Annotated in this window: 58 protein-coding genes (2 of these 58 running past the window's edge); 32 read left to right on the top strand and 26 right to left on the bottom strand. The window is 66.6% G+C overall.

The window, feature by feature from the left end; all coding sequences use genetic code 11:
- The 3 genes in view from ACSC1S_RS04600 to ACSC1S_RS04590 are tightly spaced (at most 2 nt apart) and all read left to right on the top strand, a layout consistent with a single transcriptional unit that may run on beyond the window.
- On the top strand, positions 1-1,255 hold the 3' portion of the coding sequence (locus ACSC1S_RS04600; RefSeq protein WP_435363353.1) for a hypothetical protein. It extends 143 nt beyond the left edge of the window; 1,255 of the gene's 1,398 nt are visible here — the last part of the coding sequence; its start codon lies beyond the left edge, outside the window; the stop codon is at positions 1,253-1,255.
- Between the two features lie 2 nt (positions 1,256-1,257).
- Positions 1,258-1,593: a DUF7410 domain-containing protein gene (locus tag ACSC1S_RS04595; RefSeq protein WP_435317730.1), complete on the top strand. Its 336-nt coding sequence runs from the start codon at positions 1,258-1,260 to the stop codon at positions 1,591-1,593.
- Between the two features lie 2 nt (positions 1,594-1,595).
- On the top strand, positions 1,596-2,759 hold the full coding sequence (locus tag ACSC1S_RS04590; protein ID WP_435363352.1) for a hypothetical protein: 1,164 nt from the start codon (positions 1,596-1,598) through the stop codon (positions 2,757-2,759).
- Positions 2,760-2,937: 178 nt separating this feature from the next.
- On the opposite strand, the gene ACSC1S_RS04585 is transcribed toward ACSC1S_RS04590, so the two are convergent.
- From ACSC1S_RS04585 to coxB, 3 genes are read right to left on the bottom strand one after another with little or no spacing between them, the layout of a single operon-like run.
- A complete protein-coding gene (locus ACSC1S_RS04585) occupies positions 2,938-3,207 on the bottom strand; it encodes a cytochrome C oxidase subunit IV family protein (protein WP_435363351.1) in 270 nt (89 codons plus the stop codon).
- Positions 3,208-3,218: 11 nt separating this feature from the next.
- Positions 3,219-5,891 carry a cbb3-type cytochrome c oxidase subunit I gene (locus ACSC1S_RS04580; RefSeq protein WP_435363350.1) on the bottom strand — a complete coding sequence of 891 codons (2,673 nt, stop codon included), beginning with the start codon at positions 5,889-5,891 and terminating at the stop codon, positions 3,219-3,221.
- A complete protein-coding gene (gene coxB / locus ACSC1S_RS04575) occupies positions 5,888-6,679 on the bottom strand; it encodes a cytochrome c oxidase subunit II (RefSeq protein WP_435363349.1) in 792 nt (263 codons plus the stop codon). Before coxB ends, ACSC1S_RS04580 begins: the two co-directional genes overlap by 4 nt.
- A 194-nt stretch (positions 6,680-6,873) precedes the next feature.
- Between coxB and ACSC1S_RS04570 the strand changes: the two genes are divergently transcribed.
- From ACSC1S_RS04570 to ACSC1S_RS04555, 4 genes are all read left to right on the top strand, one after another.
- On the top strand, positions 6,874-7,962 hold the full coding sequence (locus ACSC1S_RS04570; protein WP_435363348.1) for a M48 family metallopeptidase: 1,089 nt from the start codon (positions 6,874-6,876) through the stop codon (positions 7,960-7,962).
- Between the two features lie 90 nt (positions 7,963-8,052).
- Positions 8,053-9,024 carry a transcription initiation factor IIB gene (locus tag ACSC1S_RS04565; RefSeq protein ID WP_435363347.1) on the top strand — a complete coding sequence of 324 codons (972 nt, stop codon included), beginning with the start codon at positions 8,053-8,055 and terminating at the stop codon, positions 9,022-9,024.
- A 170-nt stretch (positions 9,025-9,194) separates the two neighbouring features.
- Positions 9,195-9,878: a helix-turn-helix domain-containing protein gene (locus tag ACSC1S_RS04560; protein WP_435363346.1), complete on the top strand. Its 684-nt coding sequence runs from the start codon at positions 9,195-9,197 to the stop codon at positions 9,876-9,878.
- Positions 9,879-9,938: 60 nt separating this feature from the next.
- The gene (locus ACSC1S_RS04555; RefSeq protein WP_435363345.1) at positions 9,939-11,051 is read left to right on the top strand and encodes a two-component system sensor histidine kinase NtrB; all 1,113 of its coding nucleotides are present in this window, start codon (positions 9,939-9,941) and stop codon (positions 11,049-11,051) included.
- Positions 11,052-11,068: 17 nt separating this feature from the next.
- Here the strand turns inward: ACSC1S_RS04555 and ACSC1S_RS04550 are convergent, their stop codons facing one another.
- The 4 genes from ACSC1S_RS04550 to ACSC1S_RS04535 all read right to left on the bottom strand — a co-directional run bounded on the left by ACSC1S_RS04550 (position 11,069) and on the right by ACSC1S_RS04535 (position 14,093).
- Entirely contained in the window at positions 11,069-11,533 is a 465-nt protein-coding gene (locus ACSC1S_RS04550; protein ID WP_435363344.1) for a DUF7522 family protein, read from the bottom strand.
- A gap of 57 nt (positions 11,534-11,590) precedes the next feature.
- The gene (locus ACSC1S_RS04545) at positions 11,591-13,129 is read right to left on the bottom strand and encodes a 2-isopropylmalate synthase (RefSeq protein ID WP_435363343.1); all 1,539 of its coding nucleotides are present in this window, start codon (positions 13,127-13,129) and stop codon (positions 11,591-11,593) included.
- Between the two features lie 282 nt (positions 13,130-13,411).
- Positions 13,412-13,759 (bottom strand): DUF192 domain-containing protein, encoded by a 348-nt coding sequence (locus ACSC1S_RS04540; RefSeq protein ID WP_435363342.1) that lies wholly within the window; start codon positions 13,757-13,759, stop codon positions 13,412-13,414.
- A 37-nt stretch (positions 13,760-13,796) separates the two neighbouring features.
- Positions 13,797-14,093, bottom strand: coding sequence for a NifU family protein (locus ACSC1S_RS04535; protein ID WP_435363341.1), 297 nt, complete (start codon positions 14,091-14,093; stop codon positions 13,797-13,799).
- Between the two features lie 157 nt (positions 14,094-14,250).
- Between ACSC1S_RS04535 and ACSC1S_RS04530 the strand changes: the two genes are divergently transcribed.
- From ACSC1S_RS04530 to ACSC1S_RS04515, 4 genes are all read left to right on the top strand, one after another.
- A complete protein-coding gene (locus ACSC1S_RS04530; RefSeq protein WP_435363340.1) occupies positions 14,251-15,921 on the top strand; it encodes a hydroxysqualene dehydroxylase in 1,671 nt (556 codons plus the stop codon).
- Between the two features lie 83 nt (positions 15,922-16,004).
- A complete protein-coding gene (locus tag ACSC1S_RS04525; protein WP_435317716.1) occupies positions 16,005-16,310 on the top strand; it encodes a putative quinol monooxygenase in 306 nt (101 codons plus the stop codon).
- Between the two features lie 107 nt (positions 16,311-16,417).
- Complete coding sequence (locus tag ACSC1S_RS04520; RefSeq protein WP_435363339.1) at positions 16,418-16,969, top strand: DUF7097 family protein; 552 nt, start codon at positions 16,418-16,420, stop codon at positions 16,967-16,969.
- The gene (locus tag ACSC1S_RS04515) at positions 16,962-18,215 is read left to right on the top strand and encodes a glycosyltransferase family 87 protein (protein WP_435363338.1); all 1,254 of its coding nucleotides are present in this window, start codon (positions 16,962-16,964) and stop codon (positions 18,213-18,215) included. Before ACSC1S_RS04520 ends, ACSC1S_RS04515 begins: the two co-directional genes overlap by 8 nt.
- Positions 18,216-18,250: 35 nt before the next feature.
- Here the strand turns inward: ACSC1S_RS04515 and ACSC1S_RS04510 are convergent, their stop codons facing one another.
- On the bottom strand, positions 18,251-18,499 hold the full coding sequence (locus ACSC1S_RS04510) for a UPF0058 family protein (RefSeq protein WP_435363337.1): 249 nt from the start codon (positions 18,497-18,499) through the stop codon (positions 18,251-18,253).
- A gap of 131 nt (positions 18,500-18,630) precedes the next feature.
- Positions 18,631-18,828 (bottom strand): DUF5800 family protein, encoded by a 198-nt coding sequence (locus ACSC1S_RS04505; RefSeq protein WP_261650643.1) that lies wholly within the window; start codon positions 18,826-18,828, stop codon positions 18,631-18,633.
- A gap of 151 nt (positions 18,829-18,979) precedes the next feature.
- Here ACSC1S_RS04505 and ACSC1S_RS04500 point away from each other — a divergent pair, with 151 nt between their 5' ends.
- Positions 18,980-19,834: a polymer-forming cytoskeletal protein gene (locus ACSC1S_RS04500; protein ID WP_369684398.1), complete on the top strand. Its 855-nt coding sequence runs from the start codon at positions 18,980-18,982 to the stop codon at positions 19,832-19,834.
- A 24-nt stretch (positions 19,835-19,858) separates the two neighbouring features.
- On the opposite strand, the gene ACSC1S_RS04495 is transcribed toward ACSC1S_RS04500, so the two are convergent.
- Positions 19,859-20,359 carry a hypothetical protein gene (locus ACSC1S_RS04495; RefSeq protein ID WP_435363336.1) on the bottom strand — a complete coding sequence of 167 codons (501 nt, stop codon included), beginning with the start codon at positions 20,357-20,359 and terminating at the stop codon, positions 19,859-19,861.
- Between the two features lie 145 nt (positions 20,360-20,504).
- On the opposite strand from ACSC1S_RS04495, the gene ACSC1S_RS04490 reads away from it, so the two are divergent.
- Both ACSC1S_RS04490 and ACSC1S_RS04485 read left to right on the top strand, forming a co-directional pair.
- Positions 20,505-21,686: a redox-regulated ATPase YchF gene (locus ACSC1S_RS04490; RefSeq protein ID WP_435363335.1), complete on the top strand. Its 1,182-nt coding sequence runs from the start codon at positions 20,505-20,507 to the stop codon at positions 21,684-21,686.
- 7 nt (positions 21,687-21,693) lie between these two features.
- Positions 21,694-22,077, top strand: coding sequence for a histone acetyltransferase (locus tag ACSC1S_RS04485; protein ID WP_435363334.1), 384 nt, complete (start codon positions 21,694-21,696; stop codon positions 22,075-22,077).
- A gap of 9 nt (positions 22,078-22,086) precedes the next feature.
- Here the strand turns inward: ACSC1S_RS04485 and ACSC1S_RS04480 are convergent, their stop codons facing one another.
- On the bottom strand, positions 22,087-22,740 hold the full coding sequence (locus tag ACSC1S_RS04480; RefSeq protein WP_435363333.1) for a type 1 glutamine amidotransferase: 654 nt from the start codon (positions 22,738-22,740) through the stop codon (positions 22,087-22,089).
- Between the two features lie 109 nt (positions 22,741-22,849).
- Between ACSC1S_RS04480 and ACSC1S_RS04475 the strand changes: the two genes are divergently transcribed.
- Positions 22,850-23,518, top strand: a complete 669-nt coding sequence (locus ACSC1S_RS04475; protein ID WP_435363332.1) for a DUF7978 family protein — start codon at positions 22,850-22,852, stop codon at positions 23,516-23,518.
- Between the two features lie 21 nt (positions 23,519-23,539).
- On the opposite strand, the gene ACSC1S_RS04470 is transcribed toward ACSC1S_RS04475, so the two are convergent.
- The 3 genes from ACSC1S_RS04470 to ACSC1S_RS04460 form a co-directional block, all read right to left on the bottom strand.
- On the bottom strand, positions 23,540-24,391 hold the full coding sequence (locus ACSC1S_RS04470) for a UbiA family prenyltransferase (protein ID WP_435317707.1): 852 nt from the start codon (positions 24,389-24,391) through the stop codon (positions 23,540-23,542).
- 102 nt (positions 24,392-24,493) lie between these two features.
- Complete coding sequence (locus ACSC1S_RS04465; RefSeq protein WP_435363331.1) at positions 24,494-26,230, bottom strand: bacterio-opsin activator domain-containing protein; 1,737 nt, start codon at positions 26,228-26,230, stop codon at positions 24,494-24,496.
- Positions 26,231-26,299: 69 nt separating this feature from the next.
- Entirely contained in the window at positions 26,300-27,421 is a 1,122-nt protein-coding gene (locus ACSC1S_RS04460) for a pyridoxal phosphate-dependent aminotransferase (RefSeq protein ID WP_435317705.1), read from the bottom strand.
- Between the two features lie 248 nt (positions 27,422-27,669).
- Between ACSC1S_RS04460 and ACSC1S_RS04455 the strand changes: the two genes are divergently transcribed.
- The 3 genes from ACSC1S_RS04455 to ACSC1S_RS04445 all read left to right on the top strand — a co-directional run bounded on the left by ACSC1S_RS04455 (position 27,670) and on the right by ACSC1S_RS04445 (position 30,370).
- Positions 27,670-28,728, top strand: a complete 1,059-nt coding sequence (locus ACSC1S_RS04455; protein ID WP_435363330.1) for an ABC transporter substrate-binding protein — start codon at positions 27,670-27,672, stop codon at positions 28,726-28,728.
- A gap of 89 nt (positions 28,729-28,817) precedes the next feature.
- A complete protein-coding gene (locus tag ACSC1S_RS04450) occupies positions 28,818-29,600 on the top strand; it encodes an ABC transporter permease (RefSeq protein ID WP_435364585.1) in 783 nt (260 codons plus the stop codon).
- Positions 29,588-30,370 carry an ABC transporter ATP-binding protein gene (locus ACSC1S_RS04445; protein ID WP_435363329.1) on the top strand — a complete coding sequence of 261 codons (783 nt, stop codon included), beginning with the start codon at positions 29,588-29,590 and terminating at the stop codon, positions 30,368-30,370. The genes ACSC1S_RS04450 and ACSC1S_RS04445 overlap by 13 nt, the downstream gene beginning before the upstream one ends.
- 27 nt (positions 30,371-30,397) lie before the next feature.
- Here the strand turns inward: ACSC1S_RS04445 and ACSC1S_RS04440 are convergent, their stop codons facing one another.
- On the bottom strand, positions 30,398-31,135 hold the full coding sequence (locus ACSC1S_RS04440) for a proteasome assembly chaperone family protein (RefSeq protein ID WP_435363328.1): 738 nt from the start codon (positions 31,133-31,135) through the stop codon (positions 30,398-30,400).
- An 81-nt stretch (positions 31,136-31,216) separates the two neighbouring features.
- Between ACSC1S_RS04440 and ACSC1S_RS04435 the strand changes: the two genes are divergently transcribed.
- The 3 genes from ACSC1S_RS04435 to ACSC1S_RS04425 all read left to right on the top strand — a co-directional run bounded on the left by ACSC1S_RS04435 (position 31,217) and on the right by ACSC1S_RS04425 (position 33,195).
- On the top strand, positions 31,217-32,125 hold the full coding sequence (locus tag ACSC1S_RS04435) for an RsmB/NOP family class I SAM-dependent RNA methyltransferase (RefSeq protein WP_435363327.1): 909 nt from the start codon (positions 31,217-31,219) through the stop codon (positions 32,123-32,125).
- Positions 32,122-32,631, top strand: a complete 510-nt coding sequence (locus tag ACSC1S_RS04430) for a DUF7122 family protein (RefSeq protein WP_435363326.1) — start codon at positions 32,122-32,124, stop codon at positions 32,629-32,631. Before ACSC1S_RS04435 ends, ACSC1S_RS04430 begins: the two co-directional genes overlap by 4 nt.
- Positions 32,632-32,769: 138 nt before the next feature.
- Entirely contained in the window at positions 32,770-33,195 is a 426-nt protein-coding gene (locus tag ACSC1S_RS04425) for a CBS domain-containing protein (RefSeq protein ID WP_435363325.1), read from the top strand.
- 156 nt (positions 33,196-33,351) lie between these two features.
- On the opposite strand, the gene ACSC1S_RS04420 is transcribed toward ACSC1S_RS04425, so the two are convergent.
- A complete protein-coding gene (locus ACSC1S_RS04420) occupies positions 33,352-34,878 on the bottom strand; it encodes a DUF790 family protein (RefSeq protein WP_435363324.1) in 1,527 nt (508 codons plus the stop codon).
- Between the two features lie 94 nt (positions 34,879-34,972).
- Here ACSC1S_RS04420 and ACSC1S_RS04415 point away from each other — a divergent pair, with 94 nt between their 5' ends.
- Positions 34,973-35,383, top strand: coding sequence for a hypothetical protein (locus ACSC1S_RS04415; RefSeq protein ID WP_435363323.1), 411 nt, complete (start codon positions 34,973-34,975; stop codon positions 35,381-35,383).
- 11 nt (positions 35,384-35,394) lie between these two features.
- On the opposite strand, the gene ACSC1S_RS04410 is transcribed toward ACSC1S_RS04415, so the two are convergent.
- Complete coding sequence (locus tag ACSC1S_RS04410) at positions 35,395-36,756, bottom strand: DEAD/DEAH box helicase family protein (RefSeq protein WP_435363322.1); 1,362 nt, start codon at positions 36,754-36,756, stop codon at positions 35,395-35,397.
- Positions 36,757-36,885: 129 nt separating this feature from the next.
- On the opposite strand from ACSC1S_RS04410, the gene ACSC1S_RS04405 reads away from it, so the two are divergent.
- The 3 genes from ACSC1S_RS04405 (at position 36,886) to dnaJ (ending at position 41,223) form a co-directional block, all read left to right on the top strand.
- A complete protein-coding gene (locus ACSC1S_RS04405) occupies positions 36,886-37,872 on the top strand; it encodes a nucleotide exchange factor GrpE (RefSeq protein ID WP_435363321.1) in 987 nt (328 codons plus the stop codon).
- Positions 37,873-38,019: 147 nt separating this feature from the next.
- Positions 38,020-39,870: a molecular chaperone DnaK gene (gene dnaK / locus ACSC1S_RS04400; RefSeq protein ID WP_435363320.1), complete on the top strand. Its 1,851-nt coding sequence runs from the start codon at positions 38,020-38,022 to the stop codon at positions 39,868-39,870.
- Between the two features lie 174 nt (positions 39,871-40,044).
- Complete coding sequence (gene dnaJ, locus ACSC1S_RS04395; RefSeq protein WP_435363319.1) at positions 40,045-41,223, top strand: molecular chaperone DnaJ; 1,179 nt, start codon at positions 40,045-40,047, stop codon at positions 41,221-41,223.
- On the opposite strand, the gene ACSC1S_RS04390 is transcribed toward dnaJ, so the two are convergent.
- Positions 41,220-41,852, bottom strand: coding sequence for a PH domain-containing protein (locus tag ACSC1S_RS04390; RefSeq protein WP_435363318.1), 633 nt, complete (start codon positions 41,850-41,852; stop codon positions 41,220-41,222). The genes dnaJ and ACSC1S_RS04390 overlap by 4 nt on opposite strands.
- A 1-nt stretch (position 41,853) precedes the next feature.
- Entirely contained in the window at positions 41,854-42,582 is a 729-nt protein-coding gene (locus tag ACSC1S_RS04385; protein WP_435363317.1) for a hypothetical protein, read from the bottom strand.
- A gap of 184 nt (positions 42,583-42,766) precedes the next feature.
- Here ACSC1S_RS04385 and ACSC1S_RS04380 point away from each other — a divergent pair, with 184 nt between their 5' ends.
- Together ACSC1S_RS04380 and ACSC1S_RS04375 are read left to right on the top strand one after the other, a co-directional pair.
- The gene (locus tag ACSC1S_RS04380) at positions 42,767-43,198 is read left to right on the top strand and encodes a GerW family sporulation protein (RefSeq protein WP_435363316.1); all 432 of its coding nucleotides are present in this window, start codon (positions 42,767-42,769) and stop codon (positions 43,196-43,198) included.
- Positions 43,199-43,236: 38 nt separating this feature from the next.
- Positions 43,237-43,950 (top strand): hypothetical protein, encoded by a 714-nt coding sequence (locus ACSC1S_RS04375; protein WP_435363315.1) that lies wholly within the window; start codon positions 43,237-43,239, stop codon positions 43,948-43,950.
- A 17-nt stretch (positions 43,951-43,967) separates the two neighbouring features.
- On the opposite strand, the gene ACSC1S_RS04370 is transcribed toward ACSC1S_RS04375, so the two are convergent.
- Together ACSC1S_RS04370 and ACSC1S_RS04365 are read right to left on the bottom strand one after the other, a co-directional pair.
- On the bottom strand, positions 43,968-45,068 hold the full coding sequence (locus ACSC1S_RS04370) for a sensor histidine kinase (protein WP_435363314.1): 1,101 nt from the start codon (positions 45,066-45,068) through the stop codon (positions 43,968-43,970).
- 41 nt (positions 45,069-45,109) lie between these two features.
- Complete coding sequence (locus ACSC1S_RS04365; protein ID WP_435363313.1) at positions 45,110-47,116, bottom strand: AMP-binding protein; 2,007 nt, start codon at positions 47,114-47,116, stop codon at positions 45,110-45,112.
- 108 nt (positions 47,117-47,224) lie between these two features.
- Here ACSC1S_RS04365 and ACSC1S_RS04360 point away from each other — a divergent pair, with 108 nt between their 5' ends.
- Both ACSC1S_RS04360 and ACSC1S_RS04355 read left to right on the top strand, forming a co-directional pair.
- Positions 47,225-48,379 (top strand): alpha/beta hydrolase family protein, encoded by a 1,155-nt coding sequence (locus ACSC1S_RS04360; protein WP_435363312.1) that lies wholly within the window; start codon positions 47,225-47,227, stop codon positions 48,377-48,379.
- A gap of 72 nt (positions 48,380-48,451) precedes the next feature.
- A complete protein-coding gene (locus ACSC1S_RS04355; RefSeq protein ID WP_435363311.1) occupies positions 48,452-49,072 on the top strand; it encodes a GNAT family N-acetyltransferase in 621 nt (206 codons plus the stop codon).
- 20 nt (positions 49,073-49,092) lie between these two features.
- Here the strand turns inward: ACSC1S_RS04355 and ACSC1S_RS04350 are convergent, their stop codons facing one another.
- On the bottom strand, positions 49,093-49,407 hold the full coding sequence (locus ACSC1S_RS04350; protein WP_435363310.1) for a DUF8142 family protein: 315 nt from the start codon (positions 49,405-49,407) through the stop codon (positions 49,093-49,095).
- A gap of 71 nt (positions 49,408-49,478) precedes the next feature.
- On the opposite strand from ACSC1S_RS04350, the gene ACSC1S_RS04345 reads away from it, so the two are divergent.
- Together ACSC1S_RS04345 and ACSC1S_RS04340 are read left to right on the top strand one after the other, a co-directional pair.
- The gene (locus ACSC1S_RS04345) at positions 49,479-49,772 is read left to right on the top strand and encodes a DUF7967 family protein (RefSeq protein ID WP_435317684.1); all 294 of its coding nucleotides are present in this window, start codon (positions 49,479-49,481) and stop codon (positions 49,770-49,772) included.
- Positions 49,773-49,847: 75 nt separating this feature from the next.
- Complete coding sequence (locus ACSC1S_RS04340) at positions 49,848-51,530, top strand: acyl-CoA mutase large subunit family protein (RefSeq protein WP_435363309.1); 1,683 nt, start codon at positions 49,848-49,850, stop codon at positions 51,528-51,530.
- Positions 51,531-51,549: 19 nt separating this feature from the next.
- On the opposite strand, the gene ACSC1S_RS04335 is transcribed toward ACSC1S_RS04340, so the two are convergent.
- Together ACSC1S_RS04335 and ACSC1S_RS04330 are read right to left on the bottom strand one after the other, a co-directional pair.
- Positions 51,550-52,656 carry an aminotransferase class V-fold PLP-dependent enzyme gene (locus ACSC1S_RS04335; protein ID WP_435363308.1) on the bottom strand — a complete coding sequence of 369 codons (1,107 nt, stop codon included), beginning with the start codon at positions 52,654-52,656 and terminating at the stop codon, positions 51,550-51,552.
- Positions 52,657-52,752: 96 nt separating this feature from the next.
- Entirely contained in the window at positions 52,753-52,992 is a 240-nt protein-coding gene (locus ACSC1S_RS04330) for a YgaP-like transmembrane domain (RefSeq protein WP_435363307.1), read from the bottom strand.
- A gap of 165 nt (positions 52,993-53,157) precedes the next feature.
- On the opposite strand from ACSC1S_RS04330, the gene mce reads away from it, so the two are divergent.
- Positions 53,158-53,544 carry a methylmalonyl-CoA epimerase gene (gene mce, locus ACSC1S_RS04325; RefSeq protein ID WP_435363306.1) on the top strand — a complete coding sequence of 129 codons (387 nt, stop codon included), beginning with the start codon at positions 53,158-53,160 and terminating at the stop codon, positions 53,542-53,544.
- Between the two features lie 7 nt (positions 53,545-53,551).
- Here mce and ACSC1S_RS04320 read toward each other — a convergent pair whose 3' ends face one another.
- On the bottom strand, positions 53,552-54,160 hold the full coding sequence (locus ACSC1S_RS04320) for an NUDIX domain-containing protein (RefSeq protein ID WP_435363305.1): 609 nt from the start codon (positions 54,158-54,160) through the stop codon (positions 53,552-53,554).
- Between the two features lie 50 nt (positions 54,161-54,210).
- On the bottom strand, positions 54,211-54,787 hold the 3' portion of the coding sequence (locus ACSC1S_RS04315) for an NUDIX domain-containing protein (protein WP_435363304.1). Its footprint extends 53 nt past the window's final position; the window shows 577 of its 630 coding nt (coding positions 54-630); its start codon lies beyond the right edge, outside the window; the stop codon is at positions 54,211-54,213.

The following is a 54,787-nucleotide window of genomic DNA, read 5'->3' as shown; positions in this document are numbered from 1 at the left end:
GCTGACCGGTGGCGGCGTCATCGGGGCGTCGTTCCTGTTCACGAGCTTCGCGACCGACCACGACTTCATCCGGGAGATAAACCGGCTCGGGCTCACGGTCCCGTCGCCGGCGACGGTTCGTCGGGCCGTCGTCGCGCTGGCCCGCGTCGGCAGCGTCGGTGTCCTCGGCCTGTTCGTCGTGACCGGGCTGTTCGCCGAACAGTTCGGCGTCACCGACCCGCTCCGGAACCTCGCGGTCCTGGGCGTCTGGGCAGGGTGGTGGGCCGGCTACACCATCTCGGTGTACCTGCTCGGCGACTCCTGGCCGGTGCTCAACCCGTGGCGGGCCATCGCGTCCCTGTTGCCGAAAGTCGGCTCGCGCTCGTGGCCGAGTCACCTCGGCGGGTGGCCGGCAGCAATCGGCCTCCTGGCGCTCGTCTGGCTGGAGGTCGTCACGCCCATCGCCTCGGAACCACGGTTCCTGGCAGTCGTCGTTCTGGCGTACACGCTCGGGACGCTGGCCGGGGCGCTCGTGTTCGGTGCGAGCTGGTTCAGGGAGGCCGACCCGGTGTCGCGGGTGTTCCACACCTACGGCCGGATGGCCCCGATTGGCCGGACGGAGAGCGGCCTCTCGCTCTCGCTTCCGGGTGCGGCCCTCGCCCGGAACTACGACGATGGCACCGACGCCGAAGTGGTGTTCGTTGTCGCCCTGCTCTGGGTGACCTCCTACGACGGGCTGGTGTCGACCGCCCCGCACGCCGAGTTCGTCCGGGCAGCCGTCGGCCTCGGCGTGCCGGCGCTCGCGGTGTACCTGACGACCGCGGTCGCCGGGTTCGCGCTGTTCCTCGCCGTGTACCGCCTCGCGTCCCGGCTCTCGCGGCGAACCGCCGGTTCGTTCGTCGACCCCGCCGTCATCCAGCGCCGGTTCGTCTGGTCGCTGGTGCCCATCGCGGCCGGCTACCACCTCGCGCACTTCCTGGGCTACTTCCTGACGCTCTCGCCCGCGCTGTCGGCGGTCGCGCTGTCGCCGTTCGACCCGCCGGCGACGGTCCAGGTCGCGGTGCTCCCGGGCTGGTTCGGCAGCCTCCAGCTGGCGTTCGTCGTGCTGGGACACCTCGTCGCCATCTGGGTCGCCCACGCTATCGCGTTCGAGACGTTCACCGGGCGGCTCCAGCCCATCCGGAGCCAGTACCCGTTCGCGCTCGTGATGGTGTTCTACACGATGACCAGCATGTGGCTGGTCGCCCAACCGTACGTGAAACCCCCGTTCCTCTGACCATGGCTACCCACGACATCGACCACCCACGACCGACCGATTCGCCCCCCGGCGAGACCGAGATGCAGGCCGAGACGGCGACGACCATCCTCGACGACGAGACGGTCGCCGCCCGGTGTCGGGTCTGTGACCGCCCGTTCCCGTCCGAGCACCTCCACGCACTGCACCTCGGCGAGCGACACCGGGACGCCCTGACCGCCGACGAGTACGAGACGTACGCACAGGCCAAGGACGAGGAAGACGACGAGCTGTTCCTCTACCACCTGAAGGTCATCGCGGCGCTCGGGTCGCTGTACGCCGTCATCGTCCTCGTCTACATGATCGTCCTCTCACTGTGACCATGCACCGACTACCACTCGACCGCCGCCTGACGACGCTCTTGCTCACCATCGCGAGCCTCTCGCTCGTCCCGACCGCCAGCGCTCACGAGGGGACCGTCCACGGGGGCGTCCCGCACGTCATCCTGCTCACGCTGTTGGTCATCGGCCTCGGTGTGCTGGGTGCGACCGCGCTCCGCGACCGGTTCTGGCAGCGCTTCGGGAGTCGGCTCGACCCGCGACTGGCCGCTGTCGGACTCCTCGTCGGTGTCTCGATGACCGCACTGGGCGTCGTCGGGCTGGTCGAACTGCAGGTCGAACCCATCGGGACGACGCCCCTGACCCGGGTGTACTACCCTGTGCTGACCTTCTTCGGCGGGATGGGCATCGCCCTGGCCAGCCTCGTCCTGTACCACACCCGCTGGGGCGACCACCACGCCTATCCGGTTCTGGGGACCCTCCTCGGGCTCTGGGTCGCGTATCCACAGCTGCTCCCCCGCGGGACCGTCTTCCATCCCCTCGGCTACGTGCTGGTGCTCGCGGTCCCCGTGGTCCTCGGCTACATCGTCTGGACCGAGGTCGTCCCCGCGCTCGCCCGGACTGGCCGGCGTGCCCGGACTGTGGGCGCACTTGCGGGACTCGGCTTCACCGCCTTCTTCGTCGTCTCCTCGGGGCTGCTCTCGTTCAACCCCGAGGACGTGCCGCCGGCCCAGGGCGAGGCGTTCACCGTCGTCACCGAGTTCACCAGCCCGCTGGTGATGTGGCCCGCCATCGAACTGTACCGGCCCTCGATTCCGCTGTTCGCGGCCGTCTCGGTCGGGACCGCGCTCGTGGTCGTGGTGCTGGCTGGGCTGGTGACGATGAACGCCACCCTCGGCGTGGCGACGTGGCGCGCCCGGAGCGCCGACGATGGACCCGCGGCCGACCGCGCTGCGACCGACGGCGGGACCGTCCAGGGCGTCACCGGCGCGCTCGCGACGACCGGCGCGACCGCCTGCTGTTGCTGTGGCCCGGCGATCTACGGCGTCGCCAGTGCGGCCTTCGGTGCCTCGGCGAGTCCACTGTACTGGGCGTTCACCGACCCGGAGTCGCCGCTCGCGACCGTGTTCCTGGTGGGGGCTATCGCGCTCCTGACCGCGAACGCGGTGACGCTTTCGGCCGGCGTGGACGAGGCGTGCGAACGCTGAGGACCCGTCCACCTCGTCTGTTCACAGTTCCTTGTGCATCTCGACGACCGTCTCTTCGACATCTGCGGGTGTCGCCGCGCGGACCTGCATACCTGTCTGCACGCTGGCAGGGCTCATCGGGGTTGTGGTCGTGCAGTCGCGAGTGTAACAGCCGTGGAGAAACGAAGACGGTGGCGGCCTACAGGATGGAGTACGACGCCGCGGTCGTCAGCGCGACCGCCGCGATGAGGCCGATGAGTACCAGCGTGGTCACCGACCGGGGCTCCCAGCGCAGGTGCTGGTAATACCCCGCGACGACGACCGCCTTCGCGAACGACAGCACCATGATGATGCCGAAGGCAGCCCAGTACGCCGACTCCAGGTACCCCAGCATCTCGATGAGCGCCTGAACGGTCGCCAGCACGAACAACACCACGTATATCACCGTGTATAGTTTGGTATGTGACATTTTTGTTCACCTCAGAGGATGTAGAACAGCGGGAACAGGAACAACCAGACGATGTCGACGAAGTGCCAGTACAGGCCGAAGTACTCGATGGGTGCTTCGTCGTCCAGGTAGGCTCCCCGCCAGGCCCTGGCGATCATGTACAACGCCATGATGAGCCCCACGATGACGTGCAGGCCGTGCAGGCCGGTCGTCACGTAGAACGTCGTCGAGGCGATGTTCGTCGAGATGTTCCACCCCTCCGTGAACCCCCCGGAGGTGGCGTGGAACAGGTGTATCCATTCCAGCCCCTTGTTGACCAGGAAGGCCACGCCGAGGACGAACGTGGTGCTCATCCCCGCGACGACGCCGAGGCGACTGCCCTTCTCGGCCGCGACGAGTGCGAGCACGACCGCGAAACTACTCGTCAACAGGATGTACGTGTTGATGAGACCTGGCAAGACGACGTGCTCTGGCGTGATGAGGTGGTGCCAGTCGGTCCAGCCGTAGGCGACCCGGGAGAACACGTACGCGCCGATGAACGCGCCGAACAGCACGATGTCACTGGCCAGGTAGAGCCAGACGCCCAGCTTCATGTTGCTGACGCCGGCGAACGGCCAGCTCTCGCCGAACGGGCCCACGGGGCCGTGGAACGACTCCCGGGCCATCCCGATACACGCGCCGACCACGATGATGAGGCCGACGATGACGTTCCCGATGTAGATGCCACCCTCGATTCCCGGCGGGAAAGCTCCGTCCATCATCCCGGAGAAGCCGAACAGCGTGATGAGCGACCCGAGGCCGAGGATGAACGGCCAGAGGCTCGCGTGGCTCTCCTCGTGGCCGTGCTCCTCGTGGGTGTCCATCAGCTCGGAGCCGGCACTCGCGGCCACCATGCCGCCGTCGGTCTTCGCGGTCCCGCCGTCCGCAGTTGCTGCCCCGCTACTCGCGTCGGCGGTCGCCCCCTTGAACTTGAGCGAGCCGTCGGCGTAGGTCGGCGTGCCGGGGAAGTTCTCAAGCGGTGGTGGGGAGGGGACCGTCCACTCCGCCGTCGAGGCGTACTGCCACGGGTTGCCGTCGACCGGCTCGCCGTCGAAGAGGCTCTTGAACAGGTTGTAGAACAGCACGAGGAACGACGCGCCGAGGATGAACCCGCCGATGGTCGCGACCTGGTGCCAGCTCGTCAACCCGGGTGCGTAGTTGAACACGCGCCGCGGGGTCTCCCAGGCGATGAACATCGGGAAGTAGAGCAGGTTGAACCCGATGAAGTACAGCGCGAAGTTCACCTTCCCGAGGAACTCGTCGTACATCCGGCCGGTCATCTTGGGGAACCAGTAGTAGAGCGCACCGATGAGCCCGGTCACCCCGCCGACCATGACGTAGTGGAAGTGCGCGACGACCCAGTAGGTGCCACGGAACGAGTAGTCGAGCACGACCGCGCCGAGGAACACCCCGGTGATGCCACCGAGGATGAACAGCACGAGCCCGCCGAAGGCGAACAGGAAGGGGGTCTTGTAGCGTATCTTCCCCTTCAACATGGTGTAGATGAGCGCGAACACCATCAGGTCGAACGGCAGTGAGATGCCGATGGTGGTCGCCATGAACAGCGTCTTTATCTCGAGGTTGATGCCGGTCAGGAACATGTGGTGCATCCAGACGATGAAGCTCTGGATCGCCACGAGCAACATCGCGCCGATGAACCACTTGCGCCCGACGATGCGCCGGCCACAGAACGTCTGGAAGATCTCGGCCATCGCTCCCAGCGCCGGGAAGAAGACGATGTACACCTCCGGGTGGCCGAAGAACCAGAACAGGTGCGCCCACAGCAACGACCCGTTCGGACTGCTGGTCGCGAAGTAGGTCGTCCCGAGCAGCCGGTCGGAACTCAGCAGCATCAGTGCGGCGAGCAGGGCCGCGAACGCGAACAGCATCATCCAGATGGTGAGCAGGATGCTCCAGGTGAACAGCGGCATCCGTCGGAGCGTCATGCCCTCCGCACGCATGCGATGGATGGTCGTCAGGAAGTTCACGGACCCGACCGTGACACCGACGACGAACAGTAACAGCGCGAGGACGGCGGTCGAGCCGCCGACCTCGGGCGTGTACACCGGCATGTTCAGCGGGGCGTACATCGTCCACCCGCCGGCGAACGTGCCGCCCTGGAAGAACGAGATGCCCATCAGGACGCCCGAGGCGAGGTACATCCAGTACGACACCGCGTTCAGTCGCGGGAACGCCAGGTCCTCCGCCCCGATCTGCAGCGGGACGATGTAGTTCGCGAACCCGAGTGCGAACGGCGAGAGGAACCAGAAGACCATGATGAGGCCGTGGGCGGAGACCGCCTGATTGTACGCGTTGGCCTGCATCACGTTCGCGCCGGGGGCCCACAGCTCGGCCCGCATCAGCAGGGCGAGCACGCCACCGAAGATGAGGAAGAACAGCGCCGTCACCGTGTAGAGGATGCCGATGTCCTTGTGGTTCGTCGTGACGAACCAGCGCCGAATCGAATACAGGGGTGGGAGGCCGTGGTCTTCGGATTCGTGCCCCGAGGGCACGTCCAGTGGGAGCGAGTCGCCGCCGACGACCGGGGTGCCGCCGTCGGGCTCGTGGCCGCCGTCTGGGCGGGGCTGTTCAGGTTCGCCGTCTGAGCTAGCCTCGTCGGCCCCGTCCTCGGGTCGGTGGTCGTCGGGTGTCTCGTCAGCGCTCATGCGTGGACCTCCATGGCAGCCACGTCGAGCGCGGGCTGGGTGACGCTGCTACTGTTCGAACTGTCGCTGGTGCTTTCGTTGCCCATGTTCTCGTACCACGTCTCGAATTCGGACTGCTCCATCACGATGACGTCAGCCACCATGTAGGAGTGCCCTGCGCCGCAGAGTTCGTAACACTGTGCCTGATACTCACCCGCCTCGGCCGGGCCGAACCACGTCACGGTGGTCTGGCCCGGAACCGCGTCGGTCTTCACGTGGAGTGGTGGTATCCCGAAGTTGTGGAAGACGTCCTCGGATGTCACCTCTATGCGTATCTCCTTGCCTTCTGGAATCCGGAGCGTCCCATCGACCCGCTCACCGTTCGGGTAGGTGAACTTCCAGCCGTACTGGTAGCCCGTCACCTCGATGGTCATGACCTCTGCACTGTCCGGGCTGGGCTGGGTCGCGGCCGCGCCCTGTTCGACGTAGAGGAGCGCGCCGTAGGTCCAGAGGACGAGCGAGATGACGATGACCGCACTGAGGCTGAACGAGAGAAGGAGTTTGCGACCGTGGCCGCCACCGGTCGGAATCTCACCGAGGACGGGTCGTTCGTACCCGTCATCCTCGGGCCGTCCCTCATGGTCTCGATACTTGTACGCGTTGTAAAGCATGTACGACAATACCACGGCGCCGACGAGCGCCCCGAGGGCGACGAACACGTCGAAGATCTGGCTGAATATCTCAGCACGTGACCCTCGCGGAACGATGCCGCCGGAACCGCCGGCCTGCAACACGATTCCCCCGTACATGGATTACTGTAACGTCGTTCGGGTGGCTATTTATATATTGTGTATAGTTAACACGCGAAATGGTAACACGGGATGAGGATTGACACAGTACTCGCACACCCAGTCTCGGGCGGGTTGCACGGTCGGCGCACGAGGAGCGCCACCACCCGAACCGAGGCCAAAGTTCAATTCCCCACACGGCCAAGGGAATCGTAGTGTCCCTCGTCGTCGCCGTTCTGGTCCACTTGCTGTTCGCCCTCGGCTGGTACGTGGTCTTCCAGTCGATGGCCGAGAGACTCACCGAACGGTCGGCACGGGACCCCCTGACTGCGGCGCGGCTGCGCCATCTCCGGCGCATCGGCTACGCCACGGCCATCGGGGCGAACCTGTTGCTCGCGCGAGCGGTGGGAACCGCCGTCTCGCTCCAGCTGCTGTTCGACGAGCTGCCGATGGTCCTCAGACCGGTCGTGGTCGGTGCGGGCGTGTTCGTCTTCGGTATCCTGCCCTCCATCGCGGCCGTCGCCGTCGCCGTCGCGCCGTACCGCGAACGGGTGCGCCATCTCGCGCTGTCGGCGTGGTTCGTCCTCTGGTGGTTCGTGACCCGGGCGGTCGCGGTCACGCTCGCTGTCACCGTCATCGCCGCCTTCGTCAGAACCGTCCCGCAGGGGTGGCCACGGGTGCTCGGTTCGCTCGGTGTCGTGCTCCTCATCATCTCGCTCTCGCCGGTCGTCCTCCGGGTCGGGCTGCGGACGAGAGCGCCGACCCCGGCCGAACGCGAGCGCGTCGCGGACGTCCTCTCGGGGTCGGTGCGCTTGCGCATCGTCGACCCACGGACCCGGGTCGGCTGTGCCTTCGCGGCTGGCGTCGTCCCAGGACTGCGCTACGTGTTCGTCACCGAGACTGTGTTCGACCTGCTCGCGGACGACGAGCTGTCGGCCGTCCTCGCCCACGAGGTCGCCCACCACCAGCGCGGCCACGTCGTCACGCGGTTCGGCCTCGCCGCGGCGGTCGTCCTCCCGCTCCTCGTCGGCGTCGAGTTCGGCTACCCCGAACTCGTCCAGGCCGTCGGTATCGGCCTCGTCCCCTACGCCGTCCTGTGGTTCAAGCTCATCCGCCGCACCGAGTTCGTCGCGGACCGCGACGCCGCCCAGAAGGTCGGCTCCGACGCGATGGCCCGGGCGCTGGAGACGCTGCTGGCGCACCGACTCATCTTCGAGCCGACCGGGACGACCAGTCGGTTGCTCGACGTCCACCCGGCAGTTTCGACACGCATCGACCGGCTGGAAAGTCCCGCAGACATATAAATACCCACGAAAAGTTTATATTCCATCACCGCTAACTTTCGGTTAGCAAGCGCGGCCGGGGAGCGCCCAGGCCGCTTGCCCTCCCCCACGATGTCAGATACACGAATTCGCACGTTCAGTGCCGAGTCGGAGACACCCAAGACCACTGAGCAGGTCGAATCTCGCACGTGCCCCGAGTGTGACGGTCGGTTGAACGTCGACCAGGAGCACGGCGAGACCGTCTGCTCACAGTGTGGTCTCGTCGTCGAGACGGACAGCATCGACCGCGGGCCGGAATGGCGCGCGTTCGACTCCGCAGAGAAGGACGAGAAGTCCCGCGTCGGTGCCCCCACGACGCAGATGATGCACGACAAGGGCCTGTCGACCAGCATCGGCTGGCAGAACAAGGACGCCTACGGGCGGGCCCTCTCCAGCCGCCAGCGCCGCAAGATGCAGCGTCTGCGCACCTGGGACGAGCGCTTCCGCACCCGCGACTCCAAGGAGCGCAACCTGAAGCAGGCCCTCGGCGAGATCGACCGGATGGCGTCCTCGCTCGGCCTCCCGGACAACGTCCGTGAGACGGCCAGCGTCATCTACCGCCGGGCCCTGGAGGACAACCTCCTTCCCGGCCGGTCCATCGAAGGCGTCGCCACGGCAGCCCTGTACGCCTCGGCGCGGCAGGCCGGGACGCCCCGGTCGCTCGACGAGGTGGCCGCGGTGAGCCGCGTCGACCCGATGGAGTTCAAGCGGACCTACCGGTACATCGTCCGCGAACTCGGCCTGGAGGTCGCCCCCGCCGACCCCGAGAGCTACGTCGCCCGCTTCGCCAGCGACCTCGGACTCTCCGACGAGGCCGAGATGCAGGCCCGCGAACTCCTCCGCACCGCGAAGGAGAAGGGCCTCCAGTCCGGGAAGTCCCCGGTCGGCCTCGCGGCCGCCGCGGTGTACGCCGGCTCGCTGCTGGTCAACGAGCGCGTCACCCAGAACGACGTGAGCAAGGTGGCCAAGGTCAGCGAGGTCACCATCCGGAACCGCTACAAGGAGCTGCTGGAAGCCGCCGACGCCGGCGACAGCGCGTACTGATTCTTTCTACCGCGGTTGCGCCCCCGACACCGGAGCGACGCGGCTACCGGCAGCAAGCCATGCGACGCGGCTACCGACGGCAAGCCATGCGACGCGGCTACCGGCAGCAAGCTATGTGTGATGGTGCCAGTTGCCAGAACCGTCAAGCACCTTCCCTTCCAAGTCAGGGCGTGATAATCACCGGGCGGTTCAAGCTACCGGTCGAGAAGTTCCCGCTCGGCGAGGCCATCCTGACGGTCCCCGGGACGCAGGTGAAGTTCGTCCGGGTGACCATCTCCCCGAACGTCCTCTCGCGGTACTTCTGGGCCACGACGGACGACTTCGACGCCTTCGAGGCGGCTGCCGTGGCGGACCCGTCGGTGGCGTCGTTGACCCGGGTCGACACGTTCGAGGGGTCGGCACTGTTCCGAGTCGAGTGGAACGAGGAGCGCGGCACCATCGCCTCCATCTACGCCGACATCGACGGCACGTTCCTCAACACCGCCGGGAACAGCGATGGCTGGTTGCTCCGCGTCGACTTCGCCGACCAGACCGGACTCGTCACCTTCCGGGACCAACTCGTCGAGGCCGGCGTCAACTTCTCGACGCTGCAACTCAGTCGCCGCGAACGGGTCCAACCCGGTGCGAATTTCGGCCTGACGCCGAAGCAGACCGTGGCCATGGCGCGGCTGTGGGAGTTCGGCTACTTCGATACACCGCGCAAGGCCACGCTCGCGGAGGTCGCGGCCGACCTCGGCATCTCCCAGCAGGCGCTCTCGGACCGGCTCCGACGTGCCCAGTGGTCGCTCGTCAAGTACACCCTCATAACCGGGTCGGACATCGACCTGTTCGAGACGGACGAGAGCCTGACGTAGTATATAAAACACGGTACCTACCGTGTCTCTCCCTATGCCCGTCAGACGAGTAATATTTCTATGGACCGGAGTGCCAGGGAGGCCAGGGACTCCGGACTGGGTTCGAGAGAGGCGGGGTACCGGAAGGTCATCGAGTCCGCGAACGGTTACGCCATTTTCACCACCAGTCAAGCGGGGGAAATCGAAACCTGGCCGCAGACGGCGGCGGAGCTGTACAAGTACGAGACCAGTGACATCATCGGTGCGCCACTGGATAGGCTGTGGGCAGCCGGCGAGGAGGCCCCGTTCAGACTGTCCGACCTGTTGGCGAATGCACGGGAGGAGCCCATCGAGGTCGAACACTGGCACGAACGGGCCGACGGGTCGGTCTTCTGGGCCATCTGTACGGTGGCAGCGTTACTGAACGGTGAACCACACGGATTCACCATCGTCAGCCACGACGAGACCGCACGCAAACAGTACCAGCGGATGCTCGAGCGCCAGAACGACCGCCTGAAGGAGTTCACCGACATCCTCTCGCACGACCTGCGAACGCCGCTCAGCGTGGTAAACCTACGCCTCGACCTCTACCGAGATACGGACGACGCGTCCCACCTCGACGATATCGAGGCGGTGACCGACCGGATGGAGCGGCTCATCGTGGACCTGCTCAGCGTCGCCAGGCAGGGTGGGATGGTGAAAAACCCCGTCCGGACGGACCTCGAAGACGTCATCGAAACCGCGAGCGTGGGCACCCTGCCCGAATCCGTGACGCTGCTGTACGACGAGGTGCCGCCAATCCTGGCGAGTCCGGACCGACTCTGTCAGGTGTTCGAGAACCTGTTCCGGAACGCGGTCGACCACGGTGGCGAGACGGTGACCCTCAGGGTCGGCCCACTCGAGGACGGGTTCTACGTCGAAGACGACGGACCAGGCATCCCCGAGGAGTACTGTGACAAAGTGTTCGACCACGGGTTCACCACCAGAGAGGACGGCCACGGCTTCGGGCTCTCTGTCGTTCGAACCATCATCGGCGCCCACGGCTGGGACATCGAGGCGACCAACCGCAGTCCCGAAACGAGCACCGACGGTGGGTCACCCAGAGGCGGTGACCCCGTCGATGGGAGCAGCGACGGCAGCGCGGCCGCTACCGGTGCTCGCTTCGAGATAACGAGTGTCGACATCGTCGACTGAATCCAGCCTCGCCCGCGTCAGCCCCGGGAGGCGACCACGATGTCGTGCTCGTCGACGACCCGCGGGACCAGTGTCGTGATGCGGTCGCCCGCGTTCAGGTTCGTCGTGACCGCGACCCCGACCTGTTGCCCGAGCGGTACCCGCGCCAGCAGCCCGTCGTCGAAGCCCGTGACGACGAAGTTGAGCTGGCCGAGCTGGACGAGTGACTCCTGATAGGCGTCCCCCATGCGTGCGTCCAGACAGAGGTCGCTCGCGAGTGCGTCGAGGCCCTGTTGTTGGTACTGTTCCCGAACGGTCTCGTGGACGAAGTGTATCTCCAGCACGTCCTCGTTGTAGAACGCGACCAGGCTCAGGTCGTCTCCGAGTTCCTCTCGCAATCGCTCGACCACCCCATCCGTCCGTTCGACGATCCGCTTCTCCGAGCGCGTCTCGTCGGCGAACTGCGCCCGCGCCGGCGATTGAGTCGGACTGTCGTAAGGCATCCCCACTAGTGTATACGCGAATTGGTGGTTAAAAATCCGTGCAAGTCGTGTCGACCGTCAGTCGTCTGCTGTCGGTGTCGCTCGCGGCGTGTCCGTGAGCAACCGGTCGAGGGCGTCGACCATGGCGGTCACGCTGGCGCGGGTGATGTCGGCGTCGCTGTGAGCCACGGTCACCTCGCGGTCCTCGCGCGCCATCGTAACCTCGACGGTCACGACCGCGTCCGTGCCGCCGGTGACGGCGTCGACGTGGTACGACTTGAGGTGGGCGTCGCCGAAGTCCTTCACCGCGGACTTCACGGCCGAGACGGCGGAGTCGACCGGGCCGGAGCCGGTGCCCGACGCGACGACCTCCTCGCCGTCGACGTCGAGCCTGATAGCCGCACTCGGCACCGAACTCCCCGAGGTCGCGTTGACCTCCAGCAGTTCGACGCGGCGGTCGCGCTCGTGGTCGGTGACGTCCTCGGCCACCGCGAGCAGGTCCGCGTCGGTGACGCGCTTGCCGCGGCCGGCCATCTCCTTGACGCGCTCGACGACACGACCGAGTTCCTCGTCGGTGACCTCCACGTCGTGCTCGGAGAGCGCGGCGCGTGCGCCTGCACGCCCGGTGTGCTTCCCGAGGACGATGCGGCGCTCGCGACCCACCATCTCGGGCGGGTACGGTTCGTACATCCGGTCGTCCTTGAGCGTCCCGTCCGTGTGGATACCGGACTCGTGGGCGAATGCGTTCTCGCCGGTCACGGCCTTGTTCGGTGCGGGGCGCATGCCCGTCGTTCGGGCGACGACCTCACCGAGCCTGTAGAGCTGGGTCGTATCGACGGTATCCACGTCGTAGACGTGCTTGAGCGCCATCGCGACCTCCTCGAGTGCCACGTTGCCGGCGCGCTCGCCGATGCCGTTGACCGTGGCGTGGACGAGGTCCGCCCCGGCGTTGATGGCGGCCAGAGCGTTCGTCACACCCAGCCCGAGGTCGTCGTGGGTGTGCGCACTCGTCGGCCCGTGTTCGGCCAGCACGCCGACGATTTCGGCGGTGCGTTCGGGGCCCGCGTGACCGACCGTGTCGGCGTAGCAGACCCGGTCCGCACCGGCGTCGAACGACGCTGCCGCGAGCCGGTCGAGGTAGTCGAGGTCGGCCCGGGAACCGTCCTCACCGATGACCTCGACCCAGAGACCGTGGTCTTTGGCGTACGCGACGAGGTCGGCGGTCCGGTCGAGGACCTCCTCGTGCGAGGAGCCGACCTTCGTCTTGACGTGGCGGTCGCTGGCGGGCACGACGAGGTTCACCCCGTCGACGCCGCAGTCGAGCGCGTGGTCGATGTCGCGCTGGATGCCGCGCGCGAAGCTCGTTATCGTCGCGTCGAGCTTCTGGGCGGTGACCTCCGAGATGGTCTCGCGTTCGCCCTCACCGGTGCAGGCGCTGCCTGCCTCGATGAACGAGACGCCGGCCGAATCCAGCGCTCTCGCTACCTCTACTTTCTCATCTGGCGTCATCGAGACGCCGGGTGCCTGTTCGCCGTCGCGGAGCGTAGTGTCCAGGAATCGCACGTTAGATTGGGACAGCTGTGTGTGTTCGGGGGAGCCCCCGAATAAAACGTTCACCGGTCATTAGTCCAACTGGGAGAAGACCGTCGAGGGGGTTAAGCGAGTCAGTTCGACAGGTGGACCTGTCGCTCTTGCAAATATTGTCGCTTGGTGCCAGTGGTCTCTCCGAAAACGGCCCCACGGCGGCTGCATCCCGAAAGACGAAGGGGTGAGAGGGGGATCCTCCGCCTGGCGACATAGGGGAGTCGCCATCTGGAAGGTGGCTACCGCGGGCCATTATATGTGAGCCTGACATTCCAAGCGTCCGCGAGTGACCACGACCGCCAGACCGCGGCCCGGTCACGACTCCAGCCGGACGATATCGCCCTCAGAGATGTCGTCCGCCTCGCCAGCCGGGAGTTCGACCAGCGTGTCGGCCGTCCCTCGCCCCAGCCCGATCCAGGGCCGGAGCCGCTTCTTGTGGACGACCTCGTCGCCGACCAGCCAGAGCACGTCGATGGGGAACGGGACGAACAGCATGTGGACGTCGCGTGGCCTGGGCTCGTCGAACTGGAAGACGAGCGCGTAGTCGTCCGGGATGGAGCGCCTGAACATCAGGCCCTTCGCCCGGGAAAGCATCGTGTCCGCGATCTCGACGTCGCTGGCGAGTATCCGCGCTCGCTCACCTGTGCTGTGAAGCAGTCGCACACCTACAGTTCGTCACCCCGGAGTATAGTGGTTCGTATCAGAACGGGACGTCCGAGAAGTCGTCCTGTATCGGGCCAGCGTCCGCGCCGATGCCGGTCTCGACGCTGACGTCGGTCAGTTCGGGGAACTGACTGAGCAGTCGGCCCCGGACTGCGCCGATGGTCAGTTCGGAGATGCCACAGCCGTCACACGCACCGGTGAGCAACACGGTGACGGTCCCCGCCTCGGCGTCGAGGTGGGCGATGTCGTAGCTCCCGCCGTGCAGTTCTATCTGCGGGAAGTTCCGCGCGAGGAACTGGCCGATGCGGTCCCTGAGGTCGGCCTCGTCTGTCATAGGATATTCGAGGACCCGGACCGGGAAATGCCTTCTCACTCCGGTCGACACCGCGCCTGCGCCTCGAGGTTCGTCCCAGGAGATATCCCGGGCAAGCTACTTGTCGGCCCGTTCCTAACCCCCGGCAAACGACGGGGCGCGCCCTCGCGACATCCAGATGACACACGAGATCGCTATCCTCGGTGGCGGTATCGGCGGCCTGAGCGCCGCACACGAACTGGCGACACGCGGCTTCGACGTGACGGTGTACGAGCACCACGACCGCTTCGGCGGCAAGGCCCGGAGCTTTCCGGGACCGGCCGACGGCGAGGCCGCGCTCCCCGCAGAACACGGGTTCCGGTTCTTACCCGGCTTCTACACGCACCTCCCGGACACCATGCAGCGGATTCCGACGGCCGACGGGACCGTCCACGATCACCTCGTCAGCAGCGACACCGTCTTCCAGGCGTTCACGACCGGAGATTCCCGCGAGATGGCGGTGTCGGTGCCGGATTCGCTGGCCGGCTGGCGTGACCGTCTCGAGAACATGTTCGGCTCGAAGGTCCCGCGCGACGAGTCGGTGTTCTTCGCGAACAAGTTGCTGACGCTGCTGTCGAGTTGCGAACGGCGATGGGACGAGGAGTACGAACACGTCTCCTGGTGGGAGTTCATCCGCGCCGACGAGATGTCCGACGCGTACCAGACGTTCCTCGGCTACGGGGTCACACAGTCCCTGGTCGCGATGCGTCCCGAGGTGTCGAGCGCGCGGACCATCGGACGAATCTACCTGCAGCTGGTCAGGGGGCTGTTCGATTCGGACCTCCACGCCGACCGGCTGCTCGATGGCCCGACCAACGACGTCTTCATCGACCCGTGGGTCGCCCACCTGCGAGACCTCGGCGTGACGCTGCACACCGGGGCAACGGTGACCGGCATCGAAGCCGACGGCGAGCGCGTGACGGGCGCGCGAGTCGAGATGGACGATGGGGAGCGCGTCGCCACGGCCGACCAGTACGTCCTCGCGCTTCCATCCGACGTGGTCCGCTCGCTGTTGACGCCCGGCCTCGAAGCGGCCGCCCCGTCGCTTGCCGGGGTCCGGGAACTCGACCGCGGCTGGATGAACGGCATCCAGTTCTACCTCCGGCGGGACGTGCCTACGGTTCGAGGTCACAGCGTCTACTACGACTCGCCGTGGGCGCTCACGTCCATCAGCCAGCGGCAGTTCTGGGACGACCACGACTTCGACGCCTACGACGAGTGCGAGGGCGTTCTCTCCGTCATCGTCTCCGAGTGGGACGAACCCGGCATCCTGTACGGGAAGCCAGCCCGCGAGTGCACCCGGGAGGAGGTCGCCGACGAGGTCTGGGCGCAGTTGCAAGCGCATCTGAACCGCGGCGAGGCGGTCTTCCCCGACGACGTGCTCCTCGATTCCTATCTGGACCCAGCCATCAGGTGGGACGACGAGGCAGGCGAGCTCCGCAACGACGCACCATTGCTCATCAACACGGTGGGGAGCCACCAGTACCGCCCCGAGGCCAGAACCGCGTGCCCGAACCTCGTGCTCGCTGCCGACTACGTCCGCACCGAGACCGACCTCGCCAGCATGGAGTGTGCGAACGAGGCGGCCCGCCGGGCGGTCAACGCGATACTCGACCGGGTCGGAAGCACCGCGGACCGGTGTTCCCTCTGGGAGTTAGAGTGGCCTGCCGTGTTCGAGCCAGGTCGCCAACACGATGCGCTGAACATGCGACTCGGGCTCCCCCACCCCGCGGCCGGGAGCGACCAGTTCTGGACGGCGTATCGTGGGGTGCGAGCGTCGCCGCTGCTCGGGCGGTTCTTCTCGGAGTGACGTGACTGCGACCGGTCCCTGCGGTAGCAGGGGTGCAATACCGGCACGGCTTTTTCAGGGTACCGCCCGTCGGTGTGCGTGTAATGTTGGTCATTCACGCGGTGTTCCCGATAGACCCCGACAGACGTGACGCGGCACTCGAGCAGTTCCAGACACTGGCGGAACAGTCCCGCGCCGAGGAGGGAGCCATCGACTATCGAGTGACGACGAACATCGAACGGCCGAACGAGATCCGCGTCTTCGAACAGTACGAGGACGAGGCTGCCTTCGGTGCCCACGCCGAATCGGACCACTTCAAGCAACTCGAAGCGGCGTTGCCCGACCTCCTCGCCGGGGAGCCCTCGGTGACGCGCTTCGACGTCGACTCGGCGACCGAACTCGAGCTGTAAGCGGGCCTCGACGCGACGATGCCGTCGCCGCCGCCCGCGGTGACAGCACGCCTGCTCGCGCTTCCAACAGACCCAAATCCCACTCCTGCCAACCCCCGTACCAGCAGATGAAGAAGACGCCGACGGGCACCCCGGTCGGGGTGGACGACCCCTACGACCACGCCGAGCTATGCGACCACCTGACCGGTGAGGGGACCTGTCGGTACGCGTTCGAGCACCCACAGCACGACCGCGAGTTCGCGATGGCCCGCCGTGAGGAGGAGTTCGCCTGCCCGGTCGTCAGCGACGAATCCGACGAAGACTGGACCTGGGCAGACTGCCCGCACTTCCGGGCGACCGCGACCGACCGCGAGTGCGCCCGCTGTGGGCTCGAAGAGAAGCGCATGGCCCACGACTCGACCGACCGGCCGCTCCTCGAAGAGCACCACCTCTCCTACGCGAGTGAGGACCGCGAGACGAGTCACGAGATAACGGTGTACCTCTGTCGCTGGTGCCACGCGAAGGTCCACAACTCGTGGGCGCGGGTCACGGACGACGCGAGCCCCGACCCGGAAGCCATCGCCGCACTGGAGGAGCGTCGCGGCCGCGAGATGGACGAGCTCGGGTTCCAGACGGCCAACGAGCGGTTCCAGGACGGGGACGGGAGGCAGGATGGGTGAGGCAGCACCCAGCGACGCGAGCACACCGACGCCCCATTCCGGGGCGCGACTCGTCCTCGTGCTCGCGGTGCTCGCCGGGGGTGGCCACCTCTTCTCGGTGTGGTCGCGTGCGCCCTCGTTCCTCGGTGTCGACTTCGCGGTGTACCGGCTGGCGGCGCAGGCAGCCCTCGACGGCGGGCCGGTCTACGCCGTCGCGCCCGCGGTGGCCCCCGAGTTCACGTTCCTCTACCCGCCCATCGCGGTACTCCCCTTCCTCCCCTTCGCCCTGCTCTCCCAGCCCGTCGGGTTCGCCGTCTTCACCGGACTGAACCTGGCCGCTGGCCTGGCGCTGGCGGTGCTGGTGTGGCGATACGTCGAGGCGCACGGCGTCGACCTGACCCGGGTCGACCGACTCCTGCTCGCGGCGGTCTGTCTCGTCTCGAGCTACCGCATCGGCTCGGTGTTCTACGGGCAGGTGAACGTCTATCTCGCGCTCTCGCTCGCGGTTGGGTTCGTCGCGCTGGAACGCGACCGCGAGTGGCTCTCCGGAACCGCGTTCGCCATCCCCGCGTTCGTGAAGGTGTTCCCGGCCGTGGTCGGCGTCTGGCTCCTGCGCCGACGGGCCTGGCGGGGGGTCGCCGCCGCGGTCGTGACGGGCATCGGCCTGCACCTGCTCGGGCTCCTCGTCTTCGGTCCCGACCTCGTCGCGACCTATCTGGACGTGGTGCTGCACGAACGGACCGGCATCGAGGCGTTCCGGGGCGGCCTCCCCATCGGTGCGACCTACATGACGCTTCGGCGGGCCACCTCACACCTGTTCCCGACAGCCGGGAGCGCGGTCCACGCGGCGGCGGCGTTCGCGCTGCTCGCCCCGCCGGTCGCGTTCTGCTACCGGGACGTGTCGACCCACAGCCGACGGCTGACCGCGGCGTTCACGACGGTCGTCGGGCTGTTGCTGTTCTTCCCGTCGTACCAGGTGTACGTGGTGTACGCGCTGTTCCCGCTGCTCCCGCTGCTGTACCTGTTTCCGGCGACGGACCCGTTCCGGCGGCCACGACAGCTCTTCCTCGCCGGCGCAGCGCTCTCGACGGCGGCAGCATCGGCCGGCACGCTGCTCGCGTGGCTCGCGACGGTCCCAGCAGTCGGGGGCGGGCTGGCGACCGTGCTCCGGCCGCTGTTCACGCTCGCGTCCCCGACCACGTGCGGGCTGGTGCTGGCCATGCTGGCGTGTGTCTGGCTGCACTCGCTGGCCGAGTCTGGCCAGTAAGCGACATCGACATCGTCGAGCGGGACTTCGTGGCCCTACAGAATCATCTCGTCGACGGGCTCGGCCGTCTCGGGGGTGCGCGCCTGGATAGTGGCGACGATTCCGTCGAGGAGCCGGTAGATGGCTTCCTCGTGGTCTGCCTTCTGCCGGTTGAACGAGTACGGGCCGACCCCGTACTCGTCGTAGGGTGCGAACGCACCCGGGGGGACGGGACCCTCTGTCTCGATGACCGAGCGTATCTTGCTGAGCAACTGGTGGAGGTGGAGGAGCTCCTGTTTTCGCATTCGTTTCGTTGCTAGGGATTCGGTGAGCCTAAACCCGTCGCCTGCGGAAGGTAGAACCCCCGGTGAACGTGTCTATGGGTTTTCGAAACGGCCCAGAAGATGCGGATTTCAGAACCGTCGCTGACGGCGGTTCAGCCGAGAATGTCACCGATACGTCGCGGCTCGCCGGACAGTGCCGGGTTCTTCTCGACGATCTGGAGGACCTCGTGGTCGGTCACGTCGAAGTAGTTCTTCCCGGTCGCCTCCTCGATGAGCTCCTTCTCGAGTCGGAACTCGGTCCCCTCGTACACGACGTCACAGCCGTCATCGTCGAACGAAAGCGTGGTCATAGCTTGGCTGATGGGACTCACGAATAAAACCCTGATGAGACGGACCAACTGGCGACCACTCCCCGGCGAGGAGGCACACCAGCAGACCAGCGTCAGACACGCGTCAGACGCCGACGAGGGGTTTAATACGCCCTAGAGACGATGTGCTCGTGTGTCGCTGCATACGGACCCACTCGACGAACTCTCGATTCCCGATGGCACGACGGTCGAAGAACACGACCTCGTGACCGACGGGGACGTCCTCATCGGTGGGCGTTCGACGGTCGAGTTCGGCGTCCGGGGGCGCAACGTCCTCGGTGGCGAAGGCATCCGCATCGAAGGCGGTGTGGAGGCCGAGGCCGACTGCCGGCTCGACATGTGGTCCGACGTGGCGGGGAACGTCCTGGTCGGCCGGGACGCGTTCATCGGCGAGCGAACCCATATCGGCGGGCGGCTGCTGGTCTCCGGCGACCTCGACATCGGTGACGAGGTCGACATCGCCGAGGGCTTCGAGGCCAACGGCTGGATCGTCATCCGCAACCCGATGCCGACCATCGTCTTCCTGTTCGTCTACCTCAAACAGCTCATGCTCATGGGCGAGGAGGAGGCCGCCAAACAGCTGGTCAACGAGATGACCGACGAGGAAGACCCGGACGAGGACCCGCTCGTCGTGCCACGGAACGCCACCGTGAGCGACGACGCCTGGCGCGTCTCGACGCCCGCGGAGATCGGCGACGAGTGCCGCCTGCACGGTAACTTCCGCGCCGAATCCATCACGGTCGGCGAGGACTGCAACATCTTCGGGAGCCTCCGCGCCAAGAACGACATCTTCATCGGCGAAGGCACCCGCGTCCACGGCGACGTGACGACCCGGAAGGGCGAAGTGCGGATCGCCCCCGGTGCGCTCGTCCTCGGCGACGTCTCCTGTTCCGACCTCGAACTCTCGAAGGGTGCCGAGGTGGACGGGACGATGCGGGCCCGTGGGAACATCACGATGGCCGGTATCGCGAACCGCGATATCGAGTGACGGCGGGCGAAGCACTCGGTCCTCTCAGACCTGTTTCTCTTCGAGCACAGCGACGCGGCCGTCCTCACCGTACCAGACCACGGCGATGGCTGCGTTCCCGGACGCCTTGACGAAGAACCGGTTCCCCGTCGAGACGGGGTAGGTCGTGGCGGCGGATTCGCCCGCACCGAGGGCGGTGTCGTCGGCGACGAGGTACTCGTGTTCGGCACCGGCTTCGTCGAGGACCGGGACCTGCTGGCCGTCGACCGAGACGGTGACCTTCTCGGTCACGTCGTCTTCGACCTGCTTGCCTTCCATGTGGACGAGTTTGACCGTCTCGTCGTCGACGCGGACGATTCGGAAGTCCATGTTCGGGGCGTACTGCGTGGTTCGGGCCGAGGTGGTGGTCGCGCCGTCGGTCGGGTCGGTCTCACCGGAGCCGGCGCTGCCACCGGGCTGGTCGTCGACGCTGACGGTCGTGGTGCAGCCGGCGGAGAGGAGGGCGATTCCTGTCGAGACGTTGGCGAGGAGGGCTCGTCGTCGCATTTCTGTTGATTCTCTAACGGAACCCGGTTAATTAGTTTCGAATCGAAGGATCACCGCGTCGCAGTGCCGTGGTTTCTGTCACGCAGGCCCATGGTAGCACCACGCGACCGAAAGGCAGTTTCCCCCAGCGACGCTACAGGATAGCATGCTTTCCATCGCGCTCGCTGGCAAACCGAACGCGGGCAAGTCTACCTTCTACAAGGCGGCCACGCTCGCGGACGTGGACATCGCGAACTACCCCTTCACCACCATCGACCCGAACCGCGGGGTGACCCACGTCCGGACCGAGTGCCCCTGTCTGGAGCGAGAGGAACGCTGTGGCGACGACAACTGCCACGGCGGCAAGCGCTACGTCCCGGTCGAACTGCTCGACGTGGCCGGGCTGGTCCCGGGCGCACACGAGGGGAAGGGCCTGGGAAACCAGTTCCTCGACGCGCTGACGAACGCCGACGTCATCATCAACGTCGTCGACGCCTCCGGTGCCACGAACGCTGAAGGTGAGCCGGTCGAACCGGGGAGTCACGACCCCCTGGAGGATATCGACTTCATCGAGGAGGAGATGGACATGTGGCTCACGGGTATCGTGACCCGGAACTGGGAGTCCGTCGAGCGCAAGTCCCGCTCCCCGGACTTCGACCTGGACGACGCACTCGCGGACATGCTCACCGGCTTCGGCGCGGGCCCGGCCGACGTGCAGGCCGTCCTTCGCGACCTCGACTACCCGGCGGACCCCATCCAGTGGGAGGACGAGGACAGGGAGGCCCTGGCCCGCGAGATTCGCGCCCGGACGAAGCCCATCATCGTCGCCGCGAACAAGGCCGACGTGGCGTCCGAGGAGAACGTCCAGCGCCTGCTCGACTGCGACAAGCCGGTCATCCCGACGACCGCCGAGGGCGAGCTCGCGCTCCGCAAAGGGGCCGAGGCGGGCGTCATCGACTACGACCCCGGCGACGAGACGTTCGAGATCGTCGGCGACATCTCGCAGGGCCAGCGAGACGCCCTGGCTGCCCTCCAGGGCACGCTCGACCAGTGGGGCGGTACTGGCGTCCAGGAAGCCCTGAACTACGCGGTGTACGACCTGCTGGACCACCTGACGGCGTTCCCGGTCCAGGACGCGAACAAGTGGACCGACGCGAAGGGGAACGTCCTCCCCGACGCCTTCCTGCTCCCCCGGGGGTCGACCCCGGTCGACCTCGCGTACACCGTCCACTCCGACATCGGCGACGGCTACCTCCACGCGGTCGACGCGAAGTCCAACCGGGACATCTCCGACAGCTACGAGCTCGAAGAAGGCGACGTGGTGAAGATCGTCTCGACGGCGAAGTGAGCCACGGATGACGGACTCGTTCACCCTCCCCATCGACGAGCCACAGCCCAGCCAGCTCTACCTGAGCCAGGCGAAGCTCGACGGCGTGCTCTCGTGGTGTGACCCCGACGACCCGCAGTACGACCCGCTCCCGGTCATCGACCTCGACGGGGAGTGGACGCTCATCGACGGTCACACCCGGGCGTTCGTCGCATCGCTAGCGGGCCAAACCGAACTCAGGGTGATCCACGACCGCGACGACCACCCGCGGGACCTGTACCGGCGCTGTGTGGACTGGTGCCGGGAGGCCGATATCACGCGAATCGACGACCTCCACGGGCAGCTGGTCAGCGCCGAGACCTACCAGACACAGTGGATAAACCGGTGCCAGGCGGCCGCGAAAGCGGACTGAACTCCCCGCTCAGCCCGAGTACTCACTCGCCAGTCGCTCGAAGTTCCGGAGGGTCCGTTCAGTCGTCACGTCGGCCCACGACAGTTCGGTCTCGGTCCAGCCGAAGTCCGCGGTGATTCGCGGGAGCAGGTCGCGCTGGAACTCGGGGTGGTACTGCACGGTCCACACCGGCGCGTCCCGGTGGCGCGCCGCGAAGTACGGGTAGTCGTCGGTCGCGGCGATGGGTTCCATCCCGTCGCCCAGCTCGACCACGCGGTCGCCGTGGACCGCGGGAATCGTCGGGTTCACACCGTCGAGCAGCGGGTCTGCTTCGAGGTCGGCATCGACGAGCCGATGGGCGAGCCCGTGGTGTTCGACCCGGCCGCCCAGTGCCTCGTTCACGAGCTGGTGGCCGAAGCAGACGCCGAGGACGGGAACACCCCGGTCGACCAGTTCCCGGACGAAGGCGGCCTCCTCGCGCATCCACGGGTGGTCGTCCGCCTCGTACACGCCGGCGGTGCTCCCACCGACGACGACCCCGTCGATGTCGTCGTACTCCGTGCGGTCCGGGTGGCCACCGTCGCGGACGCAGTCGTACGTCTCGTAGTCGGTGAGGAGCGACCGCAGCGCGTCGCCGAGATACCTGGCGTCGGGGTCGACCTCGTTCTCCAGGGAGAGGAGCATCAGTGACACATCGGACTCGGGCAGCCTAATCGTTCGGTTCGGACCGAAAAGACCCAGTAACTCCGTCAAGTTGAATACTCAGGTCCGGGTAGGGAACCAACGAGACACGATGGCCGGAGGCCACGACTACAGACAACTCAAGCGCGACACCGAGCCCGATAGCGTCGCGACCCTGTTCCTCTGGGTGAAGGGCGCGGCTATCGGCGCGTTCGCGTTCCTCGTCGGCCTCGGCCTCGTCCACTTCCTCGTGAAGATGCGCTACTACGGCGAGGCCGCCCTCGCGGTCACCGAGTTCGGCCGCTGGCGCGTCTCCGCGTGGGTGTACTACAACGCCCATCTGGTTCCGACCGACGGCGTCACGTTCGGCCCAGCGGAAGCCTTCGCCGAGGGCGGCAGCACACTGGCGTTGCTGGCGGCGGCGAACAGCCGCCTCATGGGGCTGTACCTGCTCCCACCGGCACTGCTCGTCGTCGCGGGGTACGTGACCGCGAAGCGCCGCCCGAAGAACACCTCGTGGGTCCGGGGCGGCCTGGCCGTGTTCGTCGGCTACTTCTTCGTCGCCGTGCTGTTCATGCTGGTGTCGACCCTGCAGGCCCCGAGTGGGGTCCCCGGACTGGAATCCCTCGGGACCCAGGAGATCGGGCCGAACCCCTGGTTCGCCATCGCGTTCGCCGCAATCGCGTACCCGGCGTTCTTCGGCATGCTGGGCGCGACCATCGGCCGGCGGGCACCGTGGCGACGGCGCGGGAAGGACCGCCAGCCGAAGCACCGGACGTAAACGGGAACTCGCGCGCCGGCCTCACCCGAGTGGTTCGAAGTACACCGCCACGAGCAACGCCGCCAGGAAGACGTAACAGCCCCTGACCAGGAGCATCGTCGCGAGTTCCTCGGTCCCGCGGTAGGCGAAGTACGCGACGGGGACGAAGACGACGACGGCGAGCGCGGCAGACGGCGGGAACACCCCGAGCGCGGCGAGACCGAGGACGGCCGAGAGCCCGACGCCCATGATGGTGAACGCGGCGCGGCGGGCACCCTCGCGGCCGAGGATGACCGCGACGGTCCGCTTCTCGATGGACCGGTCGTAGTCGTAGTCCTGGGCGTCGTCGACGACCTTGACGCCCGAGAGCAAGACCAGAAAGACCGCGGCGAAGGCGAGTGCGACGGTGGTGAGCGTCCCGGTCTGCACGTAGAACCCCCCGACGATGGCGAGTGCGATGCCCAGGGGGTACCCCGTCGTGGTCGTGACCGGGTTGGTGTCGAGCTGGGGCGCGTGGTGGTAGCCGATGAGCCACCCTGGGAGGGTCAGGGCCGCCGCCCAGGGCCCGACCACGAGCCAGAGCGCGACCAGCATACCGGCGAAGCCCAGGCTCGACCCGAGGAGGGCGAGCCGACATCCACGGGCCGTCAGCGGGTGGTCGTCGTCCTCGCCCCGGACGTAGAAGTCGACGTAGCCGTCCTTGACGTGGGCGGTGTAGACAGCGAGGAAGATGGCGGTCATGTGGAGTGCGCCCAGCAGCGGGTCGAACTCACCGGCGAGGATGCTCCCGAACCAGGACGCCGCGATGGGCGGGAGCATGAACACGGGGTGCACCTGCGAGGCGAGCGCCTGCGCATCTGCTCGGAGACCAGACCCGTGGCGGGAGAACGTCATATGCTACCGATTCGCGCGAAGATGACATAACTTCGGTGGGTGAGAACCCCCGGAGAGAGCCGACCCGACCCGCGGACATCGGGCCACGTCTCCGGTTCGCAGTCAGTTCGTCTCGTCGACGAACGCGTCGAGCAGCTTACGCTCGCCCGCCCGGAGATGCTCGTGGAGGGTCGGCGCGGCGATATCCATCGCTTCGGCGACCTCCTCGGCCGTGCTGTCACGGGGCCACTCGTAGTAGCCGGCCGCGTACGCCGTTTCGAGCGCGGTCTGCTGACGGTCGGTGAGCTTGTCCGAGAGGCCCTGCTTGAACGCCTCGGTGGACTGCACGGAGCGTTCGACCTCCCGCTTCGAGAGTACGGAGATCTCCGGGAATGCCGACTGGACGGCCGCGACGATGGCCTTCAGGTCGGCGTCGGGAGCGACCTCGGCGACGATGCGACCCTCGCCGTCCTCGACCCGGAACGTGTTCACGGTCGCGCCGAGGTCCGAGAGCGTCTCGATGGCCGCGCTCGTCACCGAGAGTTCGAACAGCGACTCCCCGCCCTCGGTGACGAGTCGAACGTGGTCGACCGCATCGTGGTCCGCCGCGCGTTCGAGGACCTCGTCGGCGTCGGCGTCTTCCACCTCGACGAAACAGGTCAGCCCGACCTCGTCGGTCGAGGCCACCCCGCGGAGCGTGAACGTCCCACCGGTCTCGCGAGAGAGCGCCACGAAGGGGTCTGCGGTGTCGACGTGGCGGAACTCCAGTTCGGCGATGGTGTCCGCCAGGAGGAGCTTTCGCTGCTCGACGGCGTTGATGCCGTTCCCGATGTGCTCGCCCAGGTCGACGAACACCGACAGCTCGTGGTCGGTGAACACGTGGGACTCGACCGTGTAGACGACCAGCGCGCCGTAAGACTTCTCCCGGTAGGTGAGCGGGACGACGACGGCCGCGGTCTTGCTGGCCTCGACGGTATCCTCGAAGACGGCCTCGCCGTGGGACTCGGCGATGGAGGAGACCACCTGTGGCTGGCCGGACTCGACTGCCTCGGCGATACACTCCTGCAGTTGCCCGTCGGGGTCGGCGTCGACGTCGTCGGTCAGGCCGCCGGCCGTACTCCGTATCTGGATGCCACGGCTGTGGTCGTTGTACTCGGCGATCCACGCCGCGCAGTAGCTCTCGGTCCGGACGAGCGCCTCGCACACCTCGGACTCGATGGTCTCGCGCGTCGAGGCTTCGACCAGCGTCCGGTCGATGCTCCGGATGACGCGGTTCACGTGGACGAGGCGGTCGAGCTGTTGTTCGCGACGCTCGATCTCCGCCTCGTGGTCCTCGTAGGTCTCCGAGAGCTCCTCACGGAGGTCCCCGAGGACGCCCGCGTCGCGGAGGTTCTCCTCGTCACGCGAGGAGAGGGCGGACTCGGTCGCCTCCAGCGCGAAGTACTCGCGGACGTCCTCCGAGAAGGAGTCCCGGGCGAGGAGTTCCTCGGCGGCGTCGAGGACGTCCTCCTCGGCGACGGGTTTGACGAGGTACTCGTCGAAGGGCATGTCCACGATGTCGGTGTCGGGGGCGACTGCGGTCATCATCGCCACCGGACAGTCGTGGCCGCGTTCGCGGAGTTCGTCCAGGACTTCGTCCCCGGAGAGTCGAGGCATCCGCCGGTCGAGCAGGACGAGGTCCACCTGCTCCTCGTCGACCACGTCCAGTGCGTCCTCGCCACCGTATGCGGTTCGAACGCGGTAGCCCTCACCTTCGAGCCAGTATCGACAGGTGTCTGCGAGGTCCTGGTCGTCGTCGACGACGAGGACGGTGGGGGTCGACCGCTGTGTGTCCGACTCCGCGGACAACTCTGTAGCCATTGGTACCTTTATAGGAGATAGAACGGCAAAGGCGGTTCGCCCTAACTGTGTAGGGTCGGGGGTCTCGCGTCAGCGCACCGCTTCCGTGGCCTCGCGCATGATGTCGAGTGCCTCCTCCAGTTCCTCGGTGCTCGTCGCGTACGAGAGGCGAGCGTAGCCCGCACCGTGCTCGCCGAACGCATCACCGGGGACGACGACGACGCCGCGCTCGATGACTTCGTCAACCCAGCCCTCGGGGACCTTCGGCATCACGTAGAACGCGCCGGTCGGCGTGGGCACTTCGAGGCCCATGTCTTCGAGCCCGGAGACGACGAGGTCACGCCGCTCCTCGAACGTCTCGACCATCTCCTCGACGACGGTCTGGTCGCCCGAGAGCGCGGCTTCGGCGGCGTACTGCGCCGGAGCCGAGGCGCACGCCTGCACGTACTGGTGGACGCGGAGCATGCGCTCGATACGGCGCGTCGAGCCGGTGACCCACCCGAGCCGCCAGCCGGTCATCGAGTACGTCTTGGAACACGCAGAGACGACGACGACGTTGTCGGACTCGGCGAACTCGATGGGCGAGCGGTGTTCACCCTCGAAGACGATGTGCTCGTACACCTCGTCGGAGATGCAGAGCACGTCGTGCTCGTCCGCGATGCGGGCGAACTCGCGCATGTCCTCCTCGGACTGGACCGCGCCCGTCGGGTTGCCGGGACTGTTCACGACGAACGCGGCCGTGTCGTCGGTGATGTTCTCCTCGACGGTCGCGGGATCGAGGGTGAGGTCCTCACGAAGCGGGACGGGCTTCGGGGTGCCACTCGCGATCCGGGTGAGGGCGTCGTAGGCGACGAAGCCGGGGTCGGGGAAGATGACCTCCTGGCCGGGGTCGACGTGGGCCTCCATCGCGATGTGGAGCGCCTCGGAGCCGCCGGCGGTCGCGATGATGTCCTCCGGGTCGACCTCCATCCCGCGGTCCGCGGCGTAGCGGCCACTGATGGCCTCGCGGAGCGACTCCGTCCCCTTGTTCGACGTGTAGGCGTCGGCGCTGCCGTCCTCGATGGCCGCGATGGCCCCCTCCTTTGCGTGTTCGGGCGTCGGGAAGTCCGGCTGGCCCAGGCCGAGGTTGATGGCGTCCTCGCCTGCGGCTTCGAAGACCTTCCGGATACCACTGATGCTGACCTGCTCGATGCGGTCTGAGAACTCCGTCATACCATAGACCGCGCAGGGCGACCGGATAACTCTTGATGTGAGGCGTGTTCCCACGTGGTTCACACCGGGGGCGCCGATGGCAAGACTCGCTGCTATCTATGAGGTGTTATCTGGAAGCAGGACGGCCGAGGTGGGTCGAAATCGCCCGACGGCACCGGCTAACGTCGGCGTTACTGATGCGAACTGGCTCTCGGAGGTAGTTACCGTGTCCTCTGTCGAATTAAGCCTGGACCGTCAAGGCGTTGGAAATGAGTAGTTTCGACGATTCGCGGCTCTCGCGGCGACGGTTCGTACAGGCGGCAGCAGGCACCGGCATCGCAGGACTCGCCGGCTGTGTCGGTGGACTCACCGGCGGCAGCAGCGGTGGCGACCCACTCAACGTCGCGTACATGCCAATCTACCCCGACATGCAGCACTTCGTGATGGACCAGCAGGGGTACTACGACGACCTGTCGGCCCCGGTCGAGGCCGAACTGTTCAGCGACGGCCCGAGCATCGTGCAGGCGTTCGCGAAGGGTGACTACGACGTGGCCCTGTTCGGCGTCGTCCCGGCGATGATCATCGTCGACAAGACCGGCTTCGCGAAGGTGACCGGCGCGAACATCGAGGAGGCGATGCTCATCATGGCCAGCGACGAGTTCGCGGCGCTCTACGACGAGCACGGCGCGGACGCGTTCGCGAAGTTCGAGGAACAGAAGGGCCGGAAGTTCACCTTCGGCACTTTCCCGCCGGGGTCGGTCCCGGACATCCTGCTGCGCTACTGGCTCGACAGCGAACTCGGCCTCGACCCGGAGAGCGACGTGAACATCAAGTCCCTCGGCGGGGCCGGGCCGGTCCGCCAGGCGCTCGTCGCGGGCAAGGTCGACGGGACGAGCATCATGGAACCGGTGCCGACCATCGTCCAGTCCAAAGGGGCTGGCTACCAGAACATCGCGTGGGCGGGCGACTTCATGTCCGGGCAACCCGCCGCCGTCACGATGATGCACGACCGGCTCCGGAACGAGCGCCCGGAACTCGCGAAGGACTTCCTCCGCCAGCACCAGCGGGCGACCGAGTTCATCAACGCGAACCCCGAGAAAGCGGCCGAGGACGCGGCCAGCGTCATCGGGAAGGACGTGCTGCCGGTCGACATCGCGCAGCAGGCCATGGAGTCTAAGGGGGCGAACTTCATCTCGGACCCGCACCGCATCGAGGGTGGCGCGAAGATATTCGCGGAGTACGCCAGCCGCCTCGGCAAGACGGAACAGCAGCTGAGCGTCTCGGACATCTTCGATTATTCCCTGTACGACGAGGTCGCCAACGAATGAGCACCGAAACCGCCGACGCATCGTCGACGACCACCGAGGAACACGACGGCGCAGCCAGCGACGTGGCTGACCTCCGGGAGCGCATCGACATGCGACGCCTCGGAGCGGGTGCCGCCGGGACACTCGCGTTCCTCGTCCTCTGGCAGGTCGTCGCGATGCCACTCAAGCCGTTCATCCTCCCGACGCCGGTGGAGGTCGGCGGCGCGCTGTACGGCCAGCTCACCACGGACGCGACCTACACGCTGCCGTTCACGAGTACCGACGTGTCGCTGCCGAAGCTGTTCGTCCGGCTGTTCCAGAGCCTCCAGCACTACCTGCCGGGGCTGGTCATCGGGTCGACGCTGGGGACCATGACCGGCATCGCGATGGGCTGGTTCACGCTGGTCGACGACGCGCTGACGCCGGTGACCCGCATCCTCCGGCCCATCCCGCCGCTGGCGTGGATCGCCTTCGCCATCATCTGGTTCGGGACCGGGCACACGGGCGCGACCTTCATTGTCGCCATCGGCGCGTTCTGGATCACCTTCTACAACGCCTACAGCGGCGTCGAGGCGGTCCCGCAGGACCTCAAGGAGGTCGCCGCGAGCCTCGGCGTCGACGACGACCTCACGATGATCCGGAAGGTGGTCGTGCCGAGCGCCATGCCCGAGATATTCACGGGTATCCGGACCAGCATCGGCCAGTGCTGGATGATCGTCGTGGCCGCCGAGTTGGTCGGCCCGCCGGGCGTCGGCGAGCAGATCCTCATCGCCGCCCAGAACCTCGCGCTCGACGTGAGTGTGGCATACATGCTGGTCATCAGCGCGGTGTTCCTGGTGAGCGACGCCGCCTTCCGCAAGGTCCAGCAGGAGGTGTTAGCATGGCGAGCGTGAACGAGGCGATGGACGAGGACTCGGACACCACCGCGACCGTCTCGGTCGACGCCATCGGGAAGCGCTACGAGACCGGTCGACAGGACGTCCAGGCCATCGCCGACGTGTCCTTCGAGGTCGAAGACGGCGAGTTCGTCTGCATCGTCGGTCCGTCCGGCTGTGGCAAGACCACGCTCTTTCGCATCATCGCGGGGCTGGAAGCTCCAACCTCGGGCGGCGTGTTCCTCGGCGGCGACCGCGTGGAGGGCCCCGGCACCGACCGCGGGATGGTGTTCCAGGAGTACGGACTGTTCCCGTGGCGGACCGTCTCCGAGAACGTCGCGTTCGGCCTCGAACAGCAGGACACCACCGAAGCAGACCGCGAAGCGCGCGTCACCGAGATGCTCGACCTCGTCGGCCTCTCGGAGTTCGCGGACGCCTACCCCAAAGAACTCTCGGGCGGGATGAAACAGCGCGTCGGCATCGCCCGCGCGCTCGCGGTCGACCCGGAGATACTGCTGATGGACGAGCCGTTCGGGAGCGTCGACGCCCAGACGCGGAACATGCTCCACGACGAACTGCTCGAGGTGTGGGCCGAGACCGAGAAAACGGTCCTGTTCGTCACGCACGACGTGGAGGAGGCGGTGAAACTCGCGGACCGCATCGTGGTCCTGAGCGACGGACCCGGCAGTGTCCGAGAGATAGTCGACGTCGACCTCGCGCGGCCCCGCACCCGGACCGACGAGGCGTTCGTCGAGCACGCCGAACACGTACTCGACCTGCTGCACTGACGGCTCACGCCGCCCGCCCGTTCTCGCTTACTGGTACATCCGGAGCGGCTGTGCCTGCGAACTCTCCTCCTCTTTCGCTTCCTCCATCCGCTTGGCCAGCCGTTCCTTCTGCTCACGGATCTCCTCGGCCCGTTCGACCAGTTCCGAGATATCGACGTCGATGTCCGTGAGCTTGCAGATGCCGTCCTCGATGAGGACGCGTGCGGCTTCCGGGTCGGGGAACTTCGGGTCGGACTCGACGACCAGACCGACGCTGTCGAGCCCGGTCTCGACCGCCCGGTTGAGCAACGCCCCGGTCGGGCCACTGACGACCCCGTTCTCTGACGGGAGTGGGATGTCCGTCTCCTCCAGCATCGCCACACCGCCCGCGGTGCCGACCCCGTATATCGCCGGCTTGCCATCTCGCTTGGCGGGCAACCCGCTGAGATAGATGGGCGTCAGGCCAGCGCTCTCGATCCAGCCCGTCATGCAACTGGAGAACTCGCTGATGGCCTGGGCGTCGACGGGGACGTCGCTCTGCAGGGCCGCGAGGCCGGTCTCCTCGTCCGCGTAGATACGGACCGGCGGCTCTAGCTCGCGCTGGTCCTCGTGGTAGATGCCGATTCGGGCGAGCCCCTCGCAGTGACACGTCCCATAGAGTTCCATGTCGAAGGTCTCGATGAGGTGGTCGGTGGCGATCTTCCCGACCAGCCCCACACCCGGGAGCCCTTCGATGAGGAACGCACCCTCGAGGTCCATGTCCGACCGTCGCTTGACGTGTGCCATAGTTCACAGGAGACGCCGACGTGACCTAAAAGCACCCCCCGCTTCGAAAGCGACAAACCCCCCTCGCACGAACCCGGCGGCATGGAGCCGTTCGAACGGTATCGAGACATCGTCGACGATTTCGAGGCGTTCCTGGCCGCGTGCGAACGGCCGTTACCGATGGCGGTCCGGGTGAACACCCTGAAGACCACCACAGAGCGCGTCACGGAAGCGTTCGACGAGGCGGGCATCGCGTACGAACAGACAGCGTGGAACCCGGAGGTGTTGACCCTCGAGACGGAGAAACCGGGGTCGACGTGGCCGAGTTTCCACGGCTGGACCACCGGACAGGAGGAGGTGTCGGCCATCCCCCCGACCGTCCTCGACCCGCAGCCGGGTGACCGCGTGTTCGACACCTGCGCCGCGCCGGGGTCGAAGACCACGCAACTGGCCGCCGAGATGGAAGATACGGGCACGCTCGTCGCGAACGACAACAACCTCGGCCGCCTCTCCGCACTGCGGTTCAACTGCGAGCGCCTGGGCGTGACGAACGTCGTCGTGACGAACCAGGACGCCAGGAACTACTCGCTGAAACCGTTCGACGGCACGGAGTTCGACCGCGTGCTCGTCGACGCGCCCTGTTCGTGTGAGGGGACCATCCGCAAGAACCCCGACGCACTGGACAACTGGAACATGGGCCACGTCACCTCGGTCGCGGGCATCCAGAAGGGTATCCTGAAGCGCGCCCTGCAAGTGACCCGCGAAGGAGGCACCGTCGTCTACTCGACGTGTACCTTCGCGCCCGAGGAGAACGAGGCCGTGCTCGACCACGTGCTCACCGAAGAGGACTGCCGCGTCGTGGACTACGACCTCGCGCTCGACCACGTCTCCGGCATCACCGAGTGGGAGGGTGAGGCGTACGACCCGCAGGTCGCGAAGGCCAAGCGCGTCTACCCGCACCACAACGACACGGGCGGCTTCTTCACCGCGAAACTGGAGGTGACAGCATGAGCGACAAGACGAACCAGGGTCACCGCTTCGACCGCCTCCCGGCCACGGCGGCCGACCGCGAGGTCGAGGGGCGCGCCACTCGTGAGGAGGTCGTCGACTGGTGGGAAGAGCGGTTCGGCATCCCGCCGGAGACCTTCGCGGACCACACCTTCTACGAGAAGGGCAAGGGCAAGATCTGGGTGTTCGCCGGGGACGTGCCCGACCACATCGAGGTCGAGGGCGTCGGCATGACGTTCCTCCGCACCCGGCAGGAGCACTGGAAGCCGACCACGGACGCAGTCCAGCGCTTCGGCAAACCCGCCACGAAGAACGTCATCGAACTCTCCGAGGAGGAAGCCCACCGGTTCGCCGATGGCGAAGACCAGGAACTGGACTACGACGGCGACTGGGGCTACGTCATCGCCGCCCACGATCTCGCCGGCGAGCGCGAACCGCTCGGCGTCGGCCTGTTCCTCTACGGCGAGCTGCGGTCCGTGGTCCCGAAGGGCCGTCAGCGCGACGTGTAAACCCCTCGTTCTCCGAGACGTTCGAAATCGCATCACCAGCACCGTGAGACATCGCTACTTTGCTACTTGCTAACACATATCGTCGTTTCCGACGTAGAGAGAGCAGACGCCGGACGGCCGGCGTCGGGGAGTACACCAATGCCAACGTTAGACATCGCTCGACAGAAAGACGCCGTCGTAACAGCCACCGCCGACACACCGGTCGGCGACCTCGCCAAGACGATGAAGAACAAGGCGGTCGGGTCCGTCGTCATCCACCAGAACGAGGAGCCCATCGGCATCGTCACGGACCGGGACATCGCCCTGAAAGTCGTCGCCGAGGGCAAAGACCCGAAGACGACGACGGCGAACGACGTGATGGAGAAGAACATCGCCAGCGTCGACGCCAGCATCGGCGTCCGTGAACTCTGTGCGGAGATGAAAGAGCACAGCGTCCGCCGGATGCCCGTGACCGAGAACGGGAAGATTGCGGGGTTCGTCACGCTCGACGACCTCGTCGTGCTCATCGACCAGGAGATGAACGACCTCTCCGAAGTCATCAAGAGCGAGTCGCCGCCGTACTAGGGTTCAAATCGGAACGGGCAGCAATGCCCGCCGTGACCTGATCATCGCCCCGTGGCGGCCAGCTGTTGCACGGCACACCGCCGCGGGACCACCACAGCAGTGCCGTCTGTTCGCTCTATCTACCCGCCTGTCGTTCGGTCGGACCGGACCGACATTTCAGTCCGACCTGTGGAGGGTCCCACCACTCAAACCCTCCCACTCGACGCGATACCCGAGTCGCGAGAGCACTGCGCTCGTCTCGCCGATGCCGTGGTCTGCCAGCACCGCTTCGGCCTCGGCCAGCGACAGTCCAGCCGTGAGATCGGCGCGTACCGTCTCCAGCACCGCAGGTCGGATGAGGGTCCGTCCGACGCGCTCGTGTGCCGGGAACGCCTTGTCTTCGACCACGTCTTCGCTAACCCCCAGTTCCGCCGCGAGCGACGCCAGCGTCACCACGTCGTCGTCGGGTTCGAGCTCGTCGGGCAGGGCGGCCGCGCTGGCAGCGACCAGCTCGTCCTCGTACCGGCGGAGCGCGTCGCGGACGTCCTTCACCCGGATTCGCCCGCCAGAGTAGGGGATCGCTCGATGGTCGAGGGACTCGATAGCCTCGCCGACGCCCAGCGATTCGTCGACCGCGACGAGCATCTCGACCTCCTCGAGGTCGCCCAGCTGGGAGAGCTTCTTCTCGACGTACTCCGGCGTCCAGAAGCCCATCACCTCGAAGTAGACGCGGAACTCGTCGCCAGCGTCCCCGCCAGTGGGTGCCCAGTCGAACGCGAAGTCCGGGATCATCACCCTCGTCCCGGTCGCGAGCGGTTCCGGCTCCCGGACGAGGTCCCAGTCGAGGTCGAGCGACGTGAACCGGGCAGCGAAATCGGCCTCCACGTCGCTGTCGTAGCTCACTTCGGCGACGGGGTCGCTCCCCGGCACGCGAACCGGGTCGTCGTCCGAGAGCACCAGCTGGCGCTCGGTGCCGCGGTCGTCGATGGTCGCGGCGAGCCGCCAGTCGTCGGTCTTCGCGACGGTCCGCAACAGCCGCGCGAACCGCGTCCCGTAGCGCCGTGAGTTCCGGAACAGACTGTCCGGCCCGGTCACGACGACCTCCCGGCCGTCGGCCGTCTGCTCGATCTCGTACATCAGGCGCAACCGTTTGACCGCCGAGATGAGCGCCCTGGGGTCGGACGACCGAACCCGGACCGTCGTCGCGTCGAACAGCGCGGTCTGCGCCAGCGAAAGGTTGTACTGGGCCACCAGCTCTGTGGGGGTCCAGCGCGCGTCGACCGCCGTGACGAGTTGCTCGTCCGGGAGGTCAGCGTACAGCGACTCGGCGACCGCATCGGGGCTCGTCCCGAGCGAGGAAGCGGCCTGGGTCATGGCCGTCTCCCGCTCCGAGTCGGTGACCACACCCACCTCCTCGGCCGCAGTGAAGGCGGCTCGACGCGCGCGTTCCGGCGGAATCGGTGCGCTGGTCTCGACGGTGGCCTCGCGCTCGACCAGCTTCGCGAACCCCCGGACGAGCTTGAAATCAGCCTCGTCCCCTTCGAGGTCGGTCAGCGCGTCCTGCAGGTCGCCGTAGGTCTCACCGACGTGGCCCTGGAATACGCCGAGGACGCGGGCAGCGACCGCTTCGGCGTCGTCGCCGACGAAGCGGGGCTGGTAGCCGCCTCCGGCGCGCGAGACCCGAAGCAGGTCCTTGGTCAGCATGGCTCAACGTCCGGGCGCGGCCCGCAAAAACCTGTCACTCGGGTCCCGAGGCGAGGCACAAGGGTTTCGTCCACCCGCTGCGAAGCCAGCGCCGATGCAGCGCCGCGTCTTCTGTGCCGCCGTCGCAAGCACCCTTGCGGGACTCGCCGGCTGTACGGGCCGGCTCCCGGGCGACCAGCCGGGGGCAGAACACACCCCGCCGGGCAGCGAGGGGTACGAGGAGCCGACGGAAGACCGGTCGACACCGACGGGCACGCAGGCCGTCGCAGCGGACGTCGAGGTCGGGTTCGAGTTCCCCACCGCCGAGGAGGGGTTCGTTGTGGACGTGGTGGTGACCAACGCCGGGACGCAGGCGGTGGACGCCGTGCTTGTTCTCGTCTGGTCCAAGGACGACGCGGTCGACCGTCGGCGACAGCGAGTCCAGCAGGACCCAGGCGAGGGACAGACCTACAGCTTCGAGTTCGAGGCCGTCGGTGACCTCTCTGTCGACTGGGAACGGCCGTAGTCACCACAGGCTCATCCGCGGCGACGGTCGGCGACCCGGGTTTCTGCGGTCTCCTCGCTCACGATTTCGTAGAGCAGCGCGCGCCCGCCGTCCGCTTTCGGGCGGAGGATTCTGCCCAGTCGCTGTGTGAACTCGCGCTCGCTCCCCGTCCCGGAGAGGATGACCGCGACGTTCGCATCCGGCACGTCGACCCCCTCGTCGAGGACGTTCGACGTGACGACTCGGGAGTACCGGCCGTCACGGAACCGGTCGAGGATGTCGCGGCGCTCGTCGGTTCCAGTGTGGTGCGTGATGACCGGAACGAGGAACCGCTCGGAGATATCGTAGGCGAGCTCGTTGTGTGCCGTAAAGAGGATGACCCGGTCGTCGCGGTGTCTGTCGAGGACGTCGGCGAGCGCGTGGAGTTTCGCCTCGCTGCCCATCATGATGCGTTTTGCCTCCTGCTTGGCGAGCAGTGCGTTTCGCGCCTCGGGGTCGGTGCCCGACCGCTTGACCAGTTCCTGGTAGTCGCTCCCGCTGCGGAGCTGGATGTTGCTGCGGGCGAGGTAGTCGGTGAACACCCCCTGTTTCTCCTCGTAGCGCTCGCGTTCGTCGGGTGTGAGCTCGACCCGGAGCCGTTTCACGTCGTAGTCGGCGAGGTGGTCGCCGGCGAGGTCCGCTACCGACAGCTGGTGGACGAGCGGCCCGACGAGCTCCTCGATGGCTTCGTGGGCACCGTCGGGGCGCTCGAACGTCGCGGTGAGGCCCAGCCGGTACGGCGCGGCGAAGAGCCGGGCGATGTCTCGGTAGCCTTCGCCCCCGAGGTGGTGGACCTCGTCGAAGACGAGCAGTTCGAATTTGTCACCGATGTCGTCGGCCCGGAGGTACGCCGAGTCGTACGTGGACACGGTGAGCGGTTCGATTCGCTGTTCGCCGCCACCGAGCTGTCCGATGGGCTGGTCGAACTCCGCGGCGAGTTCAGTCCGCCACTGGTCGACGAGGTCGAGCGTCGGCACCACGACCAGCGTCGGCGTTGCGCACTCCTCGATGGCTGCGATGGCGATTACGGTCTTCCCACTCCCTGTGGGGAGTTCGAGGCAGCCACGACGCGAGAGCCCCGTGTCGGCTGATTCACCCGCCCACGCCGCCAGCGCCTCGTGCTGGTAGTCCCGAAGCTCGTACGTCGACGTGAGGTCGCCGACTGCGGGAAGGTCGAGCACCTCGTCACGATTCTCGATGCCGTGCTGGTCGAGGTCGTGGACGAGTGCCGCGTACTCTGCCCCCGGAACCCGGCCGGTCCCGCTTCGGTCGTCCGTGACCACGCCCGGGAGGGGCTGGGAGCCGTCGCTCTCGACCCGGACCGTCCCGTTCTCGTACCGGAGCGTGACCGTCATCGGCCGGAGGTTGCCCCGCGGGCGGTATAAGACGTTGGGGAGTACCCGGTCACCATCTCCGACCGGCTGGCGGTCGCCACCGTCGTCGTACCTGAACCCTTTTGGTGTCTGGCGGGTTTTGTTCCGCACATGGACGAAGACGAGGACACGGAGACGCCGCCCTCCGAGGCGACGGAGGCGGTGGAAGACGCTCCAGAGGATGCGGAGTCGGCCCCCGTCGACGCTCCCGAGCAGGCGACGGGTGACGCCGAGGCGGAGACAGCCGCTGACACAGCTGCATCCGACGGCGACGCGGACGACGACAGCGAAGACGAGTTCGAGTGGACCGAATCCGCGGCTCCCGAGACGGACGCCGAAACGGTCGGGGAGACCCAGGTCGGCGACGACCTCGTCGACCGCATCACGGCCCTCGACGAGGAGCTTGGCTCCGAGGTGGAGACGATAATCCAGCGAGCGTTCGAGCTGAAGGACGAAGCCGAGACCCTCCGCGAGACCGTGGACGAACTCGAGGCCGAGCGCGACGAGCTTCGCGAGGAACGCGAGGACCTCAAGCAGCGCCTGGTCCGCAAGCAGGCCGACTTCAAGAACTACAAGGAGCGCTCGAAGAAGAAGCAAGAGCAGATCCAGGAGCGTGCGACCGAGGACCTCGTCGAGCGAGTCGTCCCGGTCCGGGACAACCTGGTCCGCGCTCTCGACCAGGACGAGGGGGCCGACATCCGTGACGGTATCCAGGCGACGCTCCGAGAGTTCGACCGCGTCCTCGAGGACGAGAACGTCGAGGAGGTCTCGCCGGAGCCGGGCACAGAGGTCGACCCCCAGCGCCACGAGGTGATGGTCCGCGTGGACAGCGACAAGCCCGACGGCACCATCGTCGACGTCTACCGTCCGGGGTACGAGATGGGCGGGAAGGTCATCCAGACCGCGCAGGTCACCGTGAGCAACGGCTCCGACTACGAGGGCGAGGAAGAAGCGGTCCCGCTCGGCGGCGAGGTCGAAGAGGGGAGCCCCGAAACAGCTGACTCCACGGCCTCCGACGGTGGCGAGGTCGGCGACACCGCGGAGCAGCCACAGCCGGGCGGGGAGAAGTCCGGTGAAACTGTCGGCGAAAGGGAGTGAAGATTCCTCTCAGCGAGACTAAACGTTACTGGAGAACTCGTGAAAATTGGCGTGTAGAGCCGTTTTATAGCCTTTTGACACCTTTAATTCGTCAGATAGTTAGGTAAAGCAAGTTTTAAACCTTCAAGGGAGGTATAATCCTGTAACATGGCGAGCAACAAGATTCTCGGTATCGACCTTGGGACCACTAACTCCGCCTTCGCCGTGATGGAAGGTGGCGATCCCGAGATTATCGTGAACAGTGAAGGTAACCGGACGACTCCATCTGTCGTCGCGTTTACCGAAGACGGTGAGCGACTCGTCGGAAAACCGGCCAAGAACCAGGCCATCCAGAACCCCGAACGGACCATCGCGTCCATCAAGCGCCACATGGGCGACGACTACGCGGTCGATATCGATGGCGAGGACTACACGCCAGAGCAGATCTCCGCGATGATTCTCCAGAAGCTCAAGCGTGACGCCGAGGAGTACCTCGGCGAGGACGTCGAGAAGGCCGTCATCACGGTGCCCGCCTACTTCAGCGACCGCCAGCGCCAGGCGACCAAGGACGCCGGCGAGATCGCCGGCTTCGAGGTCGAGCGCATCATCAACGAGCCGACCGCCGCCGCGATGGCGTACGGGCTCGACGACGACTCCGACCAGACCATCCTCGTGTACGACCTGGGTGGTGGCACGTTCGACGTTTCCATCCTCGACCTGGGTGGCGGCGTGTACGAGGTCGTCGCCACGAACGGGGACAACGACCTCGGTGGTGACGACTGGGACGAGGCCATCATCGACTGGCTCGCCGACGAGTTCGAGGACGACCACGGCATCGACCTCCGCGACGACCGGCAGGCGCTCCAGCGCCTCAAGGACGCCGCGGAGGAGGCCAAGATCGAGCTCTCCTCGCGCAAGGAGACCGAGATCAACCTGCCGTTCATCACGGCGACCGACGACGGCCCCATCCACCTCGAGAAGAGCCTGACCCGTGCGAAGTTCGAGAACCTGACCCAGGACCTCATCGACCGCACGGTCGCCCCGACGGAGCAGGCCCTCGAGGACGCCGAGTACGAGATGGACGACATCGACGAGGTGCTCCTCGTCGGTGGCTCCACGCGCATGCCGCAGGTCCTCGACAAGGTCGAGGAGATGATCGGCAGCGAGCCGAAGAAGAACGTCAACCCCGACGAGGCCGTCGCGCTGGGCGCGGCCATCCAGGGTGGTGTGCTGGGCGGCGAGGTCGACGACATCGTCCTGCTCGACGTGACGCCGCTCTCGCTCGGTATCGAGGTCAAGGGTGGCCTGTTCGAGCGCCTCATCGAGAAGAACACGACCATCCCGACCGAGGAGTCGAAGATCTTCACGACCGCCGCGGACAATCAGACGTCCGTCCAGGTCCGCGTCTTCCAGGGTGAGCGCGAGATGGCCGCCGACAACGAACTGCTCGGCGAGTTCCACCTCACCGGCATCCCGCCGGCACCGGCAGGCACGCCCCAGATCGAGGTCACCTTCAGCATCGACGAGAACGGTATCGTGAACGTCTCCGCCGAGGACAAGGGCTCGGGCAACCGCGAGGACATCACCATCGAAGGCGGTGCCGGCCTCTCGGACACCGAGGTCAAGCGGATGCAGGAGGAAGCCGAAGAGCACGCCGAGGAGGACCGCCAGCGCCGTGAGCGCATCGAGGCGAAGAACAGCGCCGAGGCGACGCTCCAGCGCGCCGAGACCATCCTCGAGGAGAACGAGGAGAACGTCGACGACGACCTCCGCGACGCCATCGAGGCCGAGATGGAGAACGTCGAAGACGTCGTCGCGGATTCCGAGTCCACGAAGGAGGACATCGAGGAGGCGACGAAGGCCCTCTCGACGGAGCTCCAGGAGATCGGCAAGCAGATGTACGACCAGGAGGCCGCAGCCCAGGGCGGCGGCATGGGTGGCGGCATGGGCGGTGCTGCACCCGGCGGTGACGACGACGAGTTCGTCGACGCCGACTTCGAGGACGTGGACGAGGAGTAACTCCCCGTCTGCCCACCAGAACGCGCCGCGTTCTGGGGATGGACAAAGACGAAGAAGCGTACGCCGATCAGGTGGCGTTCGGGCCCCAAGACCCGGCGCTCGCTAGCGGTTCACCGACTCGCCGACCAAACCCGTTCTTTTCAAGTGGTTCAATCTGCTATCGACTGGTAACGAATGAGCGAGGACTTCTATGACGCCCTCGGCGTGAGCAGGGACGCGTCCGAGGACGAGATCAAGCAGGCCTACCGAAAGAAGGCCGCCGAGTATCACCCCGACGTCTCCGACGCGGAGGACGCCGAAGAGAAGTTCAAGCAGGTGAAGAAGGCCAAGGAGGTCCTCACCGACGAGGAGAAACGCCAGGCCTACGACCAGATGGGTCACGACCGCTTCAAGGAGGCCGAAAAGCGCGGCGGCTTCGACGGCCGTGGCGGCATGGGGGGTGCCGGTGGCTTCGGCGGTGGGGGTGGCGGTCCCTTCGGTGGCGGCGGCGGCATGGGCGACATCAACGACATCTTCGAGCAGTTCTTCGGTGGCGGTGGCCAGCGCGGGCAGGGCCAGCGCGACCGGGGTCCCCGCCCGGGCCGCGACCTCCGGACGCGGACCACGCTCGACCTCGAGGACGTGTATCACGGCATCGAGAAGCAGGTGACCATCACCCGGCCCGAGCACTGTGACACCTGCGAGGGCCACGGGCACCCGCCCGAGGCGGATTCGGAGACCTGTGCGAACTGTAACGGCCAGGGTCGGGTGACGCAGGTCCAGCAGACCCCGCTCGGCCGCGTCCAGCAAACCCAGACCTGCCGCCAGTGTGAGGGCGAGGGCGAGATATACGACGAGACCTGTGACGATTGTCGCGGCCGCGGTATCGTCGAGGCAGAGACGACGCTGACCGTCGAGATTCCCGCAGGTATCCGCGACGGCCAGTCGGTCCGCCTCGGCGGTGAGGGCGCACCGGGCGACCCCGGCGCACCGAAGGGCGACCTGCTCATCGAGGTGTCGGTCGACCAGAGCGGCGACTTCGAGCGCGACGGCGACGACCTCTACTACCGGCTGCCCATCTCGTTCCCGCAGGCCGTGTTCGGTGACACCATCGAGATAGAGACGTTCGGTGGGCCGGTCGAGATCGACATCGACGAGGGCACCCAGAGCGGTGAGACCATCCGGCTCCGCGGTGAGGGGATGCCCCGGCTCCGCCGCAGCGGTCACGGCGACCTCTACGTGCAGGTCCAGGTCGTGACGCCCGACAGCCTCAACGACGAGCAGCGCGAGGCGCTGGAGGCGTTCGCCGAGGCTGGCGGAGAGGAGGTCGAAGTGAAGAAGGGCTTCTGGAAGAAGATCAAGAACTCGTTCTAGTCGTCGGCTTCCGGCGCATCAGCGTGCTCCGGCGGCGACTGTTCCTGCTGGACTGCACCGGGGGTCGGCTGTGCAGTCTGTCGCTCGTACCGGGCGTGGCCGTCGTAGGTCTCCATGAGTTCGAACACCTTCTTGCGGACCTTGTGCGGGTCGTCGGTGTTCTCGAAGTCGATGTAGCCGATACTCCGGTTGGTCCCCGCCGCGAGGAACGACACGTCGCCGAAGCCGAGCATCGCCTGCAGGCGGCCACGGCGGAGTTCGACGCCACGAACCTTCGAGATGGGGAGTTCGCGTGATTTCTCGCTGTAGAGCAGGTCGTACTCGCGACGGATGGAGTCGCGCGTGAGGACGTACTCCGTCCGCCGGAGCACGAGGAACTGGATGGTCAGTCGGATCAATCCGATGACCGTCAGGAGGATGATGATCCAGCCGGCGATACCCCCGTAGCCCTGTTCGCCGAGGGCCTGCTTGTTCGTGAGGAAGTACAGGCCGAGACCGGTCCCGACGACCGCGAGCACCCCGATGTATATCAGGACGAGTTTGGTCGTCGGGGTGACCCGCATGACGGCCTTCGAGCCGAGCCCCTGTTCACGTGCCGATGCGACGTTGGTATGTGTATCTCCTGCCATGTTAGACTGCTCCGTAGGTGTTCGCGAGGATGATTCCGACGACGTACAGCGCCGGAGCGGCACCGACAGCACCGATGACGAGCAGTGCCGTCACTCGCGACGTGCCGTGGTTCAGGCGAGCGCCGAGGTACAGCGAGTAGAGGTAGTACAGCAGCGAGATGACCAGGCCGGCGATGACGAGCTGGCCCTCCTGCGTGACGTTCTCGATGAGTATCTGTTCGGGTCGGCCCTGCGGTAACTCGAGGTTCGACCCGAGCGTGTCGATGAAGAAGTAGAAGAACGCCTTCTGGACGTTGATGACCAGGTCGTCTGCGACCTGGATGGACGGACTCGTCGAGAGGTGCATCACGAGCGTGAAGATAGCCGCCAGGTACGCACTCGTCGTGTAGACGACGGTGTGCATGGTCTGGAGGATACCCCGCGAGCTCAACAGCAGCGCGACCGCCGCGTGGTAGTTGACGAGCGTGATGATGAGCGCGACCGTGATGAACGAGCAGTTCTCGAGGAGTGCGGTCCAGAACTGCCACAGCGGCGTCGGTTCGGCGAGCAATGCGAACACCGAGTTCGCGAACCACTCCGGCGCGGGCTGGCTCTTCTGGATACCGACGCCAGCCAGCGTGAGCGGAATCGCGTACATCAGCAGGTTCACGATATAGACGACGACGAGCCGGTTCACCTCGACGAGGGTCCCGACCCGGGACTGGGTGTACGAACTCGTCCGCGCCTGCACGAAGTCCGATGGCCTGAAAATAGCCTGGTATAGTTCGCGTACGATACCGGTTGTAATCCGTCGTGACATAGGCCCCTATACAGGCCAGTTGCAGAACGGATACTAAACTGTACTGGCCCCGATATAAACTATTCCGGACATCTCGCGCGCGAACGGTTATCAGCTTCGCCGACGTATCAATTACATGCAATTCTCGGAGACGCTCCAGGCGACCGTAGAGAACCTGCGCGACAGTGCCCACGTCCGGACGGTGTACGGCGACCCGGTCGAGCACGGCGACAGGACCGTCGTCCCGGTGGCGCGCGTGGCGTACGGGTACGGCGGCGGGTTCGGGTCGGGCGACGGCACAGAAGGCAGCGGAAGCGGCGGTGGGTACGACGGTGGCGTGGTCTCGACCCCGGTCGGCGCGCTCGACATCTCGGACGGCGAGACCCGGTTCGTCCGGTTCGACGAGCGTCGGAACGTGGCCCGCGGGGTTCTCGCCGGCCTCGTCGTGGGGGCCGTCCTCGCCGGGACGGTGCTCGCCCGGGTCGGAAGCGGTCGACGGGCCGCGGACGACGATACCACTGAATCACGAGGGGGAGACGACTCGGTCCTCCACGTCGACATCGAGTAAACGGGGCGTTTTTGCCGGGGTGAACCGAAGCGTGGCCTATGGAGACGCTCGCCGACGTGCTCGCCCGTGACCGCCGGAGCGACGCCCCCGCCCTGTATGCGACCGGGGCGGGCGTCCAGCGCTACGACTACCGTCGGTTCCTGACGACGGCCTGGAAGGCCGGGAACTTCATGCACCACCATGGGGTCCGAACGGGGTCCACCGTGGCGGTCGTCACGGAATCCTGCGCACAGCCCGTTCTCGCCTTCCTCGGCGCGTCACTGCTCGGGGCACAGACCCGGTTCGACCCGCCCGCGTCGGTCGACGCGAAGCTCCTCGTCGGGCCGACCGCGGCCCTCGACGACTACGACCTGCCGGCCGGCACGCAGCGTATCGGGTACGGGGACGACCCCGAGAACCCGGCGTACTGGTACTGGGAGGGCGGTGTGTGGAGCGAGAATCCGACGATGCCGCCGGAGCCGTGTCACCCTGACGACGGCATCCTCTGGGCCGAGGAGCGGGTGTACTCGCATGCAGACCTGCTCGCGGGTGCTCGCGGGGCGAAGGAGGCGCTCTCGCTGACGGGCGACGAGCGCGTCGCGGTTCGGACGCCACTGTCGGACCCGCGGACCGTCGCTGCTGGCGTCCTCGCGCCGTTGCTGGCCGGGTGCGAGATACTGTTCCCCGACGAGGAGACGGCTGGCGACGTGGCGGTCGCGGCGGGAGACGCTCCCGAGGAGACGGTGCTGGCACTCGACGACGTGTCGCTGTAGCACGGTTGTAGCTCGACTCACCGACGGAATTCGAACTGCGCGCCGCGGCCTGCCGGGTTCTCAGACACGCGGACCGACCAGCCGTGGGCGTCCGCGATTCGCTTGACGATAGCGAGGCCGAAGCCCGTGCCATCGTCGCTGGTCGTGTACCCAGCATCGAAGACGTGGTCTCGCTCGGCCACGGCGATGCCGGGGCCGTCGTCGGCGACGAAGAACCCCCCACCCTGGAGGTTACCGACGACGACGTGCGTCGTCGGCCCGCCGTGGTCCAGCGCGTTCCGGAACAGGTTCTCGAACAGCGTTCGCAGGCGTGCCGGGTCGGCGGTGACCAGGCCCGTGACCGTCACGTCGAAGGTGCCGTCTCTCGTGTCGGTCGTCTCCCAGGCGTCCCGTGCGACCTGCGAGATGTCGACCGGTTCGAGCGCCGTGAGTTCCCCGCTGTTCCGGGCGAGCGTCAACACGTCTTCGATTATCGCCTCCATGCGACTGTGCGCCCGGTCGACCGCGTCGAAGTACTTCTCGTCCCCGGTCTCGTGGGCGAGGTGCATGTTGAGGTCCGCCACCGTCAGCGGGTTGCGAAGGTCGTGGGTCACCACGCCCGCGAACTCGTCGAGGCGTTCGTTGGCGCGTTCGAGTTCGCGTGTCCGGTGTTCCATCCGGTCCTCGTAGATGCCGATGAGCAGTCCCCCGCCCTCGCCGATGATGGTCGCGAGCAGGACGTCGATGATGACGAGCTGGCCGAGGAAAGAGGTGTTCAGTTCGAGAACGTTCTCGAAGAGGAGCTGGGCCATATCGGGACCGACCAGGGTGAGGGCGAGGAGCAGGATGATACCGACCGTCCCGAAGCCGGCGACCGCCGCACCGAGCAGTGCCCGCCGGGTCAGTTTCCAGACACGGTTGGGCTCCATGTCGCTTCGGGCGACGCGATAGCCGGTCACGACGATCCAGAGGCCGACGAGGGATGGCAGGAGTGCAACGAGTGCATCGAAGATACCGGCGTCCTGTTCGATGGCGTAGCTACCGATGGAGAATACGATTGCGATCGCGCCGATGCTGACGAGCGACCACCGCTTCAGTTGCGTGACCGGCCCCTGTGTCTTCCTGGACGTCCCGTCCACGGAGTGTGTAGGGTCCGCGGACGTTTAACCTGCTACGTGTGTCAGCGCGCGTCTTCGAGGTTCTCGAGCGCCTCGGGGTTCTCGATGCTGGACATGTCGCCGAGTTCCTCACCCTTGTAGGTCGCGCCGATGGCGCGACGGATTATCTTCCCGGACTGGGTCTTCGGGAACTCGTCGACGAACAGGACCTCACGCGGACGGAACGGCTTGCCGAGTTCCTCGCCGACCTGTGCGCGAAGTTCGTCCTTGAGGTCGTCGGTCTCCGCGACGCCGTCCTCGAGGATGACGTAGGCGATGACGGCAGTGCCAGTCGTGTCGTCGGGAGCGCCGACCGCCGCTGCCTGATTGACTGCGGGGTGGTCGATGAGCGCGCCCTCGACCTCTGCAGGGCCGACCTTTCTCCCAGCGACGTTGAGGGCGTCGTCGGCGCGGCCGTGGAGGAACCAGAAGCCGTCTTCGTCCTTCTGGGCCCAGTCGCCGTGGTCCCACATCGGCGGGTCCTCGAACGACGACCAGTACTCCTCGAGGTATCGCTCGTCCCCCGACCAGAGGCTCTTGGTCATGCTCGGACAGGAGTCACGCGCCACGAGGAAGCCGCGCTCGTGGGTGTCCGCGATGGATTCGCCCGCGGAGTCCACGATGTCGATGTCCATCCCGAGGCCCGGCCCGCCGAGGGTGCAGGGCTTGAGGTCGTTGATGGGCATCGGCATGAGGAAGCACCCGCAGATCTCCGTGCCGCCGGAGATGTTGATGATGGGTGCCTCGCCGCCACCCACGTTGTCGATGAACCACTGCCAGGACTCGGGGTCCCAGGGTTCTCCCGTGGAACCGAGGATGCGCAGGCTGGAGAGGTCGTGGCCCTCTAGCCACTCGTCGCCGTGCTTGCGCAGGGCGCGAATCGCGGTCGGCGAGATGCCGAACTGGGTCAGTTTGTGACGGTCGACCATCTCCCAGAACCGGTCGGGTTCGGGGTGGTCCGGCGCGCCCTCGTACATGAACATCGTGTTCCCGAAGGAGTGGTTCCCGATGAGCGTCCACGGGCCCATCATCCAGCCGATGTCGGAGACCCAGAAGAATCTATCAGAAGGCTTCAGGTCGAAGCCGAAGTAGAGTTCTTTCGCACACTGCAGCTGGACGCCGGCGTGGGTGTGGACGATACCCTTCGGCTTGCCCGTGGTGCCGGAGGAGTACAGCAGCATGGACTCCTGGCTCGAATCGAGCTCCTTCGTCTCGTAGTCGTCGTCCTGCGTCTCGACCGCCTCGTCCCAGGTCTCGTCGCGCTCGTCGTCCCAGGGAAGCTCCTCGCCCGGTTCGTGGCCGAGGCGCTGGAAGGTGACGGTGTGCTCGACGTAGCCGGCCTCGTCGATGGCCTCGTCGGCTGCCCCCTTGAGGGTGATCTCGCCGCCGCGGCGGTAGAAGCCGTCACCGGTGAACAGCACAGAGCACTCCGAGTCCGCGATGCGGGTCGCGGTCGCGTCGACCCCGAAGCCCGAGAAGATGGGCACTGCGATGGCACCGACCTTGAAACAGCCGTAGAGGATGGAGATGACCTCGGGCACCATCGGCATGTAGAGGCCGACCGTGTCGCCCGTCTCGATGCCCGTCGATTCGAGGTAGTTCGCGACCTTGTTCGCCTGCCGGTGGAGTTCGTGGTACGTGACCTCGCGCACGTCGCCCGGTTCGCCCTCCCAGATGCAGGCGACCGAGTTCCGTGTCGCCTCGTCGACCTCGGCCCAGCGGTCGAGCGTGTTGTGGGCGATGTTGATCTTCCCGCCGGGGTACCAGTCCGTGAACTGCGGGCCGTCGCTGTCGTCACGCACTGAATCATATTCCTCGTAGAACTCGATGTCGAGGTAGTTGACCAGTTCGTCCCAGAACCAGTCGACCCCGCTCTCGTCGACCCCCTCGACCTCCTGCGTGGTTCGCTCGATGAGTTCGTCGTAGTCGGCGATATCGTAGTCCTGCATGAACGCCCAGACGTTCGTCGACTCGACGAACTCGCGGGACGGTTCGAACGCCACCTCGGATACGTCTTCCAGGGATTCCATCTCGTCCGGAAAAACTCGTCGGGGTGACAAAGAAATTGCCCTCTTCTTTCGTGATGCTTTCCGCCCTCGGTCGTGACCCTTACCCCGCTGGCGGGCCACCGAACCAGCATGCCTGAACTCTCGCTCCCCGACGAAACGCGCGTCGGCGAGCCCTTGCCGATCCAGCTCTCCGGCGGTCCCACCATGGACGAGGTGTCGGTCCGACTGACCGTCACCGACGACGCCGGCCGGGAGTTGAACGCACAGACCATCTACCGGACGACCACCGACGGCGACCTCGACACCACGAAAGCGAACGTCGTCCGCGGCCCAGATATCGGAGACGCGATGCCCCTCTCGCAGCTCCGACCCGAAGAGGAGTACCAGTTCCCCTATGCCATCTTCGACGAGTCCGAACAGGTCTCCATCGCGGTCTCGGCGAAGGTCGACGACGAGCTGCTTCGGGGAGACACGACCCGGACACTCGTGGATTCCAGTGTGACGGTCGAGCCCCTGGAAGACGGCGACGCCGAACTCTTCCTTCCGCCGGGTGACGGACCCCATCCGGGTGCGGTCTTCCTGTCCGACGGCGACGACATCGACCACGCTCGCCAGGTCGAAGCCCTCGCGACGGCCGGTGTCGCGGTGCTGGTACCTGACCACGACGACGACGAATCGGTCGATTTCTCTTTGGCATCTGCCACGGAGGCGGTCGACCAGTTGGCCGCCCGCGATGACGTGCAGACCCCGGTCTCGCTGTTCGGGGCTGGCCGCGGGACCGAGGCCGCCGCGCTCGTCGGTGCCAGCCACGACGCCGTCGACACGGTCGTCGGCTACGCACCCTCGGCGTACGCCTTCCCCGGCATCGCAGGTGCAGCGGAGTTCGTGTCGCCCATCTCGCTTCCCGACGAGGACGCCGAATCCGGGGACGCCGACAGTCCAGCTCCCAGCCGCTTCCAGCGCGCCGTCGGCGACGCCAGCTTCGACGCCATGGACGCCGCGGCCCTCCCCTGGGCCGACGTCGAGACCGTGACCGTCGTCTCCGGCGGCCACGACACCGTCTGGCCCGCGACCGCGTTCTGCGAGCGCATCACGATGTGGCGCGACCAGGCGGGTCGCGAGACGACCCACGTCGACCACCCCGACGGCGGTCACGGTATCGTCGAACCGTACCACGACTACCGCGAGCGCGTGGCTGGCTTCGGCGGGTCCGCACTGGGCGATGCCGAGGCCGCGATCGACGCCTGGCCCGTCGTACTCGACACGCTTCGAGCCGACCGATAACCGCCTGTCGTCCCCCAACCAGCCGCCAGGTTGGGGACAAATCCTATGCCCTTCGGGAAGCTACCAACTACCATGTACGTCCGGGACGCGAAAAACAGGGACGAGGTCTGGTTGCTCGACCGCATCGAGGAGATGGGTCTGGACGACACAGCGTTCCGGTCCCGCGACTACGTCATCGCTGTGGACGAAGAGTCCGGGTCGAAGGCTGGCTTCGGCCGCATCCGGCTCCACACGACCGACGAGGGTGACCGGAAACAGAGCGGCCGCCGAGAGGTCGAATCCGCCGAGGATATCTGTGAACTGACCAGTATCGGCGTCCTCGACGGCTGGAAAGAGCAGGGTGTCGGTGCCCACGTCATCGAGCGACTCATCGAGTACGCTCGCGACCAGGGCTTCGAGACGGTGTACTCGCTGACCGACGAAGGTGGGTACCTCGCCCAGTTCGGCTTCACCGCCATCGCAGAGGACGAGCTTCCGCCGGTTCTCCAGGAACGGCTGTCGGAGAAACGTGAGGAGACCGCGCCGAACGCCCGCCCGATGACGCTTGGAATCGACGAGTTCTCTATGCCCGACCGGCTCCGCGAGCGGTTCAAGCAGGCGTCGAAGGCCGAAGTGGTCCCCGACGAGGTCTCACCGGAGGACTTCGGTATCGACAGCGAGACGGCGACCTACAAGTACGACACTGGAAGTTAGAACGGGAACGGAACCGCGAATCAGGCGTCTTCGACCGAATTTTTCGGCTCGTCATCCTCCGCGTAGTCGTAGTTCTTGTTGTCGCTGACGAACCCGTACTTGAAGGCGATCCAGCCGAGGAAGCTGATGGCGAGGATGGGCGGGAGTATCATGAACCCCCAGAGCGGGTCGAGGCCCCAGCCGAGGAGCAAGACGACGTCCGCGAGCCCGAGGAGCAAGAACGGGAGGATGAACAGGAACGCCTGCTTGCGTGAGACCTTGTCGTCGTCGGGAATCGGTGCGCCAGCCTGTCCCGAGTCGGCCTCCCCGTCGTCGTCCGGTAGTGGCGCATCCATGGCCGGTTCTGGGGTTCGGACCGCCAAAAAGTACCCGATACCGGTTTGGGTTTCGACGGCGAAACTACAGTATGGGAGCCCAGACCGAAGCGACCGACACGAAGCAGATGTGGCTGGTCGAACGAACGTACTCGGACGACGAGCAGAACATCGTCATCCTGGTCTACGCCAGCGAAGACGGTCGGTTCTACCATCGCCGCGAGCGCGCCCTGACGAGTTTCACCGGCGAGCATCGGGTGACACACGCCGCCCTCGACGTCCCGGCGAGCAAGTACGGGCCGGTCACGGACCCCGACGAGCGCGAGCAGTACGCGACCGAAGCGAAGCGGATGGCGGCCACGCACGACCCCGACGACCAGGTCTGACCGGGGTCGGTGAACGCGCAGGGATATCACGGACGTTCGTGAACAGTTAAGGCCGGGGTGGCCCTCGGTTTTCCTATGTTCGACGAGGACGACCTCGACGCGATTCGCTCCGGGAAATCGGAGTGGGAGACCGACTCGGTCGACCCGGTTGTCGACCGCTTCGGCGAGCGCAAAGAGGAGTTCACGACAGACACGGGGGGCCAGACGGTCGACAGACTCTACACGCCCGACGACGTGGCAGAGCTGGACTACGACGAGGACCTCGGGTTCCCCGGTCAGGACCCGTACACCCGGGGGGTCTACTCCACGGGATACCGCGGTCGCCTGTGGACGATGCGCCAGTACGCCGGGTTCGGGACCCCTGACGAGACCAACGAGCGGTTTCACTACCTGCTCGACCAGGGCCAGACCGGGCTCTCGATGGCGTTCGACCTCCCCACCCAGATGGGCTACTCCTCCGACGACGCGATGTCCGCGGGCGAGGTCGGCAAATCCGGCGTCGCCATCGACACGCTGGAGGACATGGAGACGGTGTTCGACGGCATCCCGCTCGACGAGGTCTCGACCTCGATGACCATCAACGCTCCTGCCTCGGTCCTCCTCGCGATGTATATCGCCGTCGGCGACAAACAGGGCGTCGACCGCGAGGAGCTTCGCGGGACCATCCAGAACGACGTGCTCAAGGAGTACATCGCCCGGAACACGTACATCTACCCGCCCGAGCCGTCGATGCGCATCATCACGGACATCTTCGAGTTCTGCGCCGACGAGACGCCGAAGTTCAACACCATCTCCATCTCCGGCTACCACGTCCGCGAAGCCGGCTCGACGGCCGCCCAGGAACTCGCGTTCACCCTCGGCGACGGCATCGAGTACGTCGAGGCCGCGCTCGACGCCGGGCTGGACGTCGACGAGTTCGCCCCCCAGCTCTCCTTCTTCTTCAACGCGCACAACAACGTCCTCGAAGAGGTCGCGAAGTTCCGCGCCGCCCGGCGCATGTGGGCCACGATAATGGAAGAGCGCTTCGACGCCGAGAACCCGAAATCGAAGCAGCTCAAGTTCCACACCCAGACTGCCGGCTCCACCCTGACCGCCCAGCAGATAGAGAACAACGTCGTCCGCGTCGCCTACCAGGCCCTCGCTGCAGTCCTCGGCGGAACCCAGAGCCTGCACACCAACGGGAAGGACGAGGCCCTCGCCCTACCCACCGAGAAGTCCGTCAGGACCGCCCTGCGCACCCAGCAGATTCTCGCCCACGAGTCCGGTGCGGCCGACACCATCGACCCCCTCGCCGGCAGCTACTACGTCGAGGCGCTCACCGACCAGCTGGAGGCGGAGGCGTTCGACATCATCGAGACGGTCGACGAGAAGGGCGGGATGCTCCAGGCCGTCGAGAACCAGTGGGTCCAGCGCCAGATCCAGGACACCGCGTTCGACCGCCAGCAGGAGATCGAGTCGGGCGAGCGCATCATCGTCGGCGTCAACGAGTTCGAGGTCGACGAGGAGCCCGAGATGGATATCCAGGAGGTCACCGAGGAGGACGAACAGCGCCAGATTCGCCGCCTCGAAGACGTCCGCGAAGCCCGCGACGACGAGGAACTCGACGCGAAACTGGAGGCACTCCGGCAAGCCTGCGAAGGTGACGAGAACGTCATGCCGTACATCGTCGATGCCGTGAAGGCGTACGGGACGGTCGGGGAGGTCTGTAACGTGATGCGGGACGTGTTCGGGGAGTACCGCCCCGGCGGCACGGTCTGAGAGAGTCTCTTCTCCGTTTTCAGAGTGCGTCCAGCAGCGCATCAACGTCGTCACGCGTGTTGAACACGTGCAGCGACGCCCGGACGACGTTCGCGGTCGGGATGGACCGAATCTTGATGCCCTGTTCGGCTACCTGCTCGACCGTCGCCTCGGGGTCCGGGTCCGAGAACGACACCAGCCCAGAGTGGTACTCGCGGGGTGACACCAGCCGGTCCTCGCCGAGTTCCGATTTGAAGTAGCCCGTGAGGTCGGCGATGTGGTCCTCGATGGTGTCCATGCCGATATCCTCCATCATCTCGATAGCTTCCTGCAGGCCAGCGTAGGGGGCCGGCGCGACCGTCCCGAACTCGAAGCGCTTCGCGCCCGGCGCGTACTCGTAGGGGTCGGCGTAGGGGTCCTCCAGGTTCCGGTAGCCCAGCTGGGCGGGTTCGAGCGTCTCCGCGAAGTCGGCCTCGACGAACAGGTAGCCCGCGCCCCACGGCCCGAGCAGCCACTTGTGCGCCGACCCGGCGACCGCGTCGGCACCCCACTCGTGCACGTCGAAGGCGTGCTGGCCGGTCGACTGGACCGCGTCGACGAGGACCCGCGCGCCTGCGTCGTGGGCGATGTCGACGAGGTCGCTGACCGGCGCGAGCACGCCGGACGTCCAGCAGATGGAGGAGAACGTCGCGAGCGTGGCACCCTCGACGGCCTCCTTCCACTCCTCGGGGTCGATGTGGCCGTCGTCGGTCTCGACCACCCGTACCTCGACGCCGTACGTGTCGCGCAGGCGTCGCCAGGGGAGGATGCCCGCGGCGTGTTCGGCGTCGGTCCGGACGATCACGTCGTCCGAATTCCAGTCCATCGCGAGCGGGAGCCGGCTGATGCCGTCTGTAGTGCTCCCGGTGAGTGCGACCTCGTCAGACCGAGCACCGATGTGGCTGGCGACGGTCTCGCGCACGTCGTCGAACAGGTCGAACGCAGGCATGTACATCCCCTCGCCGGCGGGGGATTCGAACTCGTGGAACTCGTACCACGATTCGACGGTTTCGGTGACGCGGCGGGGACTCGGGCCGCTCGCGCCGGTGTTCAGGTAGACTGTTCGGTCGAGGACGGGCATGTCGTCGCGGAGGTCGGAGGGGTGCATGTGGTGAGGTGTGTGGCGTGGGTAGGTGTGTGTTTCTGCTCGTGGTACTCGGAAAACAGGAGGGGCTGCGGGGTCCGCTCCCGCGCGGTCAGCGTCTCACTGGCCGCGCCGGAGGGTCCGCATGCCGACCAGCGCGTAGGCCGGGCAGGACTGCGTGTAGCCCGTGACCAGCATGACGAGGCCGACGACGGCCAGGAGCAACGGAACAACCACCGTGGCGACGGTGCCGCTGCCGAGGCTGACGACGCCAGCAGCGACGACGGCGGCCGCGACGAGGAGTACTGCACCGAGTGCGAGGCGGACGAGCCGATCTGTGGAGCCGACGTTTCGTTCCATGATTGTAATATTGCACGCTATTCCCATAAATGCACAAGTCTGTTCTCGCCCTCCGAGAACGTGGGCAAGGTGGTGACCGAAAACAGACAGCCGACTGCTGCACCGTCTCCACTGCGCCAGACCGGATTCTGTACCTTCATGTCCCTCCGACGTGTCGGTCCTCGTATGCACTTCGACCACGCCGGCATCGCAACCGACGACGCGGCCTCGATGGCCGAGCTGTACGCGGACCTGTTCGGGTTCGCCGTCGCCCACGAGGAGGAGTTCGACGGGATGCAGGTCCTCTTTCTCGACACCGGTAACGGCTACTTCGAACTGCTCGAACCGCTCGACGACGAGGGGACCATCGCCCGCTACCTGGGGAACCGCGGCGCGGGCATCCACCACCTCGCGGTCGCGACCGACGACATCGAGGCGGCGCTCGACACGGCCCGCAACCACGATGTCCGGCTCATCGACGAGGAGCCCCGGACCGGCGTGTGGGGCCACGACGTGGCCTTCATGCACCCGAAGGACACCGGCGGCGTGTTACTGGAGTTCGTCCAGCACTGAGCCGTCGTTACTCTGCCGTCCAGTACTCGGGCCAGAACTCGACGTTCGGGTGGATTTCGGCGGGGAGGTCGGCGAACCACGCGGCCCCGTTGAGTTCGCCGGGCTGGACGTCGATGCTGCCGCCGGTGTACCGACCGCCGAAGATAACGTAGGCGAGGTGGACCTCGTCCTCGCCCTCGGGGTCCGCGACGACCAGTCGGTCAACCGTCACCGGGCCGTGGACCTCGCACTCGACCCCGGTCTCCTCGCGGACCTCGCGGACCGCGGCCTCCTCGAACGTCTCACCGCTCCCGGGCTCGGCAGGGTCGAACCCCTCGAGGCCCCCGCCGGCCGGTCCCCAGTGGTTCGACCCGCGACCCATCCCGAGCAACACGCGCTCCTGGTCCCCGAAGGCGTCGTCGGGCATCGACTCGGTGAGTTCGTGGGCCTGTTCGGGCTTCCGGACGACCCAGGCGTACGCGCCACCGATGTAGCCCTCGCTGGCGTACCCGCAGAGGTCGTCGAACTCCTCCATCGGGCCCTCACGCTTTCGCTCGACGTGCACCTCCTCGTACGTCTCCTGGAGTCGCTCGATGCGGCGGGTCACCTCGTCGGCGTTGTAGCGGGCGGGCGGCATGGACTTCGTGAGCAGTCTGTCAGTCGAAAAGAAACTACCGGTTTCCGCGGTCAGACCGGCCACTCGTCGGCCCGCCGCTGGGCGAAGTAGTGCAGGTTCGGCGGGAGGTCGGCGAACCAGGCCGCGCCGTTGAGCTGTTCGGGTTCGATGGCCACGCTCCCGTCGCGGTACGCCGCGTCGAAGACGACGTAGGCGAGGTGGACCTCGTCGTGGCTCCGTGGGTCCTCGACGACGGCCCAGTGGACGAACACGCACTCGGTCGGCTCGCACTCGATGCCGGTCTCCTCGCGCACGGTCCGCCGGGCGGTCTCCTCGAACGTCTCGCCACTGCCGGGCTCCCCGGGGTCGTAGCCTTCCAGGCCACCGCCCGGCGGACACCAGCTGTCGCGTTCACAGCCCATCCCGAGGAGGACGCGCTTTCGTTCCTCCCGGGCGTCCTCGCCCTCGTCGGGGTTCTGGCTGTCCGACCCGCCCTGTCCGCCGTCGGCGCGAACCGTCCAGCAGTATGCCCCGCCGATGTAGCCCTCGGCGGCGTGCTCCCGAATGTCCTCGAACCGGTTCTGTGGCTCCTCGCGCTCGGTGATGACGGTCACGTCGTCGTACTCGTCGGTGAGTCGACCGACACGT

The organism is Haloarchaeobius pelagicus (assembly GCF_051207375.1).
GTDB lineage: Archaea > Halobacteriota > Halobacteria > Halobacteriales > Natrialbaceae > Haloarchaeobius.
The sequence above is the reverse complement of the archived record's forward strand: the minus strand, read 5'-3'. Positions and strand labels throughout refer to the sequence as shown.

Coding starts and splice junctions, on each gene's coding strand:
- ACSC1S_RS04480 (WP_435363333.1), bottom strand. CDS start 22,740: ATGCTCCTCTCCCTGGAGAACGAGGTCGACCCCGACGCCAGGTATCTC.
- ACSC1S_RS04520 (WP_435363339.1), top strand. CDS start 16,418: ATGAAGAAGACGCCGACGGGCACCCCGGTCGGGGTGGACGACCCCTAC.
- dnaK (WP_435363320.1), top strand. CDS start 38,020: ATGGCGAGCAACAAGATTCTCGGTATCGACCTTGGGACCACTAACTCC.
- ACSC1S_RS04585 (WP_435363351.1), bottom strand. CDS start 3,207: ATGTCACATACCAAACTATACACGGTGATATACGTGGTGTTGTTCGTG.
- ACSC1S_RS04475 (WP_435363332.1), top strand. CDS start 22,850: ATGGCCGGAGGCCACGACTACAGACAACTCAAGCGCGACACCGAGCCC.
- ACSC1S_RS04345 (WP_435317684.1), top strand. CDS start 49,479: ATGGGAGCCCAGACCGAAGCGACCGACACGAAGCAGATGTGGCTGGTC.
- ACSC1S_RS04450 (WP_435364585.1), top strand. CDS start 28,818: ATGCGACGCCTCGGAGCGGGTGCCGCCGGGACACTCGCGTTCCTCGTC.
- ACSC1S_RS04355 (WP_435363311.1), top strand. CDS start 48,452: ATGTACGTCCGGGACGCGAAAAACAGGGACGAGGTCTGGTTGCTCGAC.
- ACSC1S_RS04580 (WP_435363350.1), bottom strand. CDS start 5,891: ATGAGCGCTGACGAGACACCCGACGACCACCGACCCGAGGACGGGGCC.
- ACSC1S_RS04420 (WP_435363324.1), bottom strand. CDS start 34,878: ATGCTGACCAAGGACCTGCTTCGGGTCTCGCGCGCCGGAGGCGGCTAC.
- ACSC1S_RS04335 (WP_435363308.1), bottom strand. CDS start 52,656: ATGCACCCCTCCGACCTCCGCGACGACATGCCCGTCCTCGACCGAACA.
- ACSC1S_RS04525 (WP_435317716.1), top strand. CDS start 16,005: ATGTTGGTCATTCACGCGGTGTTCCCGATAGACCCCGACAGACGTGAC.
- ACSC1S_RS04515 (WP_435363338.1), top strand. CDS start 16,962: ATGGGTGAGGCAGCACCCAGCGACGCGAGCACACCGACGCCCCATTCC.
- ACSC1S_RS04365 (WP_435363313.1), bottom strand. CDS start 47,116: ATGGAATCCCTGGAAGACGTATCCGAGGTGGCGTTCGAACCGTCCCGC.
- ACSC1S_RS04445 (WP_435363329.1), top strand. CDS start 29,588: ATGGCGAGCGTGAACGAGGCGATGGACGAGGACTCGGACACCACCGCG.
- ACSC1S_RS04380 (WP_435363316.1), top strand. CDS start 42,767: ATGCAATTCTCGGAGACGCTCCAGGCGACCGTAGAGAACCTGCGCGAC.
- ACSC1S_RS04330 (WP_435363307.1), bottom strand. CDS start 52,992: ATGGAACGAAACGTCGGCTCCACAGATCGGCTCGTCCGCCTCGCACTC.
- ACSC1S_RS04495 (WP_435363336.1), bottom strand. CDS start 20,359: ATGCGACGACGAGCCCTCCTCGCCAACGTCTCGACAGGAATCGCCCTC.
- dnaJ (WP_435363319.1), top strand. CDS start 40,045: ATGAGCGAGGACTTCTATGACGCCCTCGGCGTGAGCAGGGACGCGTCC.
- ACSC1S_RS04505 (WP_261650643.1), bottom strand. CDS start 18,828: ATGACCACGCTTTCGTTCGACGATGACGGCTGTGACGTCGTGTACGAG.
- ACSC1S_RS04375 (WP_435363315.1), top strand. CDS start 43,237: ATGGAGACGCTCGCCGACGTGCTCGCCCGTGACCGCCGGAGCGACGCC.
- ACSC1S_RS04490 (WP_435363335.1), top strand. CDS start 20,505: ATGCTTTCCATCGCGCTCGCTGGCAAACCGAACGCGGGCAAGTCTACC.
- mce (WP_435363306.1), top strand. CDS start 53,158: ATGCACTTCGACCACGCCGGCATCGCAACCGACGACGCGGCCTCGATG.
- ACSC1S_RS04590 (WP_435363352.1), top strand. CDS start 1,596: ATGCACCGACTACCACTCGACCGCCGCCTGACGACGCTCTTGCTCACC.
- ACSC1S_RS04455 (WP_435363330.1), top strand. CDS start 27,670: ATGAGTAGTTTCGACGATTCGCGGCTCTCGCGGCGACGGTTCGTACAG.
- ACSC1S_RS04440 (WP_435363328.1), bottom strand. CDS start 31,135: ATGGCACACGTCAAGCGACGGTCGGACATGGACCTCGAGGGTGCGTTC.
- ACSC1S_RS04465 (WP_435363331.1), bottom strand. CDS start 26,230: ATGGCTACAGAGTTGTCCGCGGAGTCGGACACACAGCGGTCGACCCCC.
- ACSC1S_RS04430 (WP_435363326.1), top strand. CDS start 32,122: ATGAGCGACAAGACGAACCAGGGTCACCGCTTCGACCGCCTCCCGGCC.
- ACSC1S_RS04460 (WP_435317705.1), bottom strand. CDS start 27,421: ATGACGGAGTTCTCAGACCGCATCGAGCAGGTCAGCATCAGTGGTATC.
- ACSC1S_RS04320 (WP_435363305.1), bottom strand. CDS start 54,160: ATGCCGCCCGCCCGCTACAACGCCGACGAGGTGACCCGCCGCATCGAG.
- ACSC1S_RS04340 (WP_435363309.1), top strand. CDS start 49,848: ATGTTCGACGAGGACGACCTCGACGCGATTCGCTCCGGGAAATCGGAG.
- ACSC1S_RS04530 (WP_435363340.1), top strand. CDS start 14,251: ATGACACACGAGATCGCTATCCTCGGTGGCGGTATCGGCGGCCTGAGC.
- ACSC1S_RS04555 (WP_435363345.1), top strand. CDS start 9,939: ATGGACCGGAGTGCCAGGGAGGCCAGGGACTCCGGACTGGGTTCGAGA.
- ACSC1S_RS04595 (WP_435317730.1), top strand. CDS start 1,258: ATGGCTACCCACGACATCGACCACCCACGACCGACCGATTCGCCCCCC.
- ACSC1S_RS04350 (WP_435363310.1), bottom strand. CDS start 49,407: ATGGATGCGCCACTACCGGACGACGACGGGGAGGCCGACTCGGGACAG.
- ACSC1S_RS04415 (WP_435363323.1), top strand. CDS start 34,973: ATGCAGCGCCGCGTCTTCTGTGCCGCCGTCGCAAGCACCCTTGCGGGA.
- ACSC1S_RS04535 (WP_435363341.1), bottom strand. CDS start 14,093: ATGACAGACGAGGCCGACCTCAGGGACCGCATCGGCCAGTTCCTCGCG.
- ACSC1S_RS04565 (WP_435363347.1), top strand. CDS start 8,053: ATGTCAGATACACGAATTCGCACGTTCAGTGCCGAGTCGGAGACACCC.
- ACSC1S_RS04510 (WP_435363337.1), bottom strand. CDS start 18,499: ATGCGAAAACAGGAGCTCCTCCACCTCCACCAGTTGCTCAGCAAGATA.
- ACSC1S_RS04470 (WP_435317707.1), bottom strand. CDS start 24,391: ATGACGTTCTCCCGCCACGGGTCTGGTCTCCGAGCAGATGCGCAGGCG.
- ACSC1S_RS04360 (WP_435363312.1), top strand. CDS start 47,225: ATGCCTGAACTCTCGCTCCCCGACGAAACGCGCGTCGGCGAGCCCTTG.
- ACSC1S_RS04435 (WP_435363327.1), top strand. CDS start 31,217: ATGGAGCCGTTCGAACGGTATCGAGACATCGTCGACGATTTCGAGGCG.
- ACSC1S_RS04390 (WP_435363318.1), bottom strand. CDS start 41,852: ATGGCAGGAGATACACATACCAACGTCGCATCGGCACGTGAACAGGGG.
- ACSC1S_RS04550 (WP_435363344.1), bottom strand. CDS start 11,533: ATGCCTTACGACAGTCCGACTCAATCGCCGGCGCGGGCGCAGTTCGCC.
- ACSC1S_RS04405 (WP_435363321.1), top strand. CDS start 36,886: ATGGACGAAGACGAGGACACGGAGACGCCGCCCTCCGAGGCGACGGAG.
- ACSC1S_RS04425 (WP_435363325.1), top strand. CDS start 32,770: ATGCCAACGTTAGACATCGCTCGACAGAAAGACGCCGTCGTAACAGCC.
- coxB (WP_435363349.1), bottom strand. CDS start 6,679: ATGTACGGGGGAATCGTGTTGCAGGCCGGCGGTTCCGGCGGCATCGTT.
- ACSC1S_RS04485 (WP_435363334.1), top strand. CDS start 21,694: ATGACGGACTCGTTCACCCTCCCCATCGACGAGCCACAGCCCAGCCAG.
- ACSC1S_RS04410 (WP_435363322.1), bottom strand. CDS start 36,756: ATGACGGTCACGCTCCGGTACGAGAACGGGACGGTCCGGGTCGAGAGC.